Here is a 57671-nt window from a genome sequence, read left to right on the forward strand (position 1 = left end):
CGCTGAACTTCCGCACGAGCGACTTCGCCCTGTATCAGAAACGTATCGAGACGTTCGACTTCGACATGATTTCGCTGCGCTATCCCGATGCTCAGATCCCGGGCACGGAATTGATCGACCGCTTCGGCAGTCAGTCGGCCAACGTGGAAGGCTCGGACAACGTCATCGGCCTGAAGGACCCGGCCGTCGACGCGCTCATGGCTTCTCTCGTGCGTGCGCATACCTATGAGGATCTCGTGGCCGCCGCGCGTGCGCTCGACCGGGTGCTGATGCACGGCTACTACATCGTGCCGCACTGGTTTTCGTCGACGCATCGCATGGCATACAAGCACTATCTGCACTTCCCGGACCAATTGCCGCAGTACTACACCGCGGAAGGCTGGCTCGTGTCGACGTGGTGGGATTCCCGTGTGGCACAGGGCAAGGCGGCAACGCCTGACGCGCCTGCGTCTGCGGCATCCTCTGCGTCTGCCGCGTCCCGATAGATTCTTCCTGAGCGTCAGGTACCGACAGGAGCTGTCCCCCAACCATGTGGTCCTACATACTCAAACGACTGCTGATCATGATTCCGACGTTGCTCGGCGTGATCACGCTCACTTTCGTCGTCATCCAGTTCGTGCCCGGTGGCCCCGTCGAGCAGGTGATGCTCGAACTCAAAGGCCGCAGTGGCGGTGAGGCGAGCGGCGGGGGAGGCGGGAGCGACTATCGCGGGCGGCGCGGCATCGATGCGCAGCAACTCGCGCAGATCAAGGCGCTCTACGGCTTCGACAAGACACCGGCAGAGCGCTACTGGCTGATGCTCAAACGCTTCGCGAAATTCGACCTTGGCGAGAGTTACTTCCGGCACCAGAGCGTGTGGTCGCTGATCGTTTCGAAGTTGCCGGTGTCGATTTCTCTCGGGCTGTGGACGTTTTTTCTCACCTATCTGATATCGGTGCCACTGGGTATCGCCAAGGCGGTGCGCAACGGGTCCCGATTCGACACGCTCACGAGTCTGGTCGTGCTCGTCGGCTATGCCATTCCCGGCTTCGTGCTCGGCGTGTTGTTGCTTGTGCTCTTCGGCGGCGGCACGTTCTGGCAGTTGTTCCCGTTGCGCGAACTCGTCTCCGATAACTGGAGCGAGTTGTCGTGGCCGGCAAAGATCACCGATTATCTGTGGCACATCACGCTGCCGGTGACGGCGTCGGTCGTCGGCAGTTTCGCGGTGATCACCATGCTGACGAAGAACGCCTTCCTCGACGAAATTCGCCGGCAGTATGTGCTGACCGCGCGTGCCAAAGGGCTGTCGGAGCGCAAGGTCCTCTTCAAGCATGTCTTCCGCAATGCATTGATCCCGCTGATTACCGGCTTTCCAGCGGCCTTCATCGGCGCGTTTTTTGCCGGAAGCCTGCTGATCGAGACACTGTTCTCGCTCGACGGCCTTGGCCGCCTGTCGTACGAATCGGTGCAGCGCCGCGACTATCCGGTCGTGCTCGGCTCGCTCTATCTGTTCACGCTCATTGGCCTGCTGACCAAGCTCATCTCCGACCTGTGCTATGTGCTGGTCGACCCGCGCATTCAATTCGATCGACTGGAGCACTGACGTGACCCGATCCGCCACGCCATCGCCACGCCCGTCGTCGTTCGCCTCGTCGCCCGCGCTATCGCCTTCCCCTCGGTGGCGCGTGTGGCGGCGCTTTCGCAGCCATCGAATGGGCTACTGGAGCCTCATCGCATTCGTCGTGCTGTTCGGCGTCAGCCTGTTCGCCGAAGTGATTGCCAATGACAAACCGTGGGTCGTTCGCTACGAGGGGCACTGGTACTTCCCGCTCGTGAAGACGTATCCCGAGTCGACCTTTGGGGGCGACTTCCCGACGCCGACCGATTACCTTGATCCGTTCATCGAAGACCGCATCCGCGCGGGCGACAACTTCGCGATCTATCCGCCGGTGCGCTACAGCTACGACACCATCAACTATTTTGCGAAGGTGCCCAATCCGGCACCGCCGTCGTCGGAGAACTGGCTGGGCACGGACGACCGCGGGCGCGATGTCTTCTCGCGCCTGCTTTACGGGTTCCGGCTGTCGGTGATTTTCGCGCTGGCGCTGACCGTCTCGGGCACATTGCTGGGCGTGCTGGCAGGTGCCGTGCAGGGCTTCTACGGCGGACGTATCGACCTGACGTTGCAGCGCCTGATCGAAATCTGGGGATCGCTGCCCGAGCTGTATCTGCTCATCATCTTTGCGTCGATCTTCGAGCCGCATCTGTGGCTGCTCTTCGTGCTGCTCTCGCTGTTCGGCTGGATCGGATTGTCGGACTATGTGCGTGCGGAGTTTCTGCGCAATCGTCAGCTCGATTACGTTCGCGCGGCACGGGCGATGGGCCTGTCGAACTGGCAGATCATCCGGCGTCACGTGTTGCCCAACAGCATGACGCCCGTCATCACGTTCCTGCCGTTTCGCATGAGCGGGGCGATTCTCGCGCTCACGAGTCTCGACTTCCTCGGGCTCGGCGTGCCGCCGCCCACGCCGAGCCTTGGCGAGTTGCTCAATCAAGGCAAGGCAAATCTCGACGCGTGGTGGATTTCGCTCGCGACCTTCGTTGTGCTGGTGCTGACGCTTTTGTTGCTCACGTTCATGGGAGACGCCTTGCGCAATGCGCTCGACACGCGTGTCGCGGACAAGCAGGCTGCGGCCGGGGGGGCGATGTGAGCGCGCCGCTTCTCAGTATCGAAAACCTGTCGGTGCGCTTCGGCGACACCGATGCCGTGAAGGACATCAGCCTCGCCATCGGGCGTGGCGAGCGTGTCGCGCTGGTCGGTGAGTCGGGCTCGGGCAAGAGCGTGACGGCGCTGGCGATTCTGCGCCTGTTGCAGGATGCGCAGACGCAAGGGCGCATCGTGCTCGATGGTGTGGATCTGGCGTCCCTGAGCGAGCGCGCCATGCGCGGGGTGCGCGGTAACGACGTCGCGATGATCTTTCAAGAGCCGATGACCGCGCTCAATCCGCTGTATCCGATTGGTGAGCAGATTGCCGAGGCGCTCGAGCTGCACGAGGGGCTTTCGTCGAGAGACGCCAAGGCACGCGCGGTGGAACTGCTGCGCCGCACCGGCATTCCCGAACCGGAGCGCCGCGTGTCGCACTTCCCGCATGAATTGTCGGGCGGGCAACGCCAGCGCGCCATGATCGCCATGGCGCTCGCTTGCCATCCCAAGTTGCTGCTGGCGGACGAGCCGACCACGGCGCTCGATGTCACGATTCGTGCACAGATCATCGAGCTGCTGCTCGAGTTGCAGCGCGACGCCGCCGAGAAGCGCGGCATGGCGGTGCTGCTCATCACGCACGATCTGAATCTGGTGCGGCGGTTCGCGCAACGCGTCGCGGTCATGGAGAAGGGCGTGCTCGTGGAGTGCGCCGATACCGAAACGCTCTTTGCGAATCCGCAGCACCCGTACACAAGGAAGCTCATCGAGAGTCGTCCGCAGCGCGAGATCCATCCGGTGTTGCCGATTGCGCCAGTGCTGCTTGAGGCGCGTGGCGTCGCGGTGGACTATTCGACGGCGCAGCCCGGCGTGCGCGGCTGGTTCCGGCGCGGTCGGTTCCGGGCGGTGCATCCGGTCGATCTGGCGTTGCGTCAGGGCGAGACGCTCGGCGTGGTGGGCGAGTCAGGTTCCGGCAAGTCGACACTCGCGATGGCGTTGCTCGGGCTTCAGCGCACGAGCGCCGGGCAGATCGAGTTTCAGGGCGAACCGCTCTCGGCCTATCGCGGCGCCGCGCAGCGCACGTTGCGCTCACGCATGCAGATCGTGTTCCAGGACCCGTTCGGCTCGCTGTCGCCACGTATGACCGTCGAGGAGATTGTCGGCGAGGGCCTTGCGCTGCATCGTCCGCAGCAGACGGCGCAGGAGCGGCGCGCGCGCGTAGCAGGCGTGTTGCGCGAAGTGGGGATCGATGCGCGCGCCATGTCGCGCTATCCGCATGAGTTTTCGGGCGGTCAACGGCAACGCATTGCGATTGCGCGTGCGCTCGTCGTCGATCCGCAAATTCTCGTGCTCGACGAACCGACCAGTGCGCTCGACGTCTCGATCCAGCAGCAGGTGCTCCATCTGCTCGCGCAGTTGCAGATCAAATACAACCTGAGCTACCTCTTCATCAGTCACGATCTTGCGGTCATGCGGGCGATGGCACACCGTGTGCTGGTGTTCAAGGACGGGCATCTGGTGGAGCAGGGAGATACGGAATCGGTATTTTTTGAGCCGCAAAACGATTACACCCGGGAACTGGTTGCGGCGGCCATGTTATAGGCCCATGACATGACAGTGAAACGTCACATAACGTCGCGGAACGTCGGCTAAATCACAAAGTCTTGATTGTTAATGAAAATTTTCTGATTGTGCTGATTGTTTTTTTCTATTACCTTTTGACATCATGTGACGTTCACATTACTATCGCGTACCAATAAAGTTGAATATTCAACGAGTTAACAGGTCAGTTCAGACGACAAGTCCGGTGGTGGGTCTAGCCGGGCGTAACTCGATGACGTTCGACACGGCAGCATCCTGTTGCACCTGACGAGCTACTCATCGGCCATCCGACACACTCAACCCGGCGACCAATGCAGACGACGACACCTTCGCGCACCCGCAAGACTCTCCTTCTCGCGTTCACTGCCGCAGGCCTCGTCACCGCCTCGTTGACGGCGAAGGCTGACGATTACAACAATGGCCCGAGCGCCGCTGCCCGCGCAGCCGCCGCTGCCATTCAGGCCAGCAACGCTTCCCAGAATACGGCGACCAGCGTCGCCGATGCCCCGCAAGCGGCTGTCGAAGAGTCGCGCGTGCAACGTGCGCAGAAGCTGCTCTCGAACGTGACCGACAAGGCATCGGACGTCGTACTCGGTGCTTTGAACTATATCGGCGTGCGCTACAAGTACGGCGGCAACACGCCTGACAGCGGGCTGGATTGCAGCGGCTTCGTGCGTTATGTGTTCCAGGACACGCTCAATTTCATGCTGCCGCGCCGTTCGGAAGAAATGAGCCAGGTGGGCGAGCGCATTGCCAAGACCGACCTGAAGCCGGGCGATCTGGTGTTCTTCAACACCATGCGCCGCAGCTTCTCGCACGTCGGTATCTATATTGGCGGTGACAAGTTCGTGCATGCGCCGGCCACGGGCGGCAAGATCCGCGTGGAAGACCTTCGCGAGTCGTACTGGTCGGCCCGTTACAACGGCGCCCGCCGTGTCGAAACGCTCAAGGCCAGTGCTGAACTCACGCGCGTCGAGCAGCTCTTCAAGAACGACCATCCGATGTAAGCCCCGGTGTCCGCTAAGTCGGCGAGCATCGACGCCAAATAAAATGCCGCCCATTGGGCGGCATTTCTTTTTGGTGCATCCGGTGGGGGGGGCTCGCAGGCGGGGTCTGATGTCCCGCCTGGGGCCGTTGCGTGTGACAGGCCCCCCGGGGGAGGGTGAGGGGGGGGCTGGCGGCGGCTGGCGGCCCTCAGCGTGCTGCCTGAGGCATGCCGCGAGTCGCGTCCGTCTGGGCTTCGGCCAGCTTGCGCTGGATCTCCGGCCACAGCTTCGCCACCGCTTCCTCACCCGCCAGAATGGCGCGGTTGCGGCCCTGGAAGTCGGAGGCAGCCATCTTTGCCAATGACGGGCGAATCACGATGTCCGCGTTCTTCTCCAGCTCGTACTGCTTGATCGACTGTCCCATGATGGTGAATGTCTGCATCAGGATGTCGAACTGGCCCTGCGTTGCCTGTGCCGTCGGATTGGCCGAGATGTCGACCGCGATCACGAAGTCGGCGCCCATCTGGCGAGCATATTCGGCCGGCACCGGGGCGACCAGTCCGCCGTCGACATAGTCGCGCGTGCCTATGTGCACGGGTTCGAACACACCCGGCACGCTGCTCGATGCCCGCACCGCCTGACCGGTATTGCCGCGACGGAACAAGATCGGCGCGCCGCTCTGCAGATCGGTAGCCACGATCCCCAACTGACGCGGCATCTGTTCGATCGGGCGATCCTTGAGAATCTTGTTGACGTATGACTGAAGCGCTTCGCCGCGCAGCATGCCGCGTGAGCGGAAAGGCATCGTCCAGTCGCTGATCGATGCTTCGTCCATCGTCGACGCCAACCGATTGAGCTGGAATCCGTTCAGGCCGGAGGCGTACATCGCGCCGACGACGCTGCCGGCGCTGGTGCCGACCACGATGTCAGCATGGATGCCGCGTGCTTCCAGCGCCTTGATCACACCCACATGGGCGAAGCCGCGAGCTGCGCCACCCCCCAGCGCCAGACCGATCTTCAGGGGCCGTACAACCTTGGGCGGCGCAATCGGCGTGACAGGTGCCGTCGGCGTCTGAGCGACCGGCGATGTGGGGTTGGTCGGTGTGGCGGGCGCATTACCCTGCGAGTCGACCGGCGGCGCACTGGCGCACCCGGCCAGCACGGCGGCCATGGCAACGGCGCTCAGGGCCGTGCGCGGCGAGACGCCAGACCGGCGACGCACCGAAGTAACGGCAGGCAGAGGGGAAGGCGACATGGCGGGGGCACCGTCGGCGGTCGGCGAGACGGCGCGGCGCAGAATTCGAATCAACGACAACAAGAGAAACTCCGGCAAGGCAGGACTGACGCTCGCGGTGCCGTTGATCGTAGGGATGGACGGCTACCGGCGTGCGTCGACGCGCAATTTTACGGCGATTGGAGCGGTGCAGGCGCAAATCAGTTCACTTTTCGAGAGGGTCATCAATGTGCGGCCACCTGTTATGGAACCTTTCACGTCGTGGCCCGTCTTATCAGCCGCAACACGCGTAGTGCCTGCCCATCGATAGGTGCCGTAACGCCCAGCGGCACCCGCCGTGTCATCTCGCCGAACGGCGCCTCCTCTCGCGGCCCCGTCGCCGCAAATCCCGTACCCCATCACAATCCCCGCGCTCGATAGTGAATATCGCAATAAATGCGAATGGGAATCGTTTGCGTTGATGAGCATTTTTCATTATGCTGTTCCTCTCTACGAAACTACGACTGCGGGGAATGGCCCATGAAGGCGAAGACGATCGGCAAACTGGCGCGACTGACGGTGCTTGGCACCACGATGGCGGCGGCATTCGGCGCGCAAGCGGACACCAATGGCGTGCTGAACCTGTACTCGGCGCGTCACTATCAGACCGACGAACAGCTTTTCGGCACATTCACCAAGCAGACCGGCATCAAGATCAATCGGATCGAAGCGGACGATGCGGCATTGCTGGAGCGCCTGAGGAGCGAGGGGGCAAAGAGCCCGGCGGACGTCATCCTGATGGTCGACGCGGCACGCCTTGCGAAAGCTGACGAAGCGGGGCTGTTCCAGCCGACCAAGTCGGCCACGCTCGACGCGCGCATTCCCGCGAAGCTGCACGCCGCGAGCACCAAGGCGGGCACCGACTGGTACGGCTTTTCGACGCGTGCTCGCGTGATCGTCTACAACAAGGACAAGGTCGATCCGAAGACAGTGCAGACGTATGCATCGCTCGCCGAGCCGTCGCACAAGGGGCAAGTCTGTACGCGTTCGGGGTCGCATCCGTACATGCTCTCGCTGGTTGGCGCATTGATTGCCCGCGAAGGGGCTCAGGCGACGCAGAAATGGGCGGAGGGCATGGTGACGAACTTCGCTCGCGCGCCGCGTGGTGGCGACACCGACCAGATCAAGGCTGTGGCGACCGGGGAGTGCGGTGTGGCGTTGGCGAACTCTTACTACTACGTGCGCATGGCGCGCTCGGAAAAGCCGGAAGACAAGGCGCTGATGTCCAAGGTCGGCTTCATCTGGCCGGATCAGGCGGGTAAGGGCACCCATGTGAACGTCGCGGGGGCAGGCATTGCCAAGCACGCGCCGAACCGTGCCAATGCCGTGAAGTTCCTCGAATATCTGGCGAGCGACGAAGCGCAACAGTACTTCGCGAACGGCAACAACGAGTGGCCGGCCGTGCCGACGACCAAGGTGGATAACCCGGCGCTTGCCGCGCTCGGCGATTTCAAGGCGGAAGATGTGCCTATTGGCACCATCGCGAAGCGCCTGCCGGAAGCACAGCGCATTCTCGATCGCGCCGGCTACAAATAAAGGGATTGGCGGCTGCAGGGGACTCGCCCTGTCGTCGTTGGCGTTCATCACGTTATCAACCAAAAGGGCACCGGGAAAGCTCCGGTGCCCTTTTGGCGTTTACTGTGGCCGACGGCGTTATCGTTCGCCGTCTACCCGACCCATCTGCTTAGTCGGCCTCGTCCTCTTCGCCCGGTTGATACATGTGATAGTCGCCCGTAGCGTAGACACCCTTGTAAGGCGTGGGCGACTCGTCCTCATGATCGATCGGATGCGTCTCGGCGACGCGTAGCGATTCGCGCACCTGGGGCGGTTCGCATTCCGCAATCAGGCGCAGCGCCTCTGCTTCATCGTCGGCCACGACATCGTAAGTGGTGACGAACTCGGGCGCCGGACCATCTGGATCTTCGTCTTCCAGCGGCTCGTACCACTGGCCTTCCACGATCAGATGCATCGCGTGGGCCGTATCCGACTGTGCGTCGCGTGCGGCACGCAGCGCCCACAAGGCGGCGTCGCTCCACTTGTATAGCTGCACAGCCTCCAGGGCGGAGGCGAGCGCCTTGTCGTTCTCGCCCGACTGCTTGTAGGCGAGCGACAGCTCGGCGACGACATCGGCCATCGAGACGTTGCTGCCTTCGTCGTCGGGCTCGGGCTCGTGCTTGTGCAGCGACTCGTAGGTGGCGATGGCGGCTTTCGGCTCACCTTGCGCGTTGAACAGATGCATGCGCAGGGCAATGGCGTTTTCGATGAAGGCGCGGCCGGCCTGCGCCAGGTGCGGGCTCTCGAGCACGCGGTCGAGACGCGTCTGCGCTGATGCGATGTCGCCGTGGCGGGCAAGGGCGTTCGCGTGATTGAAGTCGACGATCACGAGGTCTTCATCCGGCGCGCAGTTGCTTGCTGCCTCGTAGGCCTCGATGGCCGCGGGGAAGCGTCCAAGGTCGGATCGGTAGTTGCCGAGCAGTTGCCAGAGCAGCCAGACGCCCGGTGCATGCGCGACGCCGGCTTCGAGCACGGCCACCGCCTGTTCCGTTTCGTCCATGTCGGCGTAGGCCATTGCCTGCACCTCATAGGCGCCCGAGTACTGCATCGACTCGAGCCGTTTGCCGATCTCCAGCGCCGATTCGGGATCACCGGCTTCGAGGTGGGCAAAGGCTTCCGCCATCAATTCGTCTTGCTCGGACATTGCAATTTCTCCTTCGGGAACGGCTTTGGGGGAAGGCGTGCCGGCGGCCAGCGCGCGGTACGGTCCCATCATATAACAGTCATCGTGACAGCCTGCACCGCAGCGGCGCAGGCACGCGGTGACGCTGAAAAGGGGGGCGTGAAGCAGGGCGGGGCGAGCGATGCTGACGACGCGCCGCAATGAAAAAGCCGCGACAGATGTCGCGGCTTTTGCTCTTGATGCGCAGGCGCGGAATCAGCCGCCGCGGCGCATCAGGTCGAAGAACTCGGCGTTGTTCTTCGTCTGCTTGATCTTGCCAAGCAGGAATTCCATCGCTTCGGCCTCGTCCATATCGTAGATGAGCTTGCGCAGCACCCAGATCTTTTGCAGGATTTCCGGCTTGATGAGCAGTTCTTCGCGACGCGTGCCCGATTTGTTCAGGTTGATCGCCGGATAGACGCGCTTTTCCGCGAGACGGCGCTCGAGGTGCACTTCCATGTTGCCGGTGCCCTTGAACTCTTCGTAGATCACGTCGTCCATGCGGCTGCCGGTCTCGATCAGTGCCGTGGCGATGATCGTGAGCGAGCCACCTTCTTCGACGTTACGCGCAGCCCCGAAGAAACGCTTCGGACGTTGCAGTGCGTTGGCGTCCACACCGCCGGTGAGCACCTTGCCCGAGGCCGGGATCACGGTGTTGTAGGCGCGTGCCAGACGCGTGATCGAGTCGAGCAGAATGATCACGTCCTGCTTCATTTCGATCAGGCGCTTGGCCTTCTCGATCACCATTTCAGCGACCTGCACGTGACGCGTGGCCGGTTCGTCGAACGTCGACGCGATCACTTCGCCTTTCACCGAACGCTGCATTTCGGTCACTTCTTCCGGGCGCTCGTCGATGAGCAGCACGAACAGCTTGGCTTCCGGGTGGTTGGTGGCAATCGCGTGAGCGATGTGTTGCAGCATCACGGTCTTGCCCGACTTCGGCGAGGCCACGAGCAGACCGCGCTGGCCTTTGCCGATCGGGGCAATCATGTCGATGATTCGGCCCGTCACGTTCTCTTCACCACGAATGTCGCGCTCGAGCAGCAGCGGCTTGTTCGGGTGCAGCGGCGTGAGGTTCTCGAACATGATCTTATGTTTCGAGGCCTCGGGCGGGTGGTCATTGACCTTGTCGACCTTCACCAGCGCGAAATAACGCTCGCCGTCCTTCGGCGTACGCACTTCCCCTTCGATCGTGTCGCCGGTATGCAGGTTGAAACGGCGGATCTGCGACGGGCTGATATAGATATCGTCCGTGCTGGCCAGATACGACGTCTCGGGCGAGCGCAGGAAACCGAAGCCATCCGGCAGCACCTCGAGCGTACCGTCGCCATAGATGGTTTCGCCGGTCTTTGCGCGCTTCTTCAGAATGGCGAACATCAGCTCCTGCTTGCGAAGGCGGTTGGCGTTCTCGATCTCGAGACCGTTCGCCATTTCAAGCAGTTCGGAGACGTGCTGGGACTTTAGTTCGGATAAATGCATACGGAGGTGCCGTCCACTGGACGACAAGTGAAGGATCAGGGAAAAAAGATGAGCGAACGCTCGAAGAACTTTGGGATGCTTTTCGTCGGATTATATAGCAAGCAGCGCGCGGCGCAAGCGCTGTCCCGTTTGGCGGGCGCCGGGGTGTCGCACAGTGACGACAAAGGCCCCGGCTGCCATCGGCCCGGGATTACAGATGCTGGTCGAGGAACGCAGTCAGTTGACCCTTGGCCAGGGCGCCGACCTTCTGGCCAGCGACGGCGCCGTTCTTGAACAGGATCAGCGTCGGGATGCCGCGAATGCCGAACTTGGCCGGGGTGGCCTGATTGTCATCGACGTTCATCTTGGCGATCTGCACCTTGTCGCCGTATTCCTTGGCCACGTCTTCCAGGATCGGGGCGATCATCTTGCACGGACCGCACCATTCCGCCCAGAAGTCGAGAAGGACCGGCTTGTCGGAATTCAAAACGTCCGCGTCGAAGCTGGCGTCGGAAATGTGCTTGATTTGTTCGCTCATGAGTATTGTTGCCTCGTCTGACTATTCGGAAACGTCTGGCGAAATCGATCCGATTTCACCGACGCCAGAGATGTCACCCAGCGTTGCCGGGCGTGCATTCTCCATATGGAGGCTGCAATCGCGTGCTTCAATAGCGTGCGCCAATGCAGTTTGTGCCCATCTTAGCGGAAATCGCAAACGCTTGCGCGCGGCGCCTCACGCGCCGCGACGCCGCTGGTGAGCGATCATCGGTGGCCATTTCGCGGAAATTGAGCTTCTGTTGACGCGTCGACTCTGGTAGAATTCTTTCCTGACGGGCCTCCTCGCATGGTGGCGCGGCCAATCTGGTCAGGTCGGGAACGAAGCAGCCACAGCCGTTTTCTACCAGTGCCGAGGGTCAGGCTCGTCACCTATCTCCTTGTTTTATCGATGTTCTCAGCGCGTTCTGCGCACCATTTCCTCCCGCTTGAACTCGCCATAGGCCGCCGCCATTCTGAATGGACATGACGCCGCTGCCGTTGTCTGCGGACGATCATTGGCGCTCGATACGATCGCTGTTTCACCGCGTGTCGCGTGGGTCGGATGGGCTTGGTAGAATCGCGCAACATTTTTTTCTATCGCGCCGATAGCCTGCCGGATCTGGCGGGCGGCAGACGCCTGATCGGGCGTTGACTTCGGTGCTGAAGCCCACCGCCGAACTGTTACAATTTGGCATGACCTATCAAGTACTCGCGCGCAAATGGCGCCCCAAAGGCTTCTCGACCCTGGTGGGCCAGGAGCATGTCGTGCGTGCGTTGACGCACGCGCTCGAGCAACAGCGTCTGCATCACGCCTATCTGTTCACCGGCACGCGCGGCGTTGGCAAGACCACGCTCTCGCGCATTCTGGCCAAGGCGCTCAATTGCGAGACGGGGATTACGGCGCAGCCGTGCGGAGTCTGCAAGGCATGCCGTGCCATCGATGAAGGGCGCTTCGTCGACTACGTCGAAATGGACGCGGCATCGAACCGTGGCGTCGACGAAATGACGTCGCTGCTCGAAAAGGCCGTCTATGCACCGGCAGATGCGCGCTTCAAGGTCTACATGATCGACGAGGTGCACATGCTGACGGGCCACGCATTCAACGCGATGCTCAAGACGCTGGAAGAGCCTCCCGCGCACGTCAAATTCATTCTGGCGACGACCGATCCGCAGAAGATTCCGGTCACCGTGCTGTCGCGCTGCCTGCAATTCAATCTGAAGCAGATGCCGGCCGGGCACATCGTGTCGCACCTCACGAACATCCTCGGCGAAGAGGGCATTGAGAGCGAACCGCAGGCGCTGCGTCTGCTCGCCAAGGCCGCGGGCGGCAGCATGCGCGACGCGTTGTCGCTCACCGACCAGGCCATCGCCTACGCGGCGGGGCCGTTGAGCGAGACGGCCGTGCGCGGCATGCTCGGCGCGATCGATCAGAGCGTATTGGTGCGTCTGCTCGATGCCCTTAAAGACGAGTCGCGCACGGATCTGCTGGCCGTTGCCGACGAAATGGCCGAGCGCAGCTTCTCGTTTGCCGCCGGATTGCAGGATCTCGGCAGCTTGCTGCACAAAATTGCACTGGCGCAATACGCTCCGCAGGCGGTCTCCGACGACTGGCCTGAAGCGGCCGATGTGCGGCGTCTGGCCGAGGCGTTGTCTCCCGAAGCCGTCCAGCTCTATTACCAGATCGCCACGCGAGCGCGCGGCGAACTCGGTCTTGCGCCTGACGAATACACCGGTTTTTCGATGGCGTTGCTGCGCATGGCGGCGTTCACACCGCTGCTCGCGGGCGGCACGCTCGCCGAGCCCCCCACGCCGCAGTCGGCCGGGGCCGCGCGCGCGGCCGCACCTGCCGCTGCGCCGTTGCGTGCACCGATGGCAGACCCGGCTCGCCCATCCGCGTCATCCGCCTCTGTCGCGCCGGCGGCGCAGCCCGAAGCCCGTCGTGCCCCGGCGGCCCGCAGTAGTGCCCCGACCGATGGCGCACCGATGTCGCCCGCCCGCGCCGCTCTCGCCGCGCTCAACGCGGGACGCAAGGGCACAGCAGGGCGCACGGGGGGCGGTGCCGCCAATGGGAATCGCGGTGGTACATCGCGTGCGTCTGACGATGCACCGGCCGGTGCCGATCCGGAGCCTGAGCCTGCTGCATCGGCAGCGTCCGCACCTGCACCTGCACCTGCTGCTTCGCCGCGAGCCTGCGTTTATCGTGAGGCCGATGGTGTCGCGCCGGTCTTTACCGGCGAATGGCCGGTATTGGCGGCTGAACTTCCGGCACGGGGCCTCGCCCAGCAACTGGCTTTCCAGAGCGAACTGACGGAAGTGGCAGGTCGCGCGTTGCATCTGCGGGTGCCGCTGCGTCAATTGGCCGATGCGGCGACGACCGACAAGCTGCGTCAGGTACTCACGGAGCACTTCGGCACCGACGTGCAATTGCAGGTGGAGCTGGGCCAAGTGGGCACCACGGCCGCTTCGCTGGCGGCAGAAGCCGCGGCCGCGCGTCAGCGGGCGGCGGAACAGGCGATTGCCAACGATCCGCTCGTACGCGAATTGATCGACGAATTCGACGCGCAGATCCTGCCAGGCAGCATTCGCCCGGTACAATAACCAAATTCGCTGTCGCGAAACGGCGCCGGGCTTTCGAATTTTTCCCCCAAACGCGCGTTACATACGCTGCATGCCCCTCATACGATTTACTCAGGAGTCAAGATGCTGAAAGGAAACATCGCGGGTCTGATGAAACAGGCTCAGCAAATGCAGGAAAACATGAAGAAGGCGCAGGAACAGCTGGCCCAGATCGAAGTCGAGGGTCAGTCGGGCGCCGGTCTGGTCAAGGTGGTGATGACGTGCAAGAACGACGTGCGTCGCGTGACCATCGATCCGAGCCTGCTGGCAGACGACAAGGATATGCTCGAAGACCTGGTGGCGGCTGCGTTCAACGACGCCGTGCGCAAGGCTGAAGCGACCGCGCAGGAGAAGATGGGTGGCCTGACCGCCGGTCTGCCGCTGCCGCCGGGCTTCAAGATGCCGTTCTGAGCATCGTTCGCCAGTATCGATAGAAAGACGACGCATGCCCCAGCTCTCGAGCCTGCAGGAACTCGTCGATGCCTTGCGCGCGTTGCCGGGCGTCGGGCCGAAGTCCGCACAACGCATCGCTTACCACCTGCTGCAACGCGACCGCAAAGGCGCGGTGCGGCTGGGAGAGGCGCTGGTGCATGCCTCCGAGCAGATTCGCCACTGCGCGCGCTGCAACACGTTTTCCGAAGTCGAGATCTGCGAGACGTGCCTGGATCCCGAGCGCGATACGAGCCTGTTATGCGTGGTGGAAACGCCTGCCGACCAGAACATGCTCGAGCAGACGATGACCTTCAAGGGACTGTATTTCGTGCTCATGGGCCATCTTTCGCCGCTCGACGGCGTGGGGCCGGGCGAGATACATTTCGAGCAGTTGATTCGCCGCGCCACTGACGGCGTGGTCAAGGAAGTGGTGCTGGCCACCAATTTCACCAACGAAGGCGAAGCCACCGCCCACTACCTCGGACAGATGCTCAAGGCTCGCGGTTTGCGCGTGAGCCGACTGGCGCGAGGCGTGCCGGTCGGTGGCGAACTGGAGTACGTGGACGCCGGCACCATCGCCCGTGCAGTCCTCGACAGACATACGCTCTGAGCATGACGCGGACGTGACGCCGTCCGTACTTGCGCGTAGGTACTGCTACCACTCATCCAATCGGATTAGCTGTTTTTCGCTATTTCTGGGCATATTCCTGTCTTCTAGACTAAACCTGCCGACTTGAGGACCCAACAGCAGGGGAACCACCATAACTCTCGAGCGGCGTGGGGCCGTTTAACCTGTTGTGCAGATCCGGTCAATGACCAAAATAACTGCACGCGGGCACTGCTTAGGCAGGGAGTTAAGGTATGGCTAACGATACCGGGCGCACCCTGATTTACGCCTCCCGAAAGCATAACGATGGTTTGCTTTCGTATCTGGGAGAGCAAGGCTGGCAAGTCGTGCCGGCCAAGAGCGCCAGCGACGTCGGTCGCATTCTGAATCCGGGGGTCACCAGCGCAGCACTCATCGATCTGGCGAGCGGTTATAGCGACCGCGAGATGGGCGCGTTCGAGTCCTGCATGCAACCGGCCACCGTCGGCTGGGTCGCAGCCACGAATCCCGAGCAACTCACGACAACCGCGATTCGTCGTCTGATTCGCGATTACTGCTTCGATTACGTCAACGTTCCGTGCACGAACGATCAGCTTGCGCATTCGATCGGTCACGCGTGGGGCATGGCGTCGCTCTCGGAGATACCGACCTTCACGCCGCAAGTTGGCGGCGATCAGGAGATGGTCGGGACGTGCGAGGCGATGCAGCAACTCTTCCGCACGATCCGCAAGGTCGCCAATACCGACGCTCCCGTGTTCATCTCGGGCGAGTCGGGCACGGGCAAGGAACTGACTGCGGTGGCAATCCACGAGCGCTCGTTGCGCGCGAAGGGGCCATTCGTGGCGATCAATTGCGGGGCGATTCCGCCGCACCTGATGCAGTCCGAACTATTCGGCTACGAGCGCGGCGCGTTCACCGGCGCGAATGCACGCAAGATCGGCCGGGTCGAGGCGGCTAACGGCGGCACGCTGTTGCTCGACGAAATCGGCGATCTGCCGTTCGAGAGCCAGGCGAGTCTGTTGCGTTTTCTGCAGCAGGGCGCTATCGAGCGTCTCGGCGGTCACGAGGTCATCCCGGTCAACGTGCGGATCATTTCTGCCACGCACGTCGATCTGGAAGCCGCCGTCAAGGAAGGCCGCTTCCGCATGGATCTCTACCACCGTCTGTGCGTGCTGCGCGTGGAAGAGCCGCCGCTTCGCGCGCGGGGGCAGGACATTGAGATTCTGGCGCACCATGTGCTGCAACGCTTCAAAGGCGACAACCATCGCAAGATTCGCGGCTTCACGCAGTGCGCTGTACAGGCGATGTACGAATATCACTGGCCGGGCAATGTGCGGGAACTGATCAACCGCGTGCGCCGTGCCATCGTCATGGCCGACAGCCGCACCATCTCGGCCAAGGATCTCGACTTGCTGCCGTGGGTACCCACGTTGGTACGCACGCTGGAGGAAATTCGCGCGGAGGCTGAACGAACGGCCATCGAGCAGGCATTGCTGCGCCACTGTCACCGGCTCACGGACGTGGCAGCAGAGTTGGGTATTTCACGCATTACCCTCTATCGGCTTATGTGCCGGTACGGGCTGCGTGGTGACGAATCGGGCGTGCCGGCCTGATATCTTCTGGCGAAGAGAGGGCGGCCGTCCTGTGAATAGCAGGGCGGTCGTTTCTTTTTGGGCTACTGAGCATCGCCATGTCGATGTGCCCGAAAATGCCTCGAATCGTCGACATTTTCCGCCTGTCCTCGTATTCCACGAATTCTGCCATCGCCAATAACGACGCGCGATTCGGCCGATTTCCGCCGCTTCTCAAGCGATCCCTTCCCATACGCATTGCGTTGTCTTGCACTCGAGAAAACGCGTTCCGAGACGTCACGCGTACCTGATCGCGATGAATCACCGGGGCGTCTTTCACAACGCCGTCACGAGGTGATGTTGGTGCCCTCGCCGTGCAGTGAAATCAGTACCAAGGGTTGTCCCGCGAACACATCAAAGATGAAACATCCCGGGTGCCGCACGCTGCCCGGTCGCGCACGATCCCATGTGACGACGCCGTGTCGCTTTACCGTAACCCCGCAATTTCGCCGCAAATCTGTCACGCGAAACCCTTGCCAACAGGGCCTCTTCGGCACGCGTCGCTGGTCACGCCGATATCGTTCGCAGTTCGGAATGTTTGCCGATCGCGCGAATTGGCCGACATCGGTGGGCTGACGCAGCCTACGTATCAATGCTGAAACGTTTTCGCACACATACCCACGGGGGCTGCCGGGTCGAGAAAATTATCGTCAATGTTTTCAATCACTTAAAGAAGGTGGCACGGAAGTCGCTTTATTGAGCCGGGCAAGGAGGGCTTAGCGATGCGAATTCTCACCACCGAAATGCAGTACCGGGTACGACAAAGCGCCAGCGCACTGAGCGCTGCCATCGTCGTGACGCTTGGGCTGTGTGCTGCTCCGGCGCAAGCACAGGATGTCTCGCGTTCGCCGCTCATGCACTTGGCGATGCTCACTGGCTCGATGGTGCCGACATCGTTTGGTGCGACGGCGCTGCCGGCCATGCCGATCTCCGACGCCGATGCTGTCATCGTGACGCCGGTCGCAGCACAGACGCCGGCGGACGAAGCACCGGCCGTTGCCAGCAGCGACGACTCGGGCAATGCCGCCGACAGCAAGCGCCTTGGCGATTCCGGCATGCCGCTCGCTGCAGCCCGTATCGATGATGAACAACTTGGGAGCCAACGCGGCCGCAATCTGCAAGGCGGCGCGATGGTCAAGTCACCCGGAATGGCACTCGCCAACGGCGTTACGTTGTGGGACGAACTGCCCGGCGCCGTGACGCCGACGCCGCGCCCGCAACAACTGTCGAATGGCGTGAACAACCTTCAGGTGACGCGTGTGACCTACACGACGCGGTGAACAAGATGACTCAATTCCCCATGACGCATGCCAGTAGTCTGCTCGCCACGATGATCGTGGCGCTGACTCCGGCGATGCTGCCCGGCCGCGCACATGCCGAACCGGCCACGCCGGGCGACATCGTGGTCGAGCGCAACATCGGCCCCGAGATCGCGTACCGCGGTCTGCCGCGCGTCGAAAACCCTATCGGTGTCTCGGTGCCTGCCTTCCCGACGGGGCCGTTCAATGCCGCCATGGGGGCTGTCAATCAGGTCACCGATGGTGAGCTGACGGGCCGCGGCAACGCCGGTCTCGTGACAGGAGCTGTGCAATCGGGCATCAACCCGGTGATGGGCGTGCTCGTGGGCAATGCCCGTGGCGGAAACGCGCTCAACACCTCCAATGGCGTCGGCGGCGGGTTCGGCGCCGGGGCGGGGGGCGGCGGTGGCATCGGCAGCATCGGCACGCTCGTGCCGTCGGTGATCAACTCGGCACTGGCGCCGCTCACCAGCATCGGTGCGGCAGGAGCAGCGAAATGAGCGCACATCGCGGGTTGCGTGGCGCACAGCGCACCCTTCCCCTGACGGTAGCGGCTCTGCTGGCGACGTTCGCCGGCGCGTCGGCAGCACAGGACATATGGATTGTGAACGGCGAACTGGCCGGCACGCACGCCACCATCGAGAACGGTGTGGCCGTGGGCGTAACCGGGGCGCTGGGTGTGAATCAGGCGGCGGGCGTGAACAACGCTCAGGCCAACAGCGCGGTGATTGCGAACGGCGGCGGGCTGACGGCCGGCGCGTCGAGCACCAATCAGCAAGCACTCGTGACGTCGACGACCGGCGCCGCCAGCGCCGCGATTCAAGGCAACGCATTTTCAGGCACCTCGGGGTTGACGCAAGTCAACCAGGCGAGCGGTGCCGGCAATCTTCAACGCAACGCGACCGTCATTGTGACTGGCGATGCGTCTGGAGTGGCGAGCGTATCGGATACGGCACTATCCGCTGCGATCTCCAAGGGTGGCCCGGCTGGGCGCAACAACCTCAACGATCAGTACCGCACGGCGTCGATTTCCGGTGACGCCTTCCGCGGTGCAAGCGGTGTGGTGCAAGTCAACCAGTCGGCTGGGATAGGCAATGTAACCGCAAATGTTTTTGTGCTCCGTCCCCCGGCGGGCACATCTTTTTAACTGGGTAACTCTCTCGTCAAGGAGATGGTCATGAAAACGAAAGCAATTGCAGCGGCTGCACTGCTGGTAGCAACGGGTAGCGCCATGGCGTCGCCCAATCACCAGCAATACAGCTTCTCGTTCATCGGCAACGAGACCAACGTTCTGAACCTGGTCGGTATTTTCGGTCTGGTCGGCATTCGCGGTTGCGTCACGGTGGATAACACCGGCAACGCTGTCGTGCAAAGCAATCAGAGCGTCGATGTACACGGCGTGAATCTGAAGGGCCCGCTGCTCGGTTCCTACACCACTGGCAAGGTGACGTACGGCGTTGATTCGAAGACCACCACGGTGTCGAACCAAGGCAGTGCTTACCTGATCGGCGGCTCGACGACCACGCACTTCGACAATTCCACGTCGTGGGTGAACGCCAGCGCGAATGGCCACCTGAACACGAGCCAATCGTTCCAGGCGGGTGCCGGTTATGTGGCAGGGCAGTCCAGCTCGGGTTCGGGCGGCTTCATCGCAGGCGGCGGGTATCAATACTCGAACATCGCCGGCGGTGGAGGCATCATCGGTGGCGGCTTTCTTCCGCTGCCGGGCGGCTTTGCACTGTATGGTGGTTACCTCGCAGGCAACTTCGGCGCGGGTCAGGGCTCAGCCTGGGGCGGTTATGCCTATGGGCAGCAATCGCAGCAGGCCGCTGGCTTCCTCGCAGGCGGCTTCCTGAACACGCAGAAGAGCTTCGATGCAGCGTTCCATGCCGTCCTGAACCACGGCAATGCATCGATCGAGAGCGATTCGATTGCTGCGGGCGCACTGTGGGGCTTCCAAGATACGTACATGAAGTCCACCACGTGGGAAAAGGGCGCGCTCACGCTTCACGTCAACACCTCGACGTTGCAGACGATGGGCGCAACGCTGGGCACCGGTGCGCTGGCTAACGCCAACGGCAACATCGGTGTGAACGTGGCAGCAGGTGCCGACAACGCGCAGGCCAACAACGTCGCGATCGCTTCGCTCAACGCTCAGCCGGTGTATGCCTCGGCTCAGGTGTTCGCGAATCAGTCGTCGAAGGGCTCGGCCAGCATCTCGCAGTTCTATGTCAACGCCAGCGTGGGTGATAACGCGCTCGCCGGTGCGACCGGGAACGTGGGTGTGAACGTGGCGTCGGGTGTCGGCAACGTGCAGCAAAACGGTCTGGCCGCCGCAGTCTCGCAAGGCGGAAGTGGCTGGTTCAAGGGCGGTGCAGCCAACTCGACGGCTCAAACCGACCAAACGGCAAGCATGAAGGCCTCGGGTGACTTCATCGCCAACGCTTCGCTGGGCAACGGCGCACTCGCCTGGGCTAGCGGCAACGTGGGTGTGAACGTGGCTTCGGGTATCGGCAACGTGCAGGCCAACAGCCTCGCCATCTCGGCAATCAAGTGATGTCGCTAACCGGTCCGGGAATTCCCGGACCGGTTTTTTCATGAGGTGTGTCATGAGTGATACGCGTCGTGCCGCAGTCAGGATCGCTACGGTTTGCGCTCTGGCGTGCGCAAGCGTGGCCGGGCACGCGCAGTACGCATCGGTGAACCTCGAGTCTTCGACTGGTGTACCGGCGGTCAAGAAGATGCGGTCGTTCAAATCGATGCACTACGTGAATCTGGTCCAGCAGGAATACGACTTCAGTTGTGGATCGGCAGCCTTGGCAACACTGCTGCGTTATGGCTATGGGATCGATATTCCCGAGCCGGAAATGATCCAGAAAATGATGGTGTTTTCCAATCCGGAAACGGTCATCAAAAATGGCTTCTCGATGCTCGACATGAAGAAATTCGTCGAGACGCTCGGACTCGAGGGGCGAGGATTCAAAGTTGACGTGAACGCGCTTTACGACCTGAAGATCCCGGTCATCGCGCTGATCGACGTCAACGGCTATCAGCATTTTGTGGTCATCAAGGCAGCGAAGGACGGACGCGTGTTCGTGTCCGACCCGGCGCTCGGCAATCGAATCATCGAGCAAGCCGATTTTGCCAAGCAGTGGAACGGCTTGGTGCTGGCGGTCATCGGCAAGCCGTTTATGGAGGATTCACCGCTGCTCAAAGGAAACGAATCCCTGGCAGCCAAGCTGCGCGACAGCGCGCTGGCGACCGGGACGTCACCGACCCCGATGGTGGATTTCGGCATCATCCGGGCGGACCTGTTTTGAGACCAGACCATCATGAACCGATATGTCCCGATGCTGGCAATCCCGCTGTTCGCGAGCGCCCTGCCGGCATTTGCATCGAGCGTGGTGCCTGAGACCTGGACGCCTGTGAGCGATGAAGTGCTCTCGCACGCGACCGGCAAGTACGCTCAACAAAACATGATCACGGGCTTCCAGCTCGTTATGCAGTCACAATGGCAAATGCCGACCGGTGCAAGCCTGATGGCCACCGGCGTGCTCGGCGTCAATCAAAGCGGCTCCAGCTATCAGATTCAGACCGGTGCTGCGACCGGCATCATTCCCGGCGTTGTGAGCGTGACTACGCCGATCACGCAGGCGGTGGCGGGCGCGGCAAGCGTGCTCGTGAACGGCGTCGCGCAGATTACGCAGGTTGCGGGGGATGCGAACAACGCGTTGAACAAGGCCACAATCCAGTTTGGCCCTGGGGTATCGATTGCCACGCTGGTACCGGTCAGCGGGCAGGGTGCGAACAGTTCTCAAACCACGTTGGGCAATTTGAACGCGAGTGTGGCGATCACCTCGGCAGGCATGCAAATCTCGCTCAATACGCCGAACGGCAATCTCGGTCAGAGCGTGGGCGGCGGTGCCGGTGCGGCAATGAACCAGATCATGCAGGTCGTGCAGGTTGCGGGTAACGCTCAGCAGGTCATGAACACGATGCAATTGAACCTGCAGACGAGCGCGCTCTCGTCGAATGCACTGCGTCAGATCGGTATTCAGAACGCAATGGCGAACATGGTTGCCGTGCGTCGATGAAGTGAAGGGCAAGTGAAGTGACGGCGTCGCGCTGCCGTGTACGGGGGGCGCGACGCTGACAGCAGTGCCCGGCAATCCGCCTTACTGCCGGGCGCCATGAAAACTAGAAACGGGGCGTCGCCGCAGCAGCACTCGCGGCGTACAAGAAGGTGATGGCGGCAGGGCCCGGGCGTGACGTATCGAGGTGGATGGCAACGGGTTTCGCACGCATCACCCCGCAGTCGAGCAGCAAGGACAACGTTGTTGGTAATACGCGTTTGTTGGATTGCGCGCGGACATCCGTCCGCACTTTTACCCGGGGGGGATCATGAACACTCACCGCTTTTTTCCCGTTGCCGCTATTCCGTTGGGGGTACTGCTTTTCACGCTATCGGCCCAGGCTCAGGAGCATACGAACCCATCGCCGGACGACCGTCTGCAAATGTTGATGGACATGGTCGACCGGCAGCAGCGGGAAATTTCTTCTCTGAAACAGCGTCTCACTGACATTGAGATGGCGCAACGCGGTCGCGGTCTGACTGCGTGGGACACTGCGCAGATTGCGCAGGTCTCGCCTGGCGACGGTTCGGCCGCCGGATCCGCAGGCACACCCGGCGGCGGTGCCGCCGGTGCGGCGGGTCCGACCGCGGCCACACCGATCGGCGAGACGCAGCAGATGCAAAAGAGCGAGAGCGACTCGCAGCGCACTCCGGCCGAAGAGGCCGTGGTGCAGGCGCAGCACGCGCCGCTGTTCGATCGTAAGCTCACCATCGACGCCGGTATCAGTTACAGCTACTACGACCGGCGCCAGCTCGTGTTGAGCGGCTTTCTCGCCCTCGATGCCATTTTCCTCGGCCAATTGAACCTCGGCGAGACGAAAGCCAACGTGTGGACGTTCGACGTCAACACCCGCTACGGGATCAACGACCGGCTGAGCGTGGCGTTCGACGTGCCGTATCTCTACCGCAACTCGGACTTCATTTCGGGCGGGGTAGGCGGTGCGGCGTCGTCGATCAGCGACATCAGCAAGAACTCGGCGAACATCGGCGACGTGAACGCGTCGCTGTACTACCAGATCGTCAAGGAGAACGCGAACTGGCCCGATATCGTGGCGTCGTTCCGCGTGACGGCACCGACGGGTACCTCGCCGTTCGGCATCAAGCTCGGTACGCCCGACCCGACCAACAACAACCTGACGACGCCTTCGCGCCTGCCGACGGGTAATGGCATCTGGGCGTTCACGGCAGGTCTGTCGTTCCTGCGGACTTACGATCCGATCGTGTTGTTTGCGAACGTGGCGTACACCTACAACGTTGCCCGCTCGTTCGACGACATCTCGACCATCGAAGGCACGACGCAGCCCGCGAAGGTCAAGCTGGGCGACATCGTGCAGGTTGGCGCCGGGATGGCGCTGGCGCTCAACGACAAGACGGCATTGTCGATCTCGTACTCGACGGCGATTTCGCGCGCGACGAAGACGGCCACACCGGGTAGCTCCTGGACCACGGTGGCCGGCAGCACGACGAACGCGGCATCGCTCAACTTCGGTATCAACTACGCGATCAACAAGCACTGGACCGTGAACGGATACGTCAACGCCGGTATGTCGCCGGATGCACCGAACTACGTGATCGGTCTGCGCTTCCCGTACACGTTCTGATCACGCGTACGGTGTGTGGTTGAGCAGAAGGGCAGTACAAGGGATCGCTGCGCGTCACCTCCATCGGAGACGCGCAGCGATCCCGGAGAACGTGGGGGAACGTGTATTTAGTGGGGCGGCGTTACCGGCGCTACCGGTGTTATCGGCGCTACCGGTGTTACCGGCGCCTCCGTCAGCGCGGCATTCCAGTGGGTACGCGGCCGATGCTGGCGTTGACTTTCAGGCTCGTTGTTTGCATCCCTGACGATTGGGAAGCCGGCGAATAGGGAGAATAAGATGACACAGCGAACGCCGGTTGTAGTTGGCCGGGCGAAGTCATCGACGCCTGAGTTGGCTTGGGGGCTGGCGCAGGCGGAATCACTTCGTCCCACAGGCGAACGCTGTTTGAGGCAGTGTTTGTCGCATGGACGGGCGCGATCACGGCGGGTGTTGCGCCAGATAGATTGGCGACGACACTTTGCTGCAGGTTTGCCGCGCGAGTGCTGGCGAGGAGCGCGTCGCTCACCGCGACCGGAACACCGGCCGCGCCGGTAATGTCGGCCTGCGCGGTGCTGGCAAAGCCTGCAGCCGCCAGACAGAACATGGCACTGCGCGTCGTCTTGACGGTGATCTTGAACATGGCGTGCCCCCCGGCCTCCGCGTGTTGTCCTTTCTAGCACTGCTTGTATTCTATTGCGCGATTCGAGAAAGGAAAGGGAAAAAAGTAATAGCGGAATTTCCGAAAATTGAGTAAATAATTTACGCAGATTGCGGTTTGTCGCGCAGAGGCAACAATGACCGGCGTTCCCGAGCGCGGGACGTGCCGTCACGCGGTCTTCGCGCGTAAACTGGCCCGAAAGCGAGGCGACGCCTGATGCGTAAATGATGACGAACGCTCGAGGATTTCTTCGGTTTTCGTCGTAGCGGCGGGCGTGCCAATAAAAGCGGGGGACGGCGGCACGAGCGTGCCGACCGGAACGACAGGGGAAACCATGCGTGTGCTGGTCGTGGGTGAGGCTGCCACCTGGCTGAGCGGCCTGCAAGTCGCGTTGCAAACCGAAGCGAACGCGACGTCACCGGTCTTGCGTCACGTTGACGACGTCACGATGCAGGACTGGCTCTGGTTGCGCGAATTGCCGTCGCGTCGCGCGCTCGTACTCGAAGAATCCGTGGCCCGTACGCCGGCTGTCGACACCTTGTGTGCGATAGCGTCCGAATGTGTGCCGCCGGTACCCGTCATTGTGATCGGCGATGCGGGTTTTCCCGATGAGATCATTCGCTGGTTGCAGGCAGGGGCGGCCGCATGCCTGCCGTGGCCAAGTTCCGTGGCGCGCATTCGTTCGGTCTTCGATCTGGCGTTCTCGGGCGGACGATTCGTGCCGGAGGAAGCGCTTTCGGCGTTGCTCGTGCTCTGGCGGCAGGAGGCTCTGGGCGAGGCGTTGCCGCTCTCGCGACTGCCGGTGTTCCCGCTGGGTGGCGACAAGGCGACACAACTGGCCGAATCGGCGCTGCTCGGCATCTCCCAGCGGCAGTACGAAATTCTCGCGCTGCTCTCGCGCGGTTTATCTATCAAAACAATCTGTCAGCAACTGGTGATTTCCGAGGGAACCGCCAAGACGCACGTGTCTGCGCTGTACCGGCGGCTCGGTGCGCGCAATCGCGGCGAGGCGATCTACATTGCAGCGCAGCGCGGCGCGCGCCATCTGTTCGAGACATGAGGTGTCGCCACTGGGCCGATGGATCGGACTTCGGTGCGATCTGACTCGGAATCTTCCGGGATCTGCTGCGAGGTTGTTGGCCGATAGCCGACTGTCGAATTACTATACGAACTTCATTTGCCACCCATTTGTACAGGCGCCGCCCGCGAGCGGTGTCTCGAAGTCGACGGTCATCGCCATCGACGAGGCACAGGAGTCTACGCGTTGTCCAAGTCGTCCAAGCCGTTCGAATCAGCCTTGCCGCAAGGTCCCGCCGAAGCATCTACGGCACCCGCTGCCGATACGTCTGCCGAGTCTCCCGCCTCACCTGCTGCCGGTGGCGCCGGCCTGCCGGCGCGCGGTGCGCTCGCTGGGGTGAAAGTGCTTGAGCTCGGCACGCTCATTGCCGGTCCGTTTGCCGCGCGCATGTTGGGCGAGTTCGGTGCCGAAGTCATCAAGATCGAAGATCCGCAGCATGGCGATCCGCTGCGCAAGTGGCGCAAGATGCATCCCGATGCGGGCGGCACGTCGCTCTGGTGGGCGGTGCAGGCCCGCAACAAAAAATCGGTGACGATCAATCTCAAGTCCCCAGAGGGGCAGGAGATCGTGCGCAAGCTCGCCGCACAGGCCGACATCGTGGTCGAGAATTTCCGTCCCGGACTGCTCGAGCGTTTCGGGTTGGGATATGAGCAACTGTCGGCCGAGAATCCGGGGCTCGTGATGGTGCGTCTGTCGGGGTACGGGCAGACGGGGCCGTATCGTGACCGGCCCGGCTTCGGTGCGATTGCCGAGTCGATGGGCGGACTGCGCCATATCACCGGCTATCCGGATTTGCCGCCGCCGCGCATCGGCATTTCCATTGGCGATTCCATTGCAGCGCTGCACGGTGTCATTGGCGCGATGATGGCGTTGCATCATCGCAATGTGAATGGCGGGCGAGGGCAGGTGGTTGACGTCGCGTTGTACGAGGCCGTCTTCAACCTGATGGAAAGCGTGGTGCCGGAGTACAGCGTGGCGGGTATGGTGCGCGAGCGCACAGGCGCGTCGCTGCCCGGCATTGTGCCGTCCAATACGTATTCCTGCGCTGACGGCATGATCGTCGTGGGCGGCAATAGCGACCCGATCTTCAAGCGCCTGATGCACGCCATCGGCCGGTCCGATCTGGCGGAAGATCCCGCGCTGGCCCACAACGACGGACGTGTGCCGCGCACGCAGGAAATCGACGAGGCGATTGGCAACTGGACGAGCGAGCGCTCTATCGACGAAGCGCTTGCCGTGCTGCAGGGGGCAGACGTCCCTGCGAGCCGCATCTATACCGTTGCCGATATGTTCAAGGATCCGCAGTTCATCGCGCGCCAGATGATCCAGCGACACACGTTCGCGGATGGCACGCCTATCGACTTGCCCAACGTCACGCCGAAGCTATCGGACACGCCTGGGCAGACACAATGGCTTGGCCCGGAACTTGGCGCCCACACGGACGAAGTGCTTGGGCAACTGGGTTATGATGCCGGGCAAATCAAAGCACTGCGCGAGGGTGGCGTCATTTGAACTGACTCGATCCTCTGCGCAGTAACACGGGGCGCGGCACTCGCTGCGATCCGTGAATAATAAGCACGTCATACAAAGAAAGAACGCTGCAACCACGGAGACAAACACCATGCAAAGACGTCAGTTCGTCACGGCACTGGCCGCCACCGGCCTGATCGGCGCAAGCATTCGCCCCGGCTTCGCGCAGGGCAAGCTCGAGAAGACCAAGGTCGCGATTGCTGTCGGCGGCAAGAATCTGTTCTATTACCTGCCGCTCACGATTGCCGAACGTCTGAATTACTTCAAGGACGAAGGGCTCGACGTCGAGATCTCGGACTTCGCCGGTGGTTCGAAAGCGTTGCAAGCCCTCGTGGGCGGCAGTGCCGATGTCGTGTCGGGCGCCTACGAACACACCATCCTGTTGCAGGCGAAGAATCAGTACATCCGGGCGTTTGTCCTGCAAGGGCGTGCACCGCAGATCGTCTTCGGCGTGTCGAACAAAACCATGCCGAACTACAAGTCGCTGGCCGACTTGCGCGGCAAGAAAATCGGTGTGACGGCGCCTGGTTCGTCGACGAATATCATGGCGAACTTCGTGCTTGCCAAGGGCGGCGTCAAGCCCAATGAGGTGGCGTTCGTGGGTGTCGGTGCGTCGTCCGGTGCGCTCGCCGCGATTCGATCGGGCAATATCGATGCCATCGTCAACCTCGATCCGGTCATCACCATGTTGGAGCGCGACAAGGAGATCCGCGTGATCTCGGACACGCGCACGCTCAAGGAGACGGTGTCTGTGTTCGGCGGAAACATGCCGGCGGGGTGCCTGTACACGAACGAATCGTTCATCCAGAAGAATCCGAACACGACGCAGGCGCTTACCAATGCCATGGTGCGTGCGCTTCGCTGGCTCCAGACTGCGGGTCCGTCGGACCTGATCAAGACGGTGCCTGATGCTTATCTGCTGGGTGACCGCGCGCTGTACCTCGATGCGTGGAGCCGTGTGAAGGAAGCCATTTCGCCGGACGGCCTGATTCCCGCCGACGGCCCGGCCACTGCGCTGCGTACGTTGCAGGCGTTTGACGAGACGGTCAAGGGCAAGTCGATCGACCTGTCCAAGACGTTCACGAACGAATTCACGAAAAAGGCCGACGCCAAGTACAAATGATGACTGCGCCGGCGCTTAGTTTTGACAATATTTCGTGTACGTTCGTCGCGCGAGACGATCGTTCGAAGCGTTACACCGCGGTGGCCGAGACATCGCTCGACATTGCCCCGGGGGAGTTCGTCTCGGTCGTCGGCCCGACCGGGTGCGGCAAGTCGACGTTGCTCAACGTCGCTGCCGGCCTGCTGGCGCCGTCGTCCGGCACCGTCAAGGTGTTTGGCGAACCGCTGAACGGTATCAATTCGCGTGCCGGCTATATGTTTCAGGCCGAAGCGTTGATGCCCTGGCGCAACGCCATCGACAACGTCACCGCAGGTCTCGAGTTTCGCGGAATGGCGCCCGAGGAGGCGTCGGCGCGTGGGAACGAGTGGCTCAAGCGTGTGGGGCTGGGCGGGTTCGGTGACCGATATCCGCACCAGCTCTCGGGCGGCATGCGCAAGCGTGTTGCCATGGCGCAGACGCTGATTCTCGATCCGGACATCATTTTGATGGACGAGCCCTTCTCGGCGCTCGATATCCAGACGCGTCAGCTCATGGAAAACGAGTTGCTCGAGCTGTGGGCTGCCAAACGCCGTGCGGTGCTCTTCATCACCCACGATCTGGATGAAGCGATTGCGCTGTCCGACCGTGTCGTGGTGCTGGCTGCTGGGCCGGGCACACATCCTATCGGGGAATTCCGGATTGATCTGCCGCGTCCGCGAGACGTGGCGGAGATTCGGAATCATCCGCGCTTTACCGAACTGCATGCTCAGATTTGGGACGTGTTGCGCGAGGAAGTGCTCAAGGGTTACGCGCAACAATTGAAGGCAGTCTGAATCGTCATGTGTGAAATCTCAGGCTTTCTGATGGGCGTGTGCGGCTGGCTGGACTGGATGGAGTGGTTCAACTTGCCGGACGGCTTTGGCTTGTTCGATTGGCCCGTCTGACTCGCCTGATGGCTCGTCTGATAATCCCGGAATTCGTTCGTCATGCGTAATCGTTCGATCATGCGGCACTTGCGTTTGTGGCAGTGGCTGCTGTTGGTGGTGGGTTTCCTCGTCTGGTACGTGCTCACGAGCCCGACGCTGCTGCCCGCGTTCTATTTCGACAGCCCCGACAAGGCGGCTTTCTTCTTCGGCGAGCCGCAGAAGGTGCTGCTCCAGATCTGGCAATGGTTTGTCAGCGGGGAGATCTATCTTCATCTCGGCGTCACGTTGCTCGAGACGGTGCTCGCCTTCGCGATCGGTACCGTGTGCGGGCTGGCTGTGGGGTTGTGGCTGGCCCTCTCGCCAAGTGCGGGCGCGCTGCTCGACCCGTACATCAAGGCGGCCAACTCGATGCCTCGCGTGATCCTCGCGCCGATCTTCGGTGTGTGGTTCGGGCTCGGCATCTGGTCGAAAGTGGCGCTGGGCGTGACGCTGGTGTTTTTCATCGTGTTTTTCAACGTCTATCAGGGCGTGAAGGAAGTGAGCCCGGTCGTGCTGGCGAACGCACGCATGCTGGGGGCGAATCAGCGCCAGTTGTTGCGTCGCGTGTATCTGCCAAGCGCTACCAGTTGGGTGTTCTCCAGTCTTCACAACTCCGTCGGGCTCGCGTTCGTGGGGGCGGTGGTTGGGGAATACCTCGGCTCGGCGCGCGGTGTGGGCTACCTGATTCTGCAAGCCGAAGGGACTTTCGACATTAACGCGGTGATCGCCGGCGTGTTGATCCTCACGGCGTTTGCACTCGTGCTCGATGGATTCGTGGGGGTGGTTGAGCGGCGCTTGCTTGTCTGGCAGCCCCAGGCCGGAGAGACCGAGAAGATGTAACGGCAGTCGGCCGTTCGGCGGCGGTGGTTTCGCCGCTGGCGGCCGTGACCGATTGGCGGCAAATTTGTGGCAGGACCATGGCAAAACTGTCGACGCCGTGTCGTGGCGAAGACGCGATCGATGCCGCTATGGCGTCATATCCGAGCACCTTTCCTCGGTTACAATTGCCGCATGCGAATCCTGCTCAGCAACGACGATGGGTATCAGGCGCCAGGCCTGGCCGCGCTCTACGAAGCGCTGGCGCCGCTTGGCGACGTTACCGTGGTGGCGCCCGAACAGAACTGTAGTGGTGCGTCCAATTCTCTGACCCTGCAACGACCGCTCTCGGTATTCAAGGCGGGCAACGGTTTCACGTTCATCAACGGCACACCGACCGACTGTGTTCACGTGGCGCTGACCGGTCTGCTCGATGAGCGGCCCGATATCGTCGTCTCCGGCATCAACAACGGCCAGAACATGGGCGAAGACACGCTGTACTCCGGTACCGTGGCGGCAGCGACTGAGGGCTTTCTCTTCGGCATTCCTTCGTTCGCGTTCTCGCAAGTCAACAAGGGCTGGGATCATCTCGAGAGTTCGGCACGCGTGGCGCGCGAGATCGTTGAGCGCTATATGGAGCGCCCGCTGGGTGCGCCTTTCCTTTTGAACGTCAATATTCCCAATTTGCCGTATGACCACCTGAAGGGCTCGCTGGCGACGCGTCTTGGGAAACGACACCAGTCGCAGCCGGTGATCCGTCAGGAAAGCCCGCGCGGCGAAACGATTTACTGGATCGGTCCGGCCGGCAACGCTCGCGATAGCAGCGAAGGCACCGATTTCCATGCCGTGGCGCACGACTACGTCTCGGTCACCCCCTTGCAACTGGATCTCACGCATACCGCACGACTTGGCGTCGTGCATGATTGGCTGGCCAGCGCAGGGGTAGCCCAACGATGACGACACCGCCGAAGCGTTTTCCTCTTCCTCTGGCCGAAGTGATGACCCGCCGGCAGCGCAAGGCCCCGGTGCTCGACAAGGCGTCGCGGGCCAGTCCCGCGGGTGCACCGCCCGCCGCGATGACGCGGGGTACGACGCCGACGAGTCAGGGGAACGGAAAACCGCCGGCGAACGGGAGTCCTTCCGCTACGACGCATAACGGCCTGCGAGCCGCGTCTTCGCCGATGGCAGGGGCTTCGGCTCGGCCCGGCGGCGCTCACACGCCACACGCGGTCGTGCCGAAAGGACTTGCAAGACCGGCGTCTGCCCCCCATGCTCAGCCAGCACCGCATGCCCCGAAAAGTGCCCCTCGACCTGCCGCCAAGCCGTCGGGTGCGGGTGTTGCTCAGAAGGGCGGCGTCGTCGGTGCAAAAAGTACGGTGCGCAGTGCAACGCCCGTGAAGGTTTCGGCTGGCGGCACGGCGCGGGCTAACCCGTCGACGCTTGGCAATTCACCCGATGGCATCGGACTGACGTCGGAGCGGGTGCGGGCGCGAATGGCTGAACGCGTGGCTGCGTCGGGCGTCAAACACGCGGGCGTGCTGGCGGCGCTGGCGACGGTGCCGCGTCATGGTTTCGTCGATGCCGCACTGGCGAATCAGGCGTATGAAGACGCGGCGTTGCCGATTGGCCATGGGCAGACCATTTCGAAGCCGTCGGTCGTTGGGCGCATGATCGAGTTACTGCTCGCCGGAGGCCGTCCGCTTGAGAAGGTGCTGGAAATCGGCACCGGTTGCGGCTATCAGGCGGCGGTGCTGTCATGCGTGGCGCGTGATGTCTATTCGATCGAACGCGTTCGTCCGCTGCATGAGCGGGCCAAGGCTAACCTGCGGCCCTTGCGGGTGCCCAATATTCGCCTGCACTACGGCGACGGGCGTCTGGGCCTGCCCGCCGTCGCGCCTTTCGACGGCATCGTGATCGCGGCTGCCGGACTGGAAATTCCGGATGCACTGATCGATCAGCTCGCTGTTGGCGCACGCCTCGTCGCCCCGGTGGGCGGTGAGCAACAGATTTTGACCCTCATCGAGCGCATCGGCGCGCGCCAATGGCGCGAGACGCAGCTTGATAGGGTGTTATTCGTCCCCTTAAAATCGGGCATCATCTAAGCCCGTCGGGCCTATTCTGCGGAGGATTTGAGTGAATTTGCGAGCGGGTTTCCAACAACGCGTCGCCAGTGTCCTGTTGCTGAGCATGCTGGCAGCGTGCGCATCGCGACAAGTCGGGGCGCCGGTCGTTGACCGTACCGTAGGCGGTACGACGACCGACAGCAATGTGCCGGGCACCGCGCCTGTCATTGACAACACACCGGTACCGGCCGGGTTTTATCGCGTGAAGCCGGGGGATCGCCTCTATCGCATCGCGCTGGAGAACGGTCAGAACTATCGCGACATTGCTCGCTGGAACAACATCCAGAACCCGGACCAGATTGAAGTGGGTCAGGTGCTGCGTGTGAAGCCGCCAGCAGGCGATACGGGCACGCCGTTGCCAGCGCCGGTTGCCAGCACGCCGTCGTCCACGAACCACAACCCGGCATCGGTACCACCGGCTGTGGTCACGCCGCCGGCGAGTGCTTCCGCATCGGCTGCGCCGTCCGCTGTGTCGAGTGGCGAATTGCAGCTTTCATGGCCGGCCAAGGGGAGCGTCGTGGGCCGCTTCGACGATTCGAAGAACAAGGGCCTGAACATTGCCGGTAACGCTGGCGACCCGGTTTATGCGGCTGGCGCGGGCAAAGTGGTGTATTCGGGAGCCGGCCTGCGTGGTTACGGCAACCTTGTCATCATCAAACACGATGCCACCTTCTTGACGGCGTATGCGCACAACCGCACACTGTTGGTCAAGGAAGGCGACTCCGTGACGCGGGGTCAGAAAATCGCCGAAATGGGCAACTCGGATGCAGATCGTGTCATGCTGCACTTCGAGGTGCGCCGTGATGGCAAGCCGGTGGATCCGACGAAGTATTTGCCGCCTCAATAAACTAGGCAGGGCCGAATGCTCAAGAGAAAGCGTCGCACTTCGCAAGAGGAAGACCTCGCTGCCCCGGAGCCCGATCAGGAGGTTGATGATCGGCAATCCCGGCAGGACGAGGACGTGGACGACGCTTTCGACGAGCGCGAGGCGGAGGACGACGACGCGTCGTCGTCCGACGCTGCCGAAGAGGGGGCGGCCACTGCCACCACTGGCCGCAAGCGCAAGTCCGCCGACGGCGACGATTTCGGTACCGTACTGCAGGCCGAACTCACGGCCGATACCGTTCAGCACTATCTCAACCGCATCAGTGTCAAACCCCTGCTGACGCCCGCAGAGGAACTCGACTATTCCACGCGTGCGCAAGCGGGCGAGTTTGCCGCGCGCCAGGTCATGATCGAGCGCAATCTGCGCCTCGTCGTGAGCATTGCCAAGGGCTATCTCAATCGCGGTGTGCCATTGCTCGATTTGATCGAGGAGGGCAATCTCGGCCTGATGCACGCCATCGAGAAATTCGACCCGGGGCGCGGTTTCCGTTTTTCGACGTATGCCACCTGGTGGATTCGCCAGAGCATCGAGCGCGCGATCATGAATCAGGCGCGCACGGTGCGCTTGCCGGTCCATGTGATTCGCGAACTCAATCAGGTTTTGCGCGCAAAGCGTCATCTTGAAAAGAGTGCCGCCTATGTCGACGGCGGTGAGCAACGCGACGCGCGCATCGAGGACATTGCCGATTTGACCGGCAAGACCCCCGAGGAGATTACGGACATCCTCGCGCTCAACGAGCACGTGGCGTCGCTGGATGCACCGCTCGAAATCGATCCCGGCAGCAGTTTGCTCGACTTGCTTTCGGACGACCATAGCGAGGCGCCGGAGCAGGAGGTGCAGCATCGCGAGCTTGAAGACCTCATGCGCCTGTGGCTTTCGCGACTGTCAACCAAACATCGCTATGTTATTGAGCGCCGATTCGGCCTGAATCGCGTGGAACCTGCCACGCTCGAGGAACTGGCCGACGAAATGGGCTTGACGCGCGAGCGCGTGCGTCAGATCCAGCAGGAGGCGCTCGTCAAACTCAAGCGCTATTTCGCATCGAACGGGGTGCGCAAGGACGCCGTGCTCTGATTCGCGTTGGCAGTCTGCGCCGCGTGGCGGCGTTGGATTGGGGCCGGCACCACGCCGATGCGGTATGACGGCGCCCGCTGATTCTTTCTTCAGATTTTCACCATGCCATCTCCCGTACTTGTCTTCGACATTGAAACGATTCCCGACGTCGATGGCTTGCGCAAGCTCGAGCCGGCGTATGCCGGGCTATCCGACGACGCCGTTGCCGAAGCCGCCTTCGCCGCGCGCCGAGAAAAAGTCGGTCACGATTTCCTGCCCTTGCACCTGCATCGCGTTGCGGCCATCTCATGCGTGTTCCGGGACCGCGACGGTTTTCGCGTGAAATCGCTCGGCACACTCGACGATGGCGAGGGGCCGCTCGTTTCCGGCTTCTATCGCACCATCGAGAAGTACGCGCCGCAGATCGTGTCGTGGAACGGAGGGGGCTTCGATCTTCCTGTGTTGCATTACCGCGCGATGATTCACGGCATTGCCGCACCGCGCTATTGGGACATGGGCGAAGACGATCGCGAGTTCAAGTGGAATAACTACATCAGCCGCTATCACCAGCGCCATCTGGATTTGATGGACCTGTTGGCGATGTATCAAGCGCGGGCGAATGCACCACTCGACGATCTGGCCAAACTGTGCGGTTTCCCGGGCAAGCTCGGGATGGACGGCAGTAAGGTCTGGGAGGCCTATCGCGGCGGCAAGCTCGAAGAGATTCGCAACTATTGCGAGACGGACGTCGTGAACACGTACCTTGTCTACTGCCGTTATCAATTGATGCGGGGCGGGTTGCGTCAGGCGGAGTACGACCAGGAAATCGAATTCGTGAAGCGCTCGCTCGAGCAGGAAGAGGCGCCGCACTGGAAGGAATATCTCGCCGCCTGGGTGTGATTCCGTCGCTTTGCAACGGGTGAGGCGGCGGCGTGCGCGGGAGCGCTGCGTTAGTGGCGGGCGAATCGATTAAAATGCCGGGTTTGCTGTCGCATATGAGAACCAAGACGTGACCCGCTCCTCCCGAAACTCTTCGCGTAACCGGCCCAGCGCCGAGCCTGGCATTATCGACATCGAATCGCTCGACATGGAGGCGCGCGGTGTCGGCCGAACCGCGCCCGAGGGCGAGCCCGGTACCCCGGACTACAAACCCGGTAAGGTGATTTTCGTCGAAGGCGCGCTGCCGGGCGAGCGAGTCACGTATCTGAGCTATCGGCGCAAGCCCAAGTTCGAGCAAGCCGAAGTCATCAATGTGCTTCGCGCAAGCCCGATGCGCGCCAAGCCGCAATGCCCGCATTTCGGCAAGTGCGGCGGGTGCTCGATGCAGCATCTCGAACCGCGCGCCCAAATCGCCATCAAGCAGCGTGTACTCGAAGATAATCTGGCGCGTCTTGGCAAGGTCAAGGCCGAAACCATGCTGCGCCCGATTCAGGGGCCGGACTGGGGCTACCGATTCCGTGCTCGTCTCACGGTGCGCTACGTGCCGAAGAAGGGCGGCGTCCTCATCGGATTCCACGAGCGCAAAAGCAGCTACGTTGCCGACATGGATTCGTGCGAAGTGTTGCCGCGTCACGTCTCGGACATGCTGGTGCCGCTGCGGCGTCTGGTCGAATCGCTTTCCATTCGCGAGCGTTTGCCGCAGATCGAGTTGGCCATCGGCGCGGACGTGACCGCGCTCGTGTTGCGTATTCTCGAACCCCTGACGCCTGCGGATGAAGACATCCTGCGCGCATTTGCAGACGCGAATCGCGTGCAGTTCTGGGTGCAGACGAAGGGGCCGGACACCGCCGTGCCGTTCTATCCGCTTGAGCCGGAGTTGCATTACACGCTGCCGGAATATCAGATCCGGATGCCGTTCAAGCCGACCGACTTCACGCAGGTCAATCATCAGATCAACCGTGTTCTCGTGCATCGCGCGTTGCGATTGCTTGCGCCTGAGTCGCATGAGCGAGTGCTCGATCTGTTCTGCGGTCTGGGCAATTTCACCTTGCCGCTCGCGCGTCGCGCCGGGACGGTCGTCGGGATCGAGGGCAGTACCGCCCTGACGGAGCGCGCGCTCGCCAATGCGCAGCGCAACGGCGTGGCGGACCGCACCGAATTTGCATGCCGGAACCTGTTTGACATTACGCCGGACGATATTCGTGCCTTGGGCGCCTTCGACCGGTACCTGATCGATCCGCCGCGCGAAGGTGCGCTGGCCGTGTCGAAGGCGTTGGCCGAACTGGCGCAGCAGGGGTACGAAGGCCTGCCCAAGCGCATCGTCTATGTCTCCTGCAGCCCTGCAACACTTGCGCGAGACGCCGGACTGCTCGTGCATGAGGCGGGATATCGGTTAGCGCTGGCAGGTGTGGTGAATATGTTCCCTCACACGTCGCATGTCGAGTCGATGGCGGTTTTCGAGCACGAGAGCATCGGCCAGCCCTGGGTGCCGCGCGTGCGGGTGTCGGAATCCGGCGTTGATGAGGATCAGGCGGATGAAGGGGTTGAGGCGATTGCCGGAGCCACTGGCGGTGATGGCGTGATCCACGAGGACGCCTGAGCGTTTGTCGTGATGGGCCGCTGATTTCGCAAGACGAGGGACGGCCGGTTGGCTGAGGTGCCCGGTCAGTCGGGCGGCGAGGTCAGCCCGACAAACGCGTTGCGACAAAGAAAAAGCCAGTCCCGGGGGACTGGCTTTTTTGCGCCCGGCGACGAAGCGGGCATGCCCGCTTCATCGTGACGGGGGCATCAGTTGCGATTGCCGCCCAGCACGCCGAGGATGGCGAGCAGGTTCGTGAAGATGTTGTACAGGTCGAGGTAAATCGCCAGCGTCGCGGTGACATAGTTCGTCTCGCCGCCGTTCACGACGCGCTGCACGTCAAACAGGATGTACGCCGAGAAGATGGCAATGGCGAGCACCGAAACCGTCAGCATCAATGCAGGGAGCTGCAGCCAGATGTTGGCGACCGAGGCCAGCAGGATCACCAGTACGCCCATGAACAGCCACTTGCCGAGTCCGCTGAAGTCACGCTTGCTGACCGTGGCGACCGTTGCCATCACGCCGAAAATCACAGCGGTCCCGCCGAACGCCAACATGATCAGCGACGCACCGTTCGAGAACCCCAGCACGAAGCTCAGCAGGCGCGTGAGCATCAACCCCATGAAGAACGTGAAGCCCAGCAGCAATGCCACGCCCACGCCGCTGTTCTTGAAGCGCTCGATGGCGAACATGAAGCCGAAAGCGATCGCGAGGAAAGCGATCACGCTGATCATCGGGCTGCCCGCGAACAGCGAGAAGCCGTAATTCACGCCCAGCCAAGCCCCGGCAATCGTCGGCAGCATCGACAATGCAAGCAGCCAGTACGTATTGCGCAGTACCTTGTTGCGCACTTGGACGGTCGTGACGCCTTGCGTCCCGCCGTAGCCGAAACGTTGGAAATCCTGGTTCATATATTGTGTTCTCCGTGGTCGTTGTGCCCGCCGGCGGGGCCGGCAAGCGCCTCTTGACGCTTACGATGACCGGCTCATCGCCGGCAAATCCCCCGCAGCCGTTGGTCTGGCCTGTCGTCGAAGTCAAAGGATAGCGAAAGACTCCCGGGAAAGCGCTCAGACGATTCTCAAAATTTCGGGGCGAATGCCTCAATTTCAATCCGCCGGTGCTCCTTCCAACCTTCCCATTTAGGTAAGGTGCCGGAATCACATCCTTACGTCAACTTCACGAAAAGCCGGATCGTCCCGGCCGTCCTGCGTTTGAGCGGTACGCGCACTGTAGGTTCCGTCCCCATCATAACAGCCTTCGTGCTACAATTACGGGTTCATGTTGGTTATATAACTGCTTAATTTTTTGGAGTTTTTCATGGCAGTCGAACGCACTTTGTCGATTATCAAGCCCGATGCCGTTGCCAAGAACGTGATCGGCCAGATTTATAGCCGTTTCGAAGGCGCAGGCCTGAAGATCGCCGCTGCCAAGCTGGTGCACCTGTCGCGCGCCGAAGCCGAGCAGTTCTACGCCGTGCACAAGGAGCGCCCGTTCTTCAAGGATCTGGTCGACTTCATGATCTCGGGTCCGGTGATGATTCAAGTGCTGGAAGGTGAGAACGCCATCGCGAAGAACCGCGAACTGATGGGCGCTACCGATCCGAAGAAGGCTGAGAAGGGCACGATCCGCGCCGATTTCGCCGACAGCATCGACGCGAACGCCGTGCATGGTTCGGACGCCGCCGAAACGGCTGCTGCCGAAGTGTCGTTCTTCTTCGCCGGCCTGAACGTCTACGCGCGTTAATACGCGTTTAGCCGCTCAATCGCAGGAAGATACCGAAGGGATGTTGACGGACCAGGGCCATGACCAACCTTACGAATCTGCTTGACTACGATCCGGACGGTCTGGCCGCCTATTGCGGCACGCTCGGCGAGAAGCCGTTCCGTGCGCGCCAGCTCCAGCGTTGGATCCACCAGATGGGTGCCGCCGATTTCGACGGCATGACGGATCTCGCCAAGTCGTTGCGCGAGAAGTTGCACACCCGTGCGACCATCGCCGCACCGGCGGCCATCACCGACCATGTGTCGACCGATGGCACGCGCAAATGGCTGCTGGACGTAGGTAACGGCAATGCCGTCGAGACCGTCTACATCCCTGAGGAGACGCGTGGCACGCTTTGCGTATCGTCGCAGGCGGGCTGCGCCGTCAACTGCCGGTTCTGTTCGACCGGCAAGCAAGGTTTTTCGCGCAATCTGTCGCTGGGTGAAATCATCGGTCAACTGTGGATGGCCGAATTCGCATTGCGCCGCGACCTTGGGCGCGAGGGGAAGAACGAGCGTGTCATCACCAACGTGGTGATGATGGGCATGGGCGAGCCGCTGCTCAACTTCGACAATGTCGTGGGGGCCATGCGCCTGATGCTCGACGACAACGCCTACGGGCTGTCGCGTCGCCGCGTTACGTTGTCGACCTCGGGTGTCGTGCCGATGATGGACCGCCTGGGGCAAGAGTTGCCCGTGGCGCTGGCCGTGTCGCTGCACGCGCCGAACGATGCGCTGCGCGACGTGCTCGTGCCGCTCAACAAAAAATATCCGTTACGCGAACTGATGGGTGCATGCGAGCGTTACCTGGAGGTGGCGCCGCGCGATTTCATTACGTTCGAGTACTGCATGCTCGACGGTGTGAACGACACCGAGGCGCATGCGCGCGAGCTTGTCGCCCTGACGCGCGACGTGCCGTGCAAATTCAATCTGATCCCCTTCAATCCGTTTCCCGAATCCGGCCTGCTGCGCTCGAAGGATCCGCAGATCAAGCGCTTCGCGCAAATTCTGCTCGACGCAGGCCTCGTGACGACCGTGCGCAAGACGCGCGGCGACGACATCGATGCCGCGTGCGGTCAGCTCGCCGGTGAGGTGCAGGATCGCACGCGGCTTGCGCAGCGCGGCAAATTCGGGAAAATCGCGGTCGAGGTGCGTACCGTATGAGGTTGCGCATGGGCGGGCGTGGACCGTGGCGAGGGCCGTCGGCCCCGCACGCGCCATGCCGCCCGTCGGATCAGTCTCGCACTACAGCATTCCTTGCGCGGGGCGCGTATCGTGTCCCGCGCGATTCCGTCAGTTCCTCGCTGAACCGTCCGATGCGCCGCGCAGATCTTCATGCCGCGCGCACGGAAAGTGATGCGGCGGAACTGTCGCCAGCATATCCTCAGCCGCTGCGGGCGGCTGCTTACGAACGGGGGCGTATCGATGGATAACCAGAATCAGGCGGATGCAGGCGGGCAAGCCGGGGCTGAGAGCCAAGGATTGCCGCAGGGAGCGGCCGCCGGATGGGCTGAGCTGGGGGCGCAGGTGGGTGCGCAACTGGCGGCATTGCGCGAGAAGCGCGGCATGTCGATCGAAGACGTGTCGGCGCGCCTGAAAGTCTCGGTGCAAAAGCTCAAGCGTCTTGAATCCGGTGAGTGGAATGCCTTGCCGGAAATTCCGTTCATTCAGGGTGTCGTGCGCAGTTACGCGCGCATGCTCGGCGCCGATCCGGAGCCGATGATCGAGCCGCTGCGCCGTTTTGGCCGCGCGGCGCCCATCGACATTCCGCAGCCCCAGACCGGGCAGCCGAGTATCCCGAAGAGCCCGGTGCGTTTTCGTTCCCCGGTGGCGGCGTCGCAGGCCAAGTGGCCCTGGGCATTGGCTGCGCTCGTCGTGATCGCTGGCGCCGCCTGGTACTTTGGCAACGCGCACAAGCCGGGTCGTGGTTCGACCGAGCCGGCAGAACTGGCCAGTGCTGTGCCGGCACAGGGCGCGATGGACGCTGCCGAGCCGGCGAGCCAGCCGGTGGTCGCCGATGCCAACGGCACGCCGCCGGGCGCCGATGGCACGAATAGCGTCAACAACGGCAATGCCGAAGGCACGGCCGCTATCGCGTCGGCCAGTGCCGCCACCGCGGGTCCGGGTCTGATTGCGGCCGCCGATCCGACACATGTGGTTGCCGGGCTGGCAGGCGCCAGCGCCGCAGCTGCGCCGGCGGCGTCGACGTCGGTGTCCCCGGCAGATGGCAAGGCGTCCAGCGTGGGTGTGCCGGGTAATGGCAAGATTGCATTGCGCCTGAAGGCGGATAGCTGGGTCGAAGTGCGTTCGAAGGACGGCAAGGTGCTGTTCTCCCAGTTGATGCGCGCAGGTGCCGAACAGGAAATTACGGGCGATGCGCCGCTCAAGGTCGTTGTGGGTAACGTCGCGGGCGTCGATTCGCTGGAATTCAACGGTCAACCGGTCGAGATCAAGTCCCGCAATGCGGGCAACGTGGCGCGTCTGACGCTCCAGTAAGACCGAAAGAGGGTAATCATGGCTTCTGTAGAATGCATGCCGATCATCGGCGGTCCGGCACCCCGCCGTCAGTCGCGCAAGGTCGCGATCCGCTGGGGTGGCCAACTGGTGACGGTCGGTGGCGACTCGCCGATTCGCGTGCAATCGATGACCAACACCGACACGGCAGACGTGATCGGCACGGCCATTCAGGTCAAGGAACTGGCGCAAGCGGGCTCCGAACTGGTGCGTATCACCGTGAATACGCCGGAAGCCGCCGCCGCTGTGCCGGCGATTCGCGAGCAGCTCGACCGCATGGGCGTGACGGTGCCGCTCGTTGGCGACTTTCACTACAACGGCCACAAGCTGCTTGCCGACTATCCGGATTGCGCCGAAACGTTGTCGAAGTACCGTATCAATCCGGGTAACGTCGGGCAGGGCGCCAAGCGTGATACGCAGTTCGCACAAATGATCGAAATGGCGATCAAGTACGACAAGCCTGTGCGTATTGGCGTGAACTGGGGCAGTCTGGATCAATCGCTGCTCGCGCGCATCATGGATGAAAACGCGGCGCGCGCTACGCCCTGGGACGCGCAGAGCGTGATGTACGAAGCCCTCATCACGTCGGCGCTGGAGTCGGCCGAACTGGCGCAGCGCGTGGGTTTGTCGGCCGACAAGATTCTGCTCTCCTGCAAGGTGAGCGCGGTGCAGGACCTGATCGCCGTGTATCGCGAACTGGCCAAGCGTTGCGACTATGCGCTGCATCTGGGGCTGACCGAAGCCGGGATGGGCTCGAAGGGTATCGTGGCGTCGACGGCTGCGCTGTCGGTGCTGCTGCAGGAAGGTATTGGTGACACGATCCGTATTTCGCTGACGCCGGAGCCGGGCGGTGCGCGTACCGGTGAGGTTGTGGTGGCGCAGGAAATCCTGCAGACGATGGGCCTGCGCGCGTTTGCGCCGATGGTCATCGCCTGCCCGGGTTGCGGCCGCACGACGAGCACCGTGTTCCAGGAACTGGCCTCGAATATTCAGACGTATCTGCGTGAACAAATGCCGATATGGAAGGCTCAATATCCTGGCGTCGAGAACATGAACGTCGCGGTGATGGGTTGCATCGTGAACGGTCCGGGAGAATCGAAGCACGCGAACATCGGCATCAGCTTGCCGGGTTCGGGCGAATCGCCGGCAGCGCCGGTCTTCGTCGATGGTGAAAAGGTGCGTACGCTGCGCGGCGATCATATCGCCGAAGACTTCCAGCAGATCGTCGACGAGTACGTGAAGACCCGCTACGGTCAGGCCGAAGGGGCGGTCGCCGCATAAGCAGGCAGGACACAAAAGAGAATATGACTGACGTAAAGAAGAAGCGCCCCGCCAAACTGGCAGGGGTCAAAGGGATGAACGACATTCTTCCGCAGGACGAAGCCCTGTGGGAGTTCTTCGAGGAATCGGTGCGCGCCATGTTGCGTGCATATGGCTATCAACAGATCCGCACGCCGATCCTCGAGCACACGCAGTTGTTCACGCGCGGTATTGGCGAAGTGACCGATATCGTCGAGAAGGAGATGTACAGCTTCACCGATTCGCTCAACGGCGAGCAACTGACGATGCGCCCCGAGGGCACCGCAGCAGCCGTTCGTGCGACGCTCGAGCACAATCTGCTGTACAGCGGCCCGAAGCGCCTGTGGTACTTCGGGCCGATGTTCCGTCACGAAAAGCCGCAACGCGGCCGCTATCGCCAGTTCCACCAGGTGGGTGTCGAAGCGCTCGGTCTGGCCGGCCCGGATGCGGACGTCGAGATCATTTTGATGTGCCAGCGCCTGTGGGATGATCTCGGGTTGACGGGCATTCATCTGCAACTGAACTCGCTGGGGCAGGGGGAGGAGCGCGCACGTCATCGTGCCGATCTGATCGCCTATCTCGAGAAGCATGTCGATTTGCTCGACGAAGATGGCAAGCGCCGTCTCTATACGAATCCGCTGCGCGTGCTCGATACGAAGAACCCGGCGATGCAGGAGATGGTCGAAGGGGCACCGAAGCTCATCGACTACCTCGGTGAGGCGTCGATCAAGCATTTCGAAGGTGTGCAGTCGCTGCTCAAGGCGAACAACATTCCGTTCACGATCAATCCGCGTCTGGTACGCGGGCTCGATTACTACAATCTGACCGTGTTCGAGTGGGTGACCGACAAGCTGGGCGCACAAGGCACGGTGGCGGGGGGCGGTCGTTACGATCCGCTCGTCGAGCAACTGGGCGGCGATGCCACGCCGGCGTGCGGCTGGGCGATGGGCGTTGAGCGCATTCTCGAGTTGCTGCGTGAAGACGATCTCGTGCCGCAAGCCGAAGGTGCCGACGTCTACGTGGTGCATCAGGGCGAGGCGGCGGTGGCGCCTGCACTGATTGCGGCCGAACGTATGCGGGATGCCGGGTTGAACGTGGTGTTCCATTGCAGCCCGGATGGCAAGGGCAGCAGCTTCAAGTCGCAAATGAAGCGTGCGGATGCGAGCGGTGCAAACTTCGCGGTGATTATCGGTGAGAACGAAGTGGCTTCGGGCACTGCCGTGGTCAAGCATCTGCGTGCGGCCGATCAGGCCAACAATCAGACGAGCGTGGCGTTCGAGGGCCTCGCAGAGCACCTGATCGACGCCATCGTCGCCAGCGCCGACGAAAGCGTGAGCGAAAGCCTGGCCGATGGCGGCGCGGGTAACGAAACCCTTCATTAATTCAAGACGCCAGACACGGAGAGCACCGGCGAATGAGCAGCTATCACGAGGAACAGGAACAGATCGAGAACGTAAAGGCCTGGTGGAAGCAGTATGGCAATTACGTTATCTGGACGCTGGTCGTCATCATGCTGGCCTATGGTGGCTGGAACCTTTGGCGCTACTACGAGCGTAAGCAGACGGTCGAGGCTGGCGTGCTGTATGGCGAGCTGGAAAATGCCATCGACGCCAAGGACAAGGCGAAGGTTGCGCGTATCGCGTCGGACATGGAAAGCAAGTTCAGCGGCACGCCTTACGCGCAGATGACGGCGCTGCTCGCGGCAAAGTCGCTCGCGGATGCGGGCGATGCGGCGGGTTCGAAGGCGCAACTGCAGTGGGCGGTGTCGAACGCGAAGGACGACGAGTACAAGCAACTTGCCAAGCTGCGTCTGGCGGGTGTGCTGCTTGACGAAAAGGCTTACGACGAAGCGCTCAAGTTGCTCGACAATCCGCCTGCACCGTATGCGGGCCTGTTTGCCGATCGCCGGGGTGATGTGCTGATCGCGCAAAGCAAGGTCGCCGATGCGCGCGCCGCGTACAAGCTCGCACTCGACAAGCTCGATAAGCAGGATTCGGGCATGCGCCAGTTCGTCCAGTTCAAGCTCGACGCGCTGGGGGCCTGACGCGCGTCGGCATTCCGTTGGCAAGTATTACCCTCCCATAACGCATAACCGGGTACATGATGATCCTTAACGACTTCCGTCGATCGATGCCGCAAACGATGGCCATGTCACAGTCCGTGCCGGCCGTCTCGACGCGCCGTGGCATTTTCAAGCGCGCGGGAAGCGCCGTGCTGACCCTGGCGGTGCTGGGTACGCTGGGTGGTTGCGGAATCTTCGGCAGCAAGCCGGCGCATGAACCGACGCCGCTCACCGAGATCAAGCAGGCGTTGACCGTCAAGCAGATTTGGACGGCAAGCGTTGGCAAGGCCGGCGCTTACAGCTTCGCACCGGTCGCGGTGGGCAACGCCGTGTTCGCCGCTGGCGCCAACGGCGGCATCGTGCGCGTGGATGCGGATACGGGAGCATCGACCTGGTCGGCCAAGGCGGATACGAACATTACCGCTGGCCCGGGCAGCGATGGAGAGACGACCGTCGTCGCTACGCACAAGGGCGACGTGATCGCGTTCGATCACGACGGCAAGGCGTCCTGGAAGGCCAACGCCGGCAGCGAAGTCCTCACGGCGCCGCTGGTCGGGCGCGGTATCGTTGTCGTGCGTGCGATCAACAATCGCGTGACGGCATTTGATTCGGGCACGGGGTCGGTGCGTTGGTCGTACTCGCAGCCGTCGTCGACGCTCACGCTGCGGACCGGCACGGGCATGACGTTCGTTGGCGACCGTGCGGTCGTGACGGGCTTCCCGGGTGGCAAGATGGTGGCGCTTGATGCGAATACCGGCAACCCGCTGTGGATCACGCCGCTGTCGTACCCGAAGGGAGTGACGGAAGTGGAGCGTGTCAACGACGTGACGGGTTCGCCGGTCGTGTTCGGCCGGCAGGTGTGTGGTGCGACGTTCCAGGGCCGTGTGGGCTGCGCCGATGTGCAGACCGGCAATGGCCTGTGGGCTCGCGATTTCTCGTCGCCTAACGGCGTGACGCAGGACGAGCGCGTGGTGGCTGCGGTCAACACCGACGGCGCTGTCTACGCCTTCAGCGCTGCCGATGGCAGTACACTGTGGCAGAACGACAAGCTCAAGTATCGCGACCTGTCGGCGCCGTTGGCGCTCGGCCGCGTGGTGGTCGTGGGCGACAAGCAGGGCTATCTGCATTTCCTGTCGCGTGACAACGGTGAGCTTCTGGCTCGCGTCAAGCTGAGCGGTGCGATTAGTGCGCAACCGATCCTTGCCGGTCAGACGCTGGTTGTGCAAACGCGCGACGGCAACATCTACGGCTTCCGTCCGGAATAACCGGTTACCGGCAGCACCCGGGCATTTTCCGGGAACGGCCGGCAGCGCGCCGGCCGTCTTTGTTTTTAGGGCTTATTCATGAAACCCGTGATCGCGCTCGTAGGGCGCCCCAACGTCGGCAAATCGACGCTATTCAACCGTTTGACCCGCTCGCGCGACGCGCTCGTCGCCGACATGCCAGGGCTCACGCGCGACCGTCACTATGGCGAGGGGCGCGTTGGCGAGCATCCGTACCTGCTGATCGACACCGGTGGCTTCGAACCTGTGGCCAAGGAGGGTATCTTCCACGAAATGGCCAAGCAGACGCGCCAGGCCGTGGTCGAGGCCGACGTGGTGATCTATATCGTGGACGGGCGTCAGGGTCTCACGCCGCATGATCAGATCATTGCCGACTACCTGCGCAAGACCGGGCGCAAGATCATGCTCGTGGTCAACAAGGCCGAGGGCATGAAATATTCGGCGGTTGCCAACGAATTCTACGAACTCGGTCTGGGCGACCCGCTTGCGATCTCGGCCGCGCATGGCGACGGTGTCAAGGAAGTCATCGACGAAGCCATCGCGCCGTTTTACGCGAATCAGGACGAGAGCGAAGAGGACAAGCAGAACGATGGGCGAGTCAAGATCGCCATCGTCGGGCGCCCGAACGTGGGCAAATCGACGCTGGTCAATACGCTCCTCGGTGAAGAGCGTGTGATTGCATTCGACATGCCGGGGACCACACGTGATTCGATCCACATCGAGTTCGAGCGTCAGGGGCGCAAATACACGCTGATCGATACGGCCGGTCTGCGCCGTCGCGGCAAGGTATTCGAGGCAGTCGAGAAGTTCTCGGTTGTGAAAACACTGCAATCGATCGCCGATGCGAACGTCGTGATCCTCATGCTGGACGCCCGTCAGGACATTTCCGATCAGGATGCGCATATTGCCGGCTTCATCGTCGAATCGGGGCGTGCGCTGGTCGTTGGCGTGAACAAGTGGGACGGGTTGGACGAGTACACCCGCGAGCAGACCAAGCAGGAGCTGGAGCGAAAGCTCAAGTTCCTCTCCTTTGCCAACTTTCACTTCGTTTCGGCCGCGAAGGCCACGGGCATTGGCCCGCTGATGCGTTCGGTGGACGAGGCCTATGCGGCGGCGATGAGCAAACTGCCCACGCCGAAGCTCACGAAAGCGCTCATCGAGGCGGTGGAGCATCAGCAGCCACGTCGTTCCGGGTTCTCGCGCCCGAAGCTGCGCTACGCACACCAAGGGGGCTCGAACCCGCCGATCATCGTCATTCACGGGAATAGTCTTGATGGTGTGACCGATACCTATCGGCGTTACCTTGAGAACCGTTTCCGCGAAACTTTTAAGTTGAAGGGCACTCCATTACGCATAGAGTTCCGGAACAGCGCGAACCCTTACGCCAAGGGCGAGTGAAAGCCAGTCCAGGGCGGGGTTTTGCTGGCGACGCTAGCAAAATCAGCTATAGTGTGGAAGTCAGGGCGGGAAGCGCGCACACGCCTTGGCTTACGGTCATTTGCTAAAAATACAATGGAGTAACTTATGAGCAACAAAGGGCAACTTCTACAAGACCCGTTTCTGAACGCCTTGCGTAAGGAGCATGTTCCCGTCTCGATCTATCTGGTCAACGGTATCAAGCTGCAGGGAAACATCGAGTCGTTCGACCAGTATGTCGTCCTGCTGCGCAACACGGTCACCCAAATGGTGTACAAGCACGCCATTTCGACGGTCGTGCCTGCGCGTCCGGTGAATTTCCATCCGGAAGCCGAGCAGTCCTGATTCAGGCTCGCCCGACCGGGAGTCTCTCCGGCCGGGCGAATTTCTCTTCCCCATCGCCCGCTCTTGTCCAACAGCCCCAATACCCATCCCCAGCGTAGCTTGACGATCAACGCCGCGCTCGTCGGCATCGATTTCGGCAAACTCGATTTCGAAGCCAGTCTCCAGGAACTCGACCTTCTGACGCAATCCGCAGGCGCTACGCCTGTCGTGACCATTACCGGTCGCCGTCATAGCCCTGATGCAAAGCTCTTCATCGGCAGCGGTAAGGCCGAAGAACTGCGTGTCGCGATCGAAGAGTACGACGTCGAACTGGTGATTTTCAATCACGCCCTGACACCCGGTCAGCAGCGTAACCTCGAACACCTGCTGCAGCGTCGCGTGGTCGATCGCACCAGCCTGATCCTCGATATCTTTGCCCAACGTGCCAAGAGTCATGAGGGCAAGCTGCAGGTCGAACTTGCGCAGTTGCAGTACCTGTCCACACGCCTGGTGCGCGCCTGGACCCACTTGGAACGTCAGAAGGGCGGTATCGGTCTGCGCGGCCCGGGTGAGACGCAGTTGGAAACCGACCGTCGTCTGCTCGGCGATCGCGTGAAGTCGCTCACCGGCCGTCTCGAGAAGCTCAAGCGGCAGCACGACACGCAACGTCGCGCGCGTGCGCGCAGCGGCACCATGTCGATCTCGCTGGTTGGCTATACGAACGCGGGTAAATCCACGCTGTTCAACGCGATGACGAAGGCCAACGCCTACGCTGCGGATCAGTTGTTTGCCACGCTCGATACTACGTCCCGTCGTGTTTATCTTGGCGATGTCGGGAACATCGTGCTGTCTGATACTGTCGGATTCATCCGCGAGCTGCCGCACCAGTTGGTTGCGGCATTCCGGGCGACGCTTGAGGAGACGGTACACGCTGACATGCTGCTGCATGTGGTGGATGCCTCGAGTCAGGTGCGTCAGGAGCAGATGGCCGAGGTCAATGCCGTTTTGGCGGAGATCGATGCGGCCAACATCCCGCAGATTCTCGTGTGGAACAAGATCGACGCGGTGCCGGAACTGGCCGCACAAGGGCCGAGAATCGAACGGGATGAAGCCGGGCGCATTACGCGCGTCTTTCTGAGCGCGCGCACCGGCCAGGGCCTCGACCTGCTGCGTGAGGCCATTAGTGAGGCGGTTGTGGCCGGCACTGCTGGGTTACAATCGCAGATCGAAGCGCCCGATGTCCGGCTCATCGACCGTTGGGGCGATGTGCCGCGCGCAGAAGACAGATAACACGAGACGTCGCACTGTGAAGGGCGGGTTGCCACGGGGAATACCGGCAGCGCAGCTCAACGCGGGTGACGAACTGGCAAGAGACTAGACGGAGGCCGGGCAAGGTCGCCGATCGGCACACCAGAGATTCGGGAACTACGCGCGAACCGGCAGCATGCGCGCTCCGAAGTGAGGCGCGCCGGTCGCAACGCCAAGACCGCTTCAGTCACCACGCTTCTACCTATGCTTCCAAGAGCTTTGATGCGACGAGTTGGCTTGATTTTCTCCCTGAACGACCCGCGCTGGGGGCGGGACGGCGGCGGCGATACGCCGTCCGGTAATCAGGAGCCGAACCGCCCCGATCGCGCGAACAATCCGAATTCGCAAGATCCGAAGGAGCCGCAGCGCGGACCGCAAGGCCCGCAGCAGGATGGCCCGCCCGATCTCGACGAACTGTGGCGCGATTTCAATCGGCGTCTTAACCGTATCTTCGGCCGCAAGGGCGGCGGGGGCGGCAATAATGGCGGCTCGGGTAATTTCGCCGGCGGCTCGCGTGGATCGAGCATCGGTGTCGGCGTTGTCATCGCGCTCGCGTTCCTGATCTGGCTCGCCACGGGCGTCTTCATCGTTCAGGAAGGCCAGGTCGGTGTCGTCACGCAATTCGGCAAATATAAGTACACGACAACCTCGGGCATTCAATGGCGCCTGCCGTACCCGTTCCAGTCGGTCGAGATCGTCAACATGTCGCAGATCCGTTCGGTCGAAATCGGCCGCTCGAATACGATTCGCGATACGGATCTGAAAGACTCGTCGATGCTCACGGGCGATGAAAACATCATCGATGTGCGCTTTGCCGTGCAATACCGCATCAAAGATGCGACCGAGTTCCTGTTCAATAACGTGGACGCCGAATCATCGGTGAATCTGGCCGCACAAACGGCGGTTCGCGAGATCGTCGGCAAGAGCAAGATGGACTTCGTGCTCTACGCCGGTCGCGAAGAGATCGCCAACGAACTCGTCACCTCGATTCAGCGAATTCTCGACGATTACAAGACCGGCATTCTGGTCACGAGCGTAACGATGCAAAGCGTTCAGCCGCCCGAGCAGGTGCAGGCCGCTTTCGACGACGCCGTGAAGGCCGGTCAGGATCTGGAGCGCGCGAAGAATGAAGCGCAGGCCTACGCCAATAACGTGATTCCGCGTGCCAAGGGTACGGCATCGCGTCTGACGGAAGAGGCGGCCGGCTACAAGGCGCGTGTCGTGTCGCAAGCGCAGGGCGATGCCGATCGCTTCAAGGCGGTGCAGGAAGCCTATGCCAAGGCGCCGGGTGTCATTCGCGAGCGGATGTATCTGGACACGATGCAGCAGATCTACTCGCGTACCACGAAGATCATGGTGGATTCGAAGAACAACAGTCTGTTGTACCTGCCGTTGGACAAGATCATGGAGCGCTCGCGTGGCGACGCGTCACCTCCGGCGCCGGCCTCCGGCGCGGCTACGGGGGCGGCAGCGGGTGCGCCTGCGGCCGATGACAGCGGTGATGTCGACCATGATCGATCGCGTGCGGCATTGCGCAACCGCGACCGCGATTCACGCTAAGGGGATAAGCGCATGAACCGTATTGGAACCGTAATTGTTGCGCTGATCGTTCTGTTGATCGTGCTTGCCTCGACCATGTTCGTGGTGGATCAGCGCCGTTTTGCCGTGGTGTTCTCGCTGGGCGAGATCCGCGATGTCTATAGCCAACCGGGCTTGAAATTCAAGTTGCCGCCGCCGCTCCAGACTGTGCTGTATCTGGACAAGCGCATCATGACCATCGATAACCCGGAGCCCGAGCGCTTCATCACGGCCGAGAAGAAGAACCTGATCGTCGACTCGTATGTGAAGTGGCGCATCGTCGACCCGCGCAAGTTCTACGTGAGCTTCAAGGGCGACAGCCGTCTGGCTCAGGATCGTCTGACGCAGCAGATTCGCTCGGCACTGCAGGAAGCGTTTACCAAGCGCACGGTGACTGAAGTGGTGTCGTCGCAGCGCGAACAGGTGATGCAGTGGGTCAAGCAGAAGGTCGGCGAAGATGCTGCGCAAGTGGGTATCGAAATTGTCGATGTGCGGATGCGTCGCGTCGATCTGGCGGCCGGCATCAGCGATTCCGTCTATAGCCGGATGGCTGCCGAGCGCAAGCGCGTGGCGAACGAACTGCGTTCGACCGGTGCCGCCGAGGCCGAGCAGATTCGTGCCGATGCCGACCGTCAGCGTGACGTGGTCGTGGCGGAAGCCTACGCCAAGGCCCAGCAGGTCAAGGGTGAGGGTGATGCGACTGCCGCAGGCATTTATGCGCAGGCGTTTGGCCGTGATCCGCAGTTCGCTCAGTTCTATCAGAGCCTCGAAGCGTACAAGGCGACGTTCCGTGACAAGGCGGACGTGATCATTGCCGACCCGAACAGCGATTTCTTCCGATTTATGCGCGGTTCCGGTGGTGCTGGCGCGTCGGGCGGAAAAGCGGGAAAATAATGCCTTTGACATCCGAGTAGCTGCCACCGCCCGCGTCAAACGCGGGCGGTGGCGTTTTGGCCGAGCCCCCCTGTGACCAGCAGCACGATAATTCTCGCTTTGGCCCTCATGCTGATCGTCGAGGGATTGTTTCCGTTTGTCGCCCCGGACCGGTGGCGGCAAAGTTTTCGTAAAATAACGGAAATGCCGTCCGGCCAGATTCGCTTCTTCGGTTTGGCCGCCGTCTCGCTGGGGCTGATCCTGATGCTGCTGGCCGACCACTAAAAGGCGCTTCCCCGCGCCGCCTGAATACCGAAATACCCATGCCGAACTGGCTACTTCCCGAAAATATCGCCGACGTGCTGCCGTCCGAGGCGCGCAAGATCGAAGATCTGCGCCGACTCATGCTCGATCGTTTCCGCACCTATGGGTACGAATTGGTGATGCCGCCGCTGCTCGAGTACGTCGAGTCGTTGCTGACCGGCACCGGCCACGACCTCGATTTGCGCACGTTCAAGCTCGTCGACCAGCTCTCGGGCCGCACGATGGGCCTGCGCGCCGACATCACCCCGCAGATCGCCCGTATCGACGCCCATTTGCTCAACCGCAAGGGCGTGACGCGTCTGTGCTATGCGGGCAGCGTGCTGTTCACGCGCCCGCGCAACCTGCTGGCCACGCGCGAGCCGTTCCAGATCGGTGCTGAAATCTTCGGACACAGCGGGCTGGAAGCCGATCTCGAGATTCAGGAATTACTGCTTTATTGCCTGCAACTTGCCGGTCTGAAGCAGATTCGTATCGATTTGTGCCACGCAGGGGTTCTGGAAGCGCTGATCGAGCGCGTGCCGGCCGCTGAGGCTATCGAGAGCCAATTGTTCGGGGCCCTGGCCACCAAGGATGTGCCGCAACTCGAGGCGTTGACTCGCGATCTGCCGGCGCACCTGCGCGACGCGCTGCTGGCGTTGACCACGTTGTATGGTGAGCCGTCCGAGACGCTCGCCCGTGCCCGAAAGGTATTGCCGGATCTGCCCGGTGTGAAGGCTGCGCTCGACGATTTGGCCTATCTGGCGGCCTCGCAAAGCAAGGATGGCCCGGCGGTGTTGTCCATCGATCTGGCCGATCTGCGTGGCTATCAGTACCACAGCGGCGTGATGTTCGCGGCGTATGTCGACGGCATTCCCAATGCGATTGCCCGTGGTGGCCGCTACGACAAAGTGGGGCAGGCGTTCGGTCGTGACCGTCCGGCAACGGGTTTTTCGCTCGATTTGCGTGAGTTGGCCGCAATTTCGCCGGTGGAAGCCCGTAGTAACGCGATTTTGGCGCCTGCGGACGACGTGCCGGGACTGCGTGCCAAGATCGACAGCCTGCGCGATGCGGGCGAGGTCGTCATCCGCATGCTGCCGGGCCACGATCAGGATTTCGAGGAGTTCACGGGAGATCGTGTACTTGTCGAGAAAGCGGGCCAGTGGGTTGTGACACCCCGGTGAACTTCGCTGAAAAAAGCGGCACTAGCGTCCGTCAACACGGGTAGAATACGTTTTTAACCAAACCAACTATTGTTATGTCCGGCAATGCTTTGAATCAGGGACGCAACGTCGTCGTTATCGGAACCCAGTGGGGCGACGAAGGCAAGGGTAAGGTCGTCGACTGGCTGACCGATCATGCGCAAGGCGTGGTGCGATTCCAAGGGGGCCACAATGCCGGACATACACTCATCATCGGTGGCAAAAAGACGATTCTGCGCCTGATCCCGTCGGGCATCATGCACAAGGACGTCACCTGCTACATCGGCAACGGTGTCGTGCTCTCGCCCGAAGCGCTGTTCAAGGAAATTGAAGAGCTGGAAAGCGCTGGTCTGAACGTCTGCGGCCGTCTGCGTATTTCCGAAGCCTGCACGCTCATTCTCCCGTACCACATTGCCATCGATCAGGCGCGCGAAGTTCGACGCGGTGCCGGCAAGATAGGCACGACCGGTCGCGGCATTGGCCCGGCGTACGAAGACAAGGTCGCCCGCCGTGCCCTGCGTGTGCAAGATTTGTTCGATCCGGAGACGTTCGCTGAGCGTCTGCGCGAAAACCTCGACTATCACAACTTCGTCCTGACGCAGTATCTGGGCGCGAAGGCTGTCGACTACGAGGAAACGCTGAACACGATGCTGAGCTACGCGGCGCGTCTGAAGCCGATGATTGCCGACGTGTCGCAGATGCTCTACGCCGCCAACCGTGAAGGTCAGAAGCTGCTGTTCGAAGGTGCCCAGGGCACATTGCTCGACATCGATCACGGCACATATCCGTTCGTGACGAGCAGCAACTGCGTTGCAGGCGCCGCTTCGGCCGGTGCTGGCGTCGGTCCGCAGCAACTGCACTACGTGCTGGGCATCACCAAGGCATATTGCACGCGCGTTGGTGCAGGTCCGTTCCCGAGCGAGCTGTATGATGCAGATAACCCTGCACGTCAGGAAGCCATCGGCCTGCGACTGGCGACGGTCGGCAAGGAATTCGGTTCGGTGACGGGGCGTCCGCGCCGCACGGGCTGGATGGATGCTGCGGCACTCAAGCGTTCGATCCAGATCAACGGTGTGACGGGTCTGTGCATGACGAAGCTGGACGTGCTTGACGGTCTCGAGACGGTGCGTTTGTGCGTGGGCTACAAGATCGGCGGCGAGACGATCGACATTCTGCCGCGTGGCGCCGTGGACGTGGCGCGTTGCGAGCCGGTGTACGAAGACTTCCCCGGCTGGACGCAGAGCACGGTTGGTGTGACATCGTGGGATCAACTGCCGGTTCAGGCTCAGAACTACCTGAAGCGTATTGAAGAGGTGAGCGGTATCCCGATCGATATGGTGTCGACTGGCCCGGACCGTGACGAAACCATTCTGTTGCGTCATCCCTTCAAGAACTGAAATACCGTAGGACTGGCAAGGCACACCATGAATCTGCCCCAAAACGACGATAAGAACCTCTGGGTCTCGTGGGAAGAGTACCACCGACTGATCGAGCGCCTGGCGCTCAAGGTCTACGAGTCCAACTGGAAGTTCGACAAGATCCTGTGTCTGGCCCGTGGTGGCTTGCGTGTGGGCGATCAGCTCGCACGCATCTACGACGTGCCGCTCGCGATTCTGGCGACCAGTTCGTATCGTGAAGCCGAAGGCACCATTCGTGGCGATCTCGACATCGCCCAGTACATCACCATCACGCGCGGCGAGCTAGAAGGCCGCGTGCTGCTGGTCGACGATCTCGTCGATTCGGGCGTGACGCTCGAGCGCGTTGGCAAGCACCTCAAGGAGCGGTTCCCGAAGGTGACGGACGTGCGCTCCGCGGTGCTGTGGCACAAGGCGTGTTCGAAGGTGGCGCCGGACTACGCGGTCGATTTTCTGGCGACGAATCCTTGGATTCACCAGCCGTTCGAAGAGTACGACACGCTGCGCCCGCACAATTTGTCTGCGTGGATCAAGCGCGGCACCTGAGGGGTCCTGGTAAGACGCGGACGCGTTGAGAGGCGTTGTCCGGTAGGGAATCCCTGGCAAACAGGCGGTGACATCGGAAGATGCACTGCCTGTTTTGTTTTGTGCGCATGTCCCCGGCTTCCCGTTACCGCCTTGGCGTGTAATGGCTCGGCGAGGCCATTTGGCGGGCAAAATCCCCTCTGCTCGAGGCTTCGTTGATTCGGATGACGTGATTTCATTCAATATCGGTCACGACCTTTGTGGATGCCTCGTCCGTAGTTCCGTCACGATGAATGGGTTTCGCCTATCCCCCGCGATTTTCTCCGTGTGGCTCGCTGGCCTGATGGCGCTGGCCAGCACGTCGAGTCTTGCCGCGTCGGCCGTGGCGGGGGTGCGCACCGCGAACGGGCTTCGATACGTGTATGTGACTAACCAGACATCGATGGCCAAGGCCAAGCTTGCCGCGTTGGATCGATGCAGAACCCAACTCGCGTCAGGCAGCCGGGGAGGGCGGTGTGAGGTGCTGATGTCCGGAAACGGTCCGGCTTATTGGGCGGTCGTGCGTGCAAGCAATGGCGAAGTTGGGGTGGCGCTCGGCGACACGCAGACATCTGCCGTTCAGGACGCATTTGTGGTTTGCCAGCGCGGTGGAGAATGCTCTGCCGACAGCCCACACATCTGGTTCGATAATGGTCAGCGTCCGGGGAAGCGCTTGCCGCCACCTCAGGCGGCCCAACCTGTGCCAGTGCAGTGCAAGATACCGACTGGACAGGTCGTACGCATGCAGACCCGATGTATCAACGGTGAGTGCGTTCGGACCTATGAGAACGGCTGTACGGTCCGCTTCCAAGCCGCACGCTGTTTGGATCGAGAGACGAACAGCTACGTGTGGCGACCGAACGGTTGCGACGACGAGGGCTGATCGCCCATTGAATGCCAGCTAGCTCTGCTAATCCTGGCATCAACGAAATCGGGCGCCCGTAGGCGCCCGATATTCATCTCGCTGACCTTGTGCAGGATCAGCTTGCCGACATGCCACTGTGACGCAGCAATGCGTCAACTTGCGGTGCGCGACCGCGGAACGCGATAAACGACTCCATTGCCTCGCGGCTGCCGCCCACCGCGAGAATTTCATCGCGATAGCGGGCACCCGTAGTCGTGTCGAGAACCGAACCGCTCACCTTCGCGGCTTCTTCAAACGCCGCATAGGCGTCGGCGGACAGCACTTCGGCCCACTTGTAGCTGTAGTAGCCCGCCGCGTAACCCCCCGCAAAGATGTGGCTGAAGGTATTCGGCCAACGCGAGAACTCTGCCTGAGGCGTGACGTGCAGGCGATCGTTGATGCGTTTCGAAAGTGTCAGCACCGATTCGTCGCCACGTGGATCGAAGTCGTAGTGCAGATGCATGTCGAAGTCGGAGAAGACCAACTGACGCAGCATCATCAGGCCACTCTGGAAGTTGCGCGCGGCGACCATCTTGTCGTACAGGGTGCGTGGCAACGGGGCGCCCGTCTCGACGTGTGCCGTCATATGTTCCAGTACGTCCCATTCCCAGCAAAAGTTCTCCATGAACTGGGACGGCAACTCGACGGCATCCCACTCGACGCCATTGATGCCCGCTACCCCGGCATCTTCCACTTGCGTGAGCATGTGGTGCAGGCCGTGACCGAATTCATGGAACAGCGTAATGACGTCGTCGTGCGGCAGCAGGGCCGGCTTGTCACCCACGGGGGCCGGGAAGTTGCACACGAGGTAGGCCACCGGGGTTTGCAACTCGCCATTGTGCAGACGCTTGCGCGTACGGGCGCTGTCCATCCACGCACCGCCGCGCTTGCCCTCACGGGCGAACAGATCCATGTAGAACTGCGCGACCAGTTCGCCGTCGCGCTCGATACGGAAGAAGCGCACGTCCGGATGCCACGTTTCGGCGTCTTGCGGACGAATCGTCACACCGAATAGCGTGCCCGCGACGCGGAACAGACCGTCGAGCACCTTGGGTAGCGGGAAATACTGCCGGACTTCCGTTTCCGAGAAGGCATAGCGTTGTTGACGCAGCTTCTCCGACGCGTAGGCAGTGTCCCAGGGTTGCAGCTTGTCGATGCCCAGTGATGCCGCGGCGAACGCTTGCAGTTCTTCCCAGTCCTTTTCGGCATACGGACGCGCGCGCCGAGCAAGGTCTTCGAGAAACTCGAGGACTTGCGCGGGCGATTCGGCCATCTTGGGCTCGAGCGACACCTCGGCATAGTTCTTAAAGCCGAGCATGTGAGCTTCTTCGCGACGCAGGGCGAGTTGTTCGACAATGATTCCGGTGTTGTCCCAGTCGGCTTCACCGTTGCCAAATTGCGGGCCAAGCTCCGACGCGCGCGTGACGTTGGCGCGATAGAGCTTCTCGCGAAGCGCACGGTTGTCGGCGTATTGCAGTACCGGGAAGTACGACGGGAAATGCAGCGTGAACTTCCACCCTTCAAGCCCATCGCGTTGCGCGGCGGCGCGTGCAGCGGCCTTGTCGTCGTCGGGCACCCCGGCAAGTTCCTGCTCATCGGTCACGACAAGTGAAAACTTGTTGGTAGCGTCGAGCACGTGATCCGAGAAATTCTTGGCCAGGTGCGCCTGCGCTTCCTGAATTTCGGCAAACCGCGGTTTCTGATCTTCGGGGAGTTCGGCACCCCCCAGGCGGAAGCCGCGCATTTCGTTGTCGAGGATCTTCTTGCGTGCTGGCGACAGGCCAGCGAATTCCGGGCCCGCAGCAATGGCCTTGTACTTTTCGAATAGCGCCAGATTCTGGCCGACGCTCGCCGAAAATTCGGTGACGCGCGGCAGGTTTTCGCTGTATGCCGCGCGCAGTTCCGGTGTGTCGGCGACGGCGTTCAGGTGTCCGACGATTTCCCAGGCTCGGCCCAAGCCTTCGGTGCCGTCTTCCACGGCGTCGAGAATGCTGGCCCACGTCGCGGGCGTAGCCGGGTCTGCCGCCCGGTCGACCGCCACACGCGCCTGCTCCAGCAATACGTCAACGGCGGGCGTCACGTGTTCGGGGCGGATCTCGGCGAAACGGGGGAGGCCGTCGATATCGAGCAGAGGATTGGTTTGCGGCGTATTCATGCGTTCGTTGTCCACTTGAGGGCTTACGAAGAGTGTGGGGGCATCCCGTCGAATTTTCCAGTCGTTTTTTTCAACCGGCACGATTGGGATTACGGATGGGGAACGTATCGAAAGGCGATATCGGGCCTGCGTTCGCCGGAATTTGTGGGGGAGTGAGAGGGGAGGCAGCAGCGGCCTTGTCACGCGGTATGGGCGGGCTTTTCGGGACATTCCGACTGCGGCGTCAGGGCTTTCGCCCAGTCCCCTGAGGCGAGGCCCGAAAGCAACAAGGGCGCATCCGGCCCGTCGGTCGGCTGCGCCCTATGGGCAGTGCGGTGCTGCGTAGCGATCAGGCGCTCAGTGTGCGTTCGGCCGCCTCGATGGTGTTCACGAGAAGCATGGTGATCGTCATCGGGCCGACGCCGCCCGGCACCGGCGTGATGTAGCCGGCCACATCC

Annotated in this window: 52 protein-coding genes, 1 other RNA gene and 1 pseudogene (2 of these 54 running past the window's edge); 46 read left to right on the plus strand and 8 right to left on the minus strand. The window is 61.9% G+C overall.

The window, feature by feature from the left end:
• From PBR20603_RS09415 to PBR20603_RS09435, 5 genes are all read left to right on the plus strand, one after another.
• Positions 1 to 485, plus strand: the 3' end of a protein-coding gene (locus tag PBR20603_RS09415) for an extracellular solute-binding protein (RefSeq protein WP_217425951.1). It extends 1375 nt beyond the left edge of the window; the window shows 485 of its 1860 coding nt (coding positions 1376-1860); its start codon lies off the left edge, out of view; it ends in the stop codon at positions 483 to 485.
• Between the two features lie 44 nt (positions 486 to 529).
• Positions 530 to 1582 carry a microcin C ABC transporter permease YejB gene (locus PBR20603_RS09420; RefSeq protein ID WP_150559263.1) on the plus strand — a complete coding sequence of 351 codons (1053 nt, stop codon included), beginning with the start codon at positions 530 to 532 and terminating at the stop codon, positions 1580 to 1582.
• The gene (locus PBR20603_RS09425) at positions 1536 to 2690 is read left to right on the plus strand and encodes an ABC transporter permease (RefSeq protein WP_174977856.1); all 1155 of its coding nucleotides are present in this window, start codon (positions 1536 to 1538) and stop codon (positions 2688 to 2690) included. The genes PBR20603_RS09420 and PBR20603_RS09425 overlap by 47 nt, the downstream gene beginning before the upstream one ends.
• Entirely contained in the window at positions 2687 to 4282 is a 1596-nt protein-coding gene (locus PBR20603_RS09430; RefSeq protein WP_150559265.1) for an ABC transporter ATP-binding protein, read from the plus strand. Before PBR20603_RS09425 ends, PBR20603_RS09430 begins: the two co-directional genes overlap by 4 nt.
• 311 nt (positions 4283 to 4593) lie before the next feature.
• The gene (locus PBR20603_RS09435; protein ID WP_150559266.1) at positions 4594 to 5289 is read left to right on the plus strand and encodes a C40 family peptidase; all 696 of its coding nucleotides are present in this window, start codon (positions 4594 to 4596) and stop codon (positions 5287 to 5289) included.
• A 187-nt stretch (positions 5290 to 5476) separates the two neighbouring features.
• Here the strand turns inward: PBR20603_RS09435 and PBR20603_RS09440 are convergent, their stop codons facing one another.
• A complete protein-coding gene (locus PBR20603_RS09440) occupies positions 5477 to 6523 on the minus strand; it encodes a patatin-like phospholipase family protein (RefSeq protein ID WP_425495798.1) in 1047 nt (348 codons plus the stop codon).
• Positions 6524 to 7021: 498 nt separating this feature from the next.
• Here PBR20603_RS09440 and PBR20603_RS09445 point away from each other — a divergent pair, with 498 nt between their 5' ends.
• Positions 7022 to 8077, plus strand: a complete 1056-nt coding sequence (locus PBR20603_RS09445) for an extracellular solute-binding protein (protein WP_150559267.1) — start codon at positions 7022 to 7024, stop codon at positions 8075 to 8077.
• Positions 8078 to 8225: 148 nt separating this feature from the next.
• On the opposite strand, the gene PBR20603_RS09450 is transcribed toward PBR20603_RS09445, so the two are convergent.
• The 3 genes from PBR20603_RS09450 to trxA form a co-directional block, all read right to left on the minus strand.
• Positions 8226 to 9239 carry a tetratricopeptide repeat protein gene (locus PBR20603_RS09450; RefSeq protein ID WP_150559268.1) on the minus strand — a complete coding sequence of 338 codons (1014 nt, stop codon included), beginning with the start codon at positions 9237 to 9239 and terminating at the stop codon, positions 8226 to 8228.
• A 234-nt stretch (positions 9240 to 9473) separates the two neighbouring features.
• On the minus strand, positions 9474 to 10736 hold the full coding sequence (rho, locus tag PBR20603_RS09455) for a transcription termination factor Rho (RefSeq protein ID WP_150559269.1): 1263 nt from the start codon (positions 10734 to 10736) through the stop codon (positions 9474 to 9476).
• A gap of 190 nt (positions 10737 to 10926) precedes the next feature.
• Complete coding sequence (trxA, locus tag PBR20603_RS09460) at positions 10927 to 11253, minus strand: thioredoxin TrxA (protein WP_010807316.1); 327 nt, start codon at positions 11251 to 11253, stop codon at positions 10927 to 10929.
• Between the two features lie 291 nt (positions 11254 to 11544).
• Here trxA and ffs point away from each other — a divergent pair.
• From ffs to PBR20603_RS09520, 12 genes are all read left to right on the plus strand, one after another.
• Positions 11545 to 11643, plus strand: an RNA gene (ffs, locus tag PBR20603_RS09465) — signal recognition particle sRNA small type.
• 302 nt (positions 11644 to 11945) lie between these two features.
• A complete protein-coding gene (gene dnaX / locus PBR20603_RS09470; protein ID WP_150559270.1) occupies positions 11946 to 13850 on the plus strand; it encodes a DNA polymerase III subunit gamma/tau in 1905 nt (634 codons plus the stop codon).
• A 102-nt stretch (positions 13851 to 13952) separates the two neighbouring features.
• Positions 13953 to 14279: a YbaB/EbfC family nucleoid-associated protein gene (locus PBR20603_RS09475; protein WP_010807314.1), complete on the plus strand. Its 327-nt coding sequence runs from the start codon at positions 13953 to 13955 to the stop codon at positions 14277 to 14279.
• A gap of 34 nt (positions 14280 to 14313) precedes the next feature.
• Positions 14314 to 14910 (plus strand): recombination mediator RecR, encoded by a 597-nt coding sequence (gene recR, locus PBR20603_RS09480; RefSeq protein ID WP_039374661.1) that lies wholly within the window; start codon positions 14314 to 14316, stop codon positions 14908 to 14910.
• Between the two features lie 251 nt (positions 14911 to 15161).
• A complete protein-coding gene (locus tag PBR20603_RS09485) occupies positions 15162 to 16520 on the plus strand; it encodes a sigma-54 dependent transcriptional regulator (RefSeq protein ID WP_150559271.1) in 1359 nt (452 codons plus the stop codon).
• Positions 16521 to 17260: 740 nt separating this feature from the next.
• Entirely contained in the window at positions 17261 to 17818 is a 558-nt protein-coding gene (locus PBR20603_RS09490) for a hypothetical protein (protein ID WP_150559272.1), read from the plus strand.
• Positions 17819 to 17823: 5 nt separating this feature from the next.
• Positions 17824 to 18336, plus strand: a complete 513-nt coding sequence (locus PBR20603_RS09495; RefSeq protein WP_150559273.1) for a hypothetical protein — start codon at positions 17824 to 17826, stop codon at positions 18334 to 18336.
• Positions 18333 to 18983 (plus strand): hypothetical protein, encoded by a 651-nt coding sequence (locus tag PBR20603_RS09500; protein ID WP_246174496.1) that lies wholly within the window; start codon positions 18333 to 18335, stop codon positions 18981 to 18983. Before PBR20603_RS09495 ends, PBR20603_RS09500 begins: the two co-directional genes overlap by 4 nt.
• Positions 18984 to 19013: 30 nt before the next feature.
• The gene (locus PBR20603_RS09505; protein WP_150559274.1) at positions 19014 to 20393 is read left to right on the plus strand and encodes a hypothetical protein; all 1380 of its coding nucleotides are present in this window, start codon (positions 19014 to 19016) and stop codon (positions 20391 to 20393) included.
• A gap of 52 nt (positions 20394 to 20445) precedes the next feature.
• Positions 20446 to 21156, plus strand: a complete 711-nt coding sequence (locus PBR20603_RS09510; RefSeq protein ID WP_246174497.1) for a C39 family peptidase — start codon at positions 20446 to 20448, stop codon at positions 21154 to 21156.
• Between the two features lie 12 nt (positions 21157 to 21168).
• The gene (locus tag PBR20603_RS09515) at positions 21169 to 21930 is read left to right on the plus strand and encodes a hypothetical protein (protein WP_150559275.1); all 762 of its coding nucleotides are present in this window, start codon (positions 21169 to 21171) and stop codon (positions 21928 to 21930) included.
• A gap of 307 nt (positions 21931 to 22237) precedes the next feature.
• The gene (locus tag PBR20603_RS09520; RefSeq protein ID WP_150559276.1) at positions 22238 to 23569 is read left to right on the plus strand and encodes a hypothetical protein; all 1332 of its coding nucleotides are present in this window, start codon (positions 22238 to 22240) and stop codon (positions 23567 to 23569) included.
• 172 nt (positions 23570 to 23741) lie between these two features.
• Here PBR20603_RS09520 and PBR20603_RS09525 read toward each other — a convergent pair whose 3' ends face one another.
• The gene (locus PBR20603_RS09525; protein WP_150559277.1) at positions 23742 to 24188 is read right to left on the minus strand and encodes a hypothetical protein; all 447 of its coding nucleotides are present in this window, start codon (positions 24186 to 24188) and stop codon (positions 23742 to 23744) included.
• 352 nt (positions 24189 to 24540) lie between these two features.
• Here PBR20603_RS09525 and PBR20603_RS09530 point away from each other — a divergent pair, with 352 nt between their 5' ends.
• The 11 genes and pseudogenes from PBR20603_RS09530 to rlmD form a co-directional block, all read left to right on the plus strand.
• On the plus strand, positions 24541 to 25266 hold the full coding sequence (locus PBR20603_RS09530) for a helix-turn-helix transcriptional regulator (protein WP_246174498.1): 726 nt from the start codon (positions 24541 to 24543) through the stop codon (positions 25264 to 25266).
• 327 nt (positions 25267 to 25593) lie between these two features.
• On the plus strand, positions 25594 to 26796 hold the full coding sequence (locus PBR20603_RS09535; protein ID WP_150559396.1) for a CaiB/BaiF CoA transferase family protein: 1203 nt from the start codon (positions 25594 to 25596) through the stop codon (positions 26794 to 26796).
• A 109-nt stretch (positions 26797 to 26905) separates the two neighbouring features.
• Positions 26906 to 27937 (plus strand): ABC transporter substrate-binding protein, encoded by a 1032-nt coding sequence (locus PBR20603_RS09540; RefSeq protein WP_150559278.1) that lies wholly within the window; start codon positions 26906 to 26908, stop codon positions 27935 to 27937.
• Positions 27937 to 28749, plus strand: coding sequence for an ABC transporter ATP-binding protein (locus tag PBR20603_RS09545; protein WP_150559397.1), 813 nt, complete (start codon positions 27937 to 27939; stop codon positions 28747 to 28749). The genes PBR20603_RS09540 and PBR20603_RS09545 overlap by 1 nt, the downstream gene beginning before the upstream one ends.
• 153 nt (positions 28750 to 28902) lie before the next feature.
• Complete coding sequence (locus tag PBR20603_RS09550; RefSeq protein WP_150559279.1) at positions 28903 to 29721, plus strand: ABC transporter permease; 819 nt, start codon at positions 28903 to 28905, stop codon at positions 29719 to 29721.
• 171 nt (positions 29722 to 29892) lie between these two features.
• On the plus strand, positions 29893 to 30654 hold the full coding sequence (gene surE, locus PBR20603_RS09555) for a 5'/3'-nucleotidase SurE (RefSeq protein ID WP_150559280.1): 762 nt from the start codon (positions 29893 to 29895) through the stop codon (positions 30652 to 30654).
• On the plus strand, positions 30651 to 31799 hold the full coding sequence (locus PBR20603_RS09560; protein ID WP_150559281.1) for a protein-L-isoaspartate(D-aspartate) O-methyltransferase: 1149 nt from the start codon (positions 30651 to 30653) through the stop codon (positions 31797 to 31799). The genes surE and PBR20603_RS09560 overlap by 4 nt, the downstream gene beginning before the upstream one ends.
• Before the next feature lie 85 nt (positions 31800 to 31884).
• Entirely contained in the window at positions 31885 to 32667 is a 783-nt protein-coding gene (locus PBR20603_RS09565) for a peptidoglycan DD-metalloendopeptidase family protein (protein ID WP_246174518.1), read from the plus strand.
• A gap of 15 nt (positions 32668 to 32682) precedes the next feature.
• On the plus strand, positions 32683 to 33780 hold the full coding sequence (gene rpoS, locus PBR20603_RS09570) for an RNA polymerase sigma factor RpoS (RefSeq protein WP_150559283.1): 1098 nt from the start codon (positions 32683 to 32685) through the stop codon (positions 33778 to 33780).
• A 102-nt stretch (positions 33781 to 33882) separates the two neighbouring features.
• Positions 33883 to 34659 (plus strand): 3'-5' exonuclease, encoded by a 777-nt coding sequence (locus PBR20603_RS09575; protein WP_150559284.1) that lies wholly within the window; start codon positions 33883 to 33885, stop codon positions 34657 to 34659.
• A gap of 109 nt (positions 34660 to 34768) precedes the next feature.
• Positions 34769 to 36166 (plus strand): annotated as a pseudogene (rlmD, locus tag PBR20603_RS09580) (23S rRNA (uracil(1939)-C(5))-methyltransferase RlmD); the annotation flags it as partial.
• A gap of 320 nt (positions 36167 to 36486) precedes the next feature.
• Here the strand turns inward: rlmD and PBR20603_RS09585 are convergent.
• On the minus strand, positions 36487 to 37188 hold the full coding sequence (locus PBR20603_RS09585) for a Bax inhibitor-1/YccA family protein (RefSeq protein WP_150559285.1): 702 nt from the start codon (positions 37186 to 37188) through the stop codon (positions 36487 to 36489).
• Between the two features lie 406 nt (positions 37189 to 37594).
• Between PBR20603_RS09585 and ndk the strand changes: the two genes are divergently transcribed.
• The 17 genes from ndk (at position 37595) to PBR20603_RS24570 (ending at position 55058) form a co-directional block, all read left to right on the plus strand.
• Positions 37595 to 38020: a nucleoside-diphosphate kinase gene (gene ndk, locus PBR20603_RS09590; protein ID WP_150559286.1), complete on the plus strand. Its 426-nt coding sequence runs from the start codon at positions 37595 to 37597 to the stop codon at positions 38018 to 38020.
• Positions 38021 to 38079: 59 nt separating this feature from the next.
• Positions 38080 to 39201: a dual-specificity RNA methyltransferase RlmN gene (rlmN, locus tag PBR20603_RS09595; protein ID WP_042115546.1), complete on the plus strand. Its 1122-nt coding sequence runs from the start codon at positions 38080 to 38082 to the stop codon at positions 39199 to 39201.
• Between the two features lie 261 nt (positions 39202 to 39462).
• Positions 39463 to 40533 carry a helix-turn-helix domain-containing protein gene (locus PBR20603_RS09600; protein WP_174977857.1) on the plus strand — a complete coding sequence of 357 codons (1071 nt, stop codon included), beginning with the start codon at positions 39463 to 39465 and terminating at the stop codon, positions 40531 to 40533.
• An 18-nt stretch (positions 40534 to 40551) separates the two neighbouring features.
• The gene (ispG, locus tag PBR20603_RS09605) at positions 40552 to 41832 is read left to right on the plus strand and encodes a flavodoxin-dependent (E)-4-hydroxy-3-methylbut-2-enyl-diphosphate synthase (protein ID WP_150559288.1); all 1281 of its coding nucleotides are present in this window, start codon (positions 40552 to 40554) and stop codon (positions 41830 to 41832) included.
• 23 nt (positions 41833 to 41855) lie between these two features.
• Positions 41856 to 43232: a histidine--tRNA ligase gene (hisS, locus tag PBR20603_RS09610; protein ID WP_150559289.1), complete on the plus strand. Its 1377-nt coding sequence runs from the start codon at positions 41856 to 41858 to the stop codon at positions 43230 to 43232.
• A 32-nt stretch (positions 43233 to 43264) separates the two neighbouring features.
• Positions 43265 to 43894: a YfgM family protein gene (locus PBR20603_RS09615; protein WP_150559290.1), complete on the plus strand. Its 630-nt coding sequence runs from the start codon at positions 43265 to 43267 to the stop codon at positions 43892 to 43894.
• Positions 43895 to 43998: 104 nt separating this feature from the next.
• Positions 43999 to 45177, plus strand: coding sequence for an outer membrane protein assembly factor BamB (gene bamB / locus PBR20603_RS09620; RefSeq protein ID WP_174977858.1), 1179 nt, complete (start codon positions 43999 to 44001; stop codon positions 45175 to 45177).
• Between the two features lie 78 nt (positions 45178 to 45255).
• Positions 45256 to 46593: a ribosome biogenesis GTPase Der gene (der, locus tag PBR20603_RS09625; protein ID WP_150559292.1), complete on the plus strand. Its 1338-nt coding sequence runs from the start codon at positions 45256 to 45258 to the stop codon at positions 46591 to 46593.
• A gap of 126 nt (positions 46594 to 46719) precedes the next feature.
• The gene (hfq, locus tag PBR20603_RS09630; RefSeq protein ID WP_010807283.1) at positions 46720 to 46956 is read left to right on the plus strand and encodes an RNA chaperone Hfq; all 237 of its coding nucleotides are present in this window, start codon (positions 46720 to 46722) and stop codon (positions 46954 to 46956) included.
• Positions 46957 to 47061: 105 nt separating this feature from the next.
• Positions 47062 to 48225, plus strand: coding sequence for a GTPase HflX (gene hflX / locus PBR20603_RS09635; protein ID WP_281355994.1), 1164 nt, complete (start codon positions 47062 to 47064; stop codon positions 48223 to 48225).
• A 222-nt stretch (positions 48226 to 48447) separates the two neighbouring features.
• Positions 48448 to 49803 (plus strand): FtsH protease activity modulator HflK, encoded by a 1356-nt coding sequence (gene hflK, locus PBR20603_RS09640; protein ID WP_150559294.1) that lies wholly within the window; start codon positions 48448 to 48450, stop codon positions 49801 to 49803.
• Between the two features lie 12 nt (positions 49804 to 49815).
• A complete protein-coding gene (hflC, locus tag PBR20603_RS09645; protein ID WP_150559295.1) occupies positions 49816 to 50715 on the plus strand; it encodes a protease modulator HflC in 900 nt (299 codons plus the stop codon).
• 72 nt (positions 50716 to 50787) lie between these two features.
• Positions 50788 to 50979, plus strand: coding sequence for a DUF2065 domain-containing protein (locus PBR20603_RS09650; protein ID WP_150559296.1), 192 nt, complete (start codon positions 50788 to 50790; stop codon positions 50977 to 50979).
• A gap of 38 nt (positions 50980 to 51017) precedes the next feature.
• The gene (locus PBR20603_RS09655) at positions 51018 to 52178 is read left to right on the plus strand and encodes an ATP phosphoribosyltransferase regulatory subunit (RefSeq protein ID WP_150559297.1); all 1161 of its coding nucleotides are present in this window, start codon (positions 51018 to 51020) and stop codon (positions 52176 to 52178) included.
• A gap of 74 nt (positions 52179 to 52252) precedes the next feature.
• On the plus strand, positions 52253 to 53593 hold the full coding sequence (locus tag PBR20603_RS09660; RefSeq protein WP_150559298.1) for an adenylosuccinate synthase: 1341 nt from the start codon (positions 52253 to 52255) through the stop codon (positions 53591 to 53593).
• A gap of 27 nt (positions 53594 to 53620) precedes the next feature.
• A complete protein-coding gene (locus PBR20603_RS09665; RefSeq protein WP_042115557.1) occupies positions 53621 to 54157 on the plus strand; it encodes a phosphoribosyltransferase in 537 nt (178 codons plus the stop codon).
• Positions 54158 to 54479: 322 nt separating this feature from the next.
• Positions 54480 to 55058 (plus strand): DUF4189 domain-containing protein, encoded by a 579-nt coding sequence (locus PBR20603_RS24570; protein ID WP_425495799.1) that lies wholly within the window; start codon positions 54480 to 54482, stop codon positions 55056 to 55058.
• Positions 55059 to 55155: 97 nt separating this feature from the next.
• On the opposite strand, the gene PBR20603_RS09675 is transcribed toward PBR20603_RS24570, so the two are convergent.
• Together PBR20603_RS09675 and folD are read right to left on the minus strand one after the other, a co-directional pair.
• Positions 55156 to 57234 carry a M3 family metallopeptidase gene (locus tag PBR20603_RS09675; protein ID WP_150559300.1) on the minus strand — a complete coding sequence of 693 codons (2079 nt, stop codon included), beginning with the start codon at positions 57232 to 57234 and terminating at the stop codon, positions 55156 to 55158.
• Between the two features lie 328 nt (positions 57235 to 57562).
• Positions 57563 to 57671 carry the final stretch of a bifunctional methylenetetrahydrofolate dehydrogenase/methenyltetrahydrofolate cyclohydrolase FolD gene (gene folD / locus PBR20603_RS09680; RefSeq protein WP_150559301.1) on the minus strand. It continues 746 nt past the right edge of the window, so the window shows 109 of its 855 coding nt (coding positions 747-855); the start codon falls outside the window, past its right edge; the stop codon is at positions 57563 to 57565.

The sequence above is a fragment of the Pandoraea bronchicola genome, assembly GCF_902459805.1.
Classification (GTDB): domain Bacteria; phylum Pseudomonadota; class Gammaproteobacteria; order Burkholderiales; family Burkholderiaceae; genus Pandoraea; species Pandoraea bronchicola.

Coding starts and splice junctions, on each gene's coding strand:
- PBR20603_RS09420 (WP_150559263.1), top strand. CDS start 530: ATGTGGTCCTACATACTCAAACGACTGCTGATCATGATTCCGACGTTG.
- PBR20603_RS09425 (WP_174977856.1), top strand. CDS start 1,536: ATGTGCTGGTCGACCCGCGCATTCAATTCGATCGACTGGAGCACTGAC.
- PBR20603_RS09435 (WP_150559266.1), top strand. CDS start 4,594: ATGCAGACGACGACACCTTCGCGCACCCGCAAGACTCTCCTTCTCGCG.
- PBR20603_RS09440 (WP_425495798.1), bottom strand. CDS start 6,523: ATGTCGCCTTCCCCTCTGCCTGCCGTTACTTCGGTGCGTCGCCGGTCT.
- PBR20603_RS09445 (WP_150559267.1), top strand. CDS start 7,022: ATGAAGGCGAAGACGATCGGCAAACTGGCGCGACTGACGGTGCTTGGC.
- PBR20603_RS09450 (WP_150559268.1), bottom strand. CDS start 9,239: ATGTCCGAGCAAGACGAATTGATGGCGGAAGCCTTTGCCCACCTCGAA.
- rho (WP_150559269.1), bottom strand. CDS start 10,736: ATGCATTTATCCGAACTAAAGTCCCAGCACGTCTCCGAACTGCTTGAA.
- trxA (WP_010807316.1), bottom strand. CDS start 11,253: ATGAGCGAACAAATCAAGCACATTTCCGACGCCAGCTTCGACGCGGAC.
- dnaX (WP_150559270.1), top strand. CDS start 11,946: ATGACCTATCAAGTACTCGCGCGCAAATGGCGCCCCAAAGGCTTCTCG.
- PBR20603_RS09475 (WP_010807314.1), top strand. CDS start 13,953: ATGCTGAAAGGAAACATCGCGGGTCTGATGAAACAGGCTCAGCAAATG.
- recR (WP_039374661.1), top strand. CDS start 14,314: ATGCCCCAGCTCTCGAGCCTGCAGGAACTCGTCGATGCCTTGCGCGCG.
- PBR20603_RS09485 (WP_150559271.1), top strand. CDS start 15,162: ATGGCTAACGATACCGGGCGCACCCTGATTTACGCCTCCCGAAAGCAT.
- PBR20603_RS09490 (WP_150559272.1), top strand. CDS start 17,261: ATGCGAATTCTCACCACCGAAATGCAGTACCGGGTACGACAAAGCGCC.
- PBR20603_RS09495 (WP_150559273.1), top strand. CDS start 17,824: ATGACTCAATTCCCCATGACGCATGCCAGTAGTCTGCTCGCCACGATG.
- PBR20603_RS09500 (WP_246174496.1), top strand. CDS start 18,333: ATGAGCGCACATCGCGGGTTGCGTGGCGCACAGCGCACCCTTCCCCTG.
- PBR20603_RS09505 (WP_150559274.1), top strand. CDS start 19,014: ATGAAAACGAAAGCAATTGCAGCGGCTGCACTGCTGGTAGCAACGGGT.
- PBR20603_RS09510 (WP_246174497.1), top strand. CDS start 20,446: ATGAGTGATACGCGTCGTGCCGCAGTCAGGATCGCTACGGTTTGCGCT.
- PBR20603_RS09515 (WP_150559275.1), top strand. CDS start 21,169: ATGAACCGATATGTCCCGATGCTGGCAATCCCGCTGTTCGCGAGCGCC.
- PBR20603_RS09520 (WP_150559276.1), top strand. CDS start 22,238: ATGAACACTCACCGCTTTTTTCCCGTTGCCGCTATTCCGTTGGGGGTA.
- PBR20603_RS09525 (WP_150559277.1), bottom strand. CDS start 24,188: ATGTTCAAGATCACCGTCAAGACGACGCGCAGTGCCATGTTCTGTCTG.
- PBR20603_RS09530 (WP_246174498.1), top strand. CDS start 24,541: ATGCGTGTGCTGGTCGTGGGTGAGGCTGCCACCTGGCTGAGCGGCCTG.
- PBR20603_RS09540 (WP_150559278.1), top strand. CDS start 26,906: ATGCAAAGACGTCAGTTCGTCACGGCACTGGCCGCCACCGGCCTGATC.
- PBR20603_RS09545 (WP_150559397.1), top strand. CDS start 27,937: ATGACTGCGCCGGCGCTTAGTTTTGACAATATTTCGTGTACGTTCGTC.
- PBR20603_RS09550 (WP_150559279.1), top strand. CDS start 28,903: ATGCGTAATCGTTCGATCATGCGGCACTTGCGTTTGTGGCAGTGGCTG.
- surE (WP_150559280.1), top strand. CDS start 29,893: ATGCGAATCCTGCTCAGCAACGACGATGGGTATCAGGCGCCAGGCCTG.
- PBR20603_RS09560 (WP_150559281.1), top strand. CDS start 30,651: ATGACGACACCGCCGAAGCGTTTTCCTCTTCCTCTGGCCGAAGTGATG.
- PBR20603_RS09565 (WP_246174518.1), top strand. CDS start 31,885: ATGCTGGCAGCGTGCGCATCGCGACAAGTCGGGGCGCCGGTCGTTGAC.
- rpoS (WP_150559283.1), top strand. CDS start 32,683: ATGCTCAAGAGAAAGCGTCGCACTTCGCAAGAGGAAGACCTCGCTGCC.
- PBR20603_RS09575 (WP_150559284.1), top strand. CDS start 33,883: ATGCCATCTCCCGTACTTGTCTTCGACATTGAAACGATTCCCGACGTC.
- PBR20603_RS09585 (WP_150559285.1), bottom strand. CDS start 37,188: ATGAACCAGGATTTCCAACGTTTCGGCTACGGCGGGACGCAAGGCGTC.
- ndk (WP_150559286.1), top strand. CDS start 37,595: ATGGCAGTCGAACGCACTTTGTCGATTATCAAGCCCGATGCCGTTGCC.
- rlmN (WP_042115546.1), top strand. CDS start 38,080: ATGACCAACCTTACGAATCTGCTTGACTACGATCCGGACGGTCTGGCC.
- PBR20603_RS09600 (WP_174977857.1), top strand. CDS start 39,463: ATGGATAACCAGAATCAGGCGGATGCAGGCGGGCAAGCCGGGGCTGAG.
- ispG (WP_150559288.1), top strand. CDS start 40,552: ATGGCTTCTGTAGAATGCATGCCGATCATCGGCGGTCCGGCACCCCGC.
- hisS (WP_150559289.1), top strand. CDS start 41,856: ATGACTGACGTAAAGAAGAAGCGCCCCGCCAAACTGGCAGGGGTCAAA.
- PBR20603_RS09615 (WP_150559290.1), top strand. CDS start 43,265: ATGAGCAGCTATCACGAGGAACAGGAACAGATCGAGAACGTAAAGGCC.
- bamB (WP_174977858.1), top strand. CDS start 43,999: ATGTCACAGTCCGTGCCGGCCGTCTCGACGCGCCGTGGCATTTTCAAG.
- der (WP_150559292.1), top strand. CDS start 45,256: ATGAAACCCGTGATCGCGCTCGTAGGGCGCCCCAACGTCGGCAAATCG.
- hfq (WP_010807283.1), top strand. CDS start 46,720: ATGAGCAACAAAGGGCAACTTCTACAAGACCCGTTTCTGAACGCCTTG.
- hflK (WP_150559294.1), top strand. CDS start 48,448: ATGCTTCCAAGAGCTTTGATGCGACGAGTTGGCTTGATTTTCTCCCTG.
- hflC (WP_150559295.1), top strand. CDS start 49,816: ATGAACCGTATTGGAACCGTAATTGTTGCGCTGATCGTTCTGTTGATC.
- PBR20603_RS09655 (WP_150559297.1), top strand. CDS start 51,018: ATGCCGAACTGGCTACTTCCCGAAAATATCGCCGACGTGCTGCCGTCC.
- PBR20603_RS09660 (WP_150559298.1), top strand. CDS start 52,253: ATGTCCGGCAATGCTTTGAATCAGGGACGCAACGTCGTCGTTATCGGA.
- PBR20603_RS09665 (WP_042115557.1), top strand. CDS start 53,621: ATGAATCTGCCCCAAAACGACGATAAGAACCTCTGGGTCTCGTGGGAA.
- PBR20603_RS24570 (WP_425495799.1), top strand. CDS start 54,480: ATGGCGCTGGCCAGCACGTCGAGTCTTGCCGCGTCGGCCGTGGCGGGG.
- PBR20603_RS09675 (WP_150559300.1), bottom strand. CDS start 57,234: ATGAATACGCCGCAAACCAATCCTCTGCTCGATATCGACGGCCTCCCC.